At 59.7% G+C, this 56,755-nt stretch carries 50 protein-coding genes and 2 pseudogenes; 34 read left to right on the top strand and 18 right to left on the bottom strand.

From position 1 onward, the window contains the following. The 4 genes from AS026_RS06790 to AS026_RS06775 form a co-directional block, all read right to left on the bottom strand. On the bottom strand, positions 1-878 hold an 878-nt coding region (locus AS026_RS06790), incomplete at its 3' end, for an electron transfer flavoprotein subunit alpha/FixB family protein (protein WP_062369096.1). Positions 879-903: 25 nt separating this feature from the next. After that, a complete protein-coding gene (locus AS026_RS06785) occupies positions 904-1,665 on the bottom strand; it encodes an electron transfer flavoprotein subunit beta/FixA family protein (RefSeq protein WP_062369095.1) in 762 nt (253 codons plus the stop codon). Beyond that, complete coding sequence (locus tag AS026_RS06780; RefSeq protein WP_062369094.1) at positions 1,662-2,297, bottom strand: dimethylsulfonioproprionate lyase family protein; 636 nt, start codon at positions 2,295-2,297, stop codon at positions 1,662-1,664. Before AS026_RS06780 ends, AS026_RS06785 begins: the two co-directional genes overlap by 4 nt. Positions 2,298-2,335: 38 nt before the next feature. Further along, a complete protein-coding gene (locus AS026_RS06775) occupies positions 2,336-4,372 on the bottom strand; it encodes an NADH:flavin oxidoreductase (RefSeq protein ID WP_062369093.1) in 2,037 nt (678 codons plus the stop codon). Positions 4,373-4,516: 144 nt separating this feature from the next. Here AS026_RS06775 and AS026_RS06770 point away from each other — a divergent pair, with 144 nt between their 5' ends. The 9 genes from AS026_RS06770 to AS026_RS06730 all read left to right on the top strand — a co-directional run bounded on the left by AS026_RS06770 (position 4,517) and on the right by AS026_RS06730 (position 14,332). Beyond that, positions 4,517-5,152 (top strand): TetR/AcrR family transcriptional regulator, encoded by a 636-nt coding sequence (locus AS026_RS06770; RefSeq protein ID WP_062369092.1) that lies wholly within the window; start codon positions 4,517-4,519, stop codon positions 5,150-5,152. 1 nt (position 5,153) lies between these two features. Next, positions 5,154-5,948 carry a pyrroline-5-carboxylate reductase family protein gene (locus AS026_RS06765; RefSeq protein ID WP_062369091.1) on the top strand — a complete coding sequence of 265 codons (795 nt, stop codon included), beginning with the start codon at positions 5,154-5,156 and terminating at the stop codon, positions 5,946-5,948. Between the two features lie 65 nt (positions 5,949-6,013). Next, positions 6,014-7,015 (top strand): ABC transporter substrate-binding protein, encoded by a 1,002-nt coding sequence (locus tag AS026_RS06760; protein ID WP_062369090.1) that lies wholly within the window; start codon positions 6,014-6,016, stop codon positions 7,013-7,015. A 100-nt stretch (positions 7,016-7,115) separates the two neighbouring features. Further along, positions 7,116-8,003, top strand: coding sequence for an ABC transporter permease (locus AS026_RS06755; RefSeq protein ID WP_018856124.1), 888 nt, complete (start codon positions 7,116-7,118; stop codon positions 8,001-8,003). After that, the gene (locus AS026_RS06750) at positions 7,996-9,072 is read left to right on the top strand and encodes a quaternary amine ABC transporter ATP-binding protein (RefSeq protein ID WP_062369089.1); all 1,077 of its coding nucleotides are present in this window, start codon (positions 7,996-7,998) and stop codon (positions 9,070-9,072) included. The genes AS026_RS06755 and AS026_RS06750 overlap by 8 nt, the downstream gene beginning before the upstream one ends. Before the next feature lie 250 nt (positions 9,073-9,322). Beyond that, a complete protein-coding gene (locus AS026_RS06745) occupies positions 9,323-11,308 on the top strand; it encodes an oxidoreductase (RefSeq protein WP_062369088.1) in 1,986 nt (661 codons plus the stop codon). 1 nt (position 11,309) lies between these two features. Continuing rightward, positions 11,310-12,359, top strand: a complete 1,050-nt coding sequence (locus AS026_RS06740) for an Ldh family oxidoreductase (RefSeq protein ID WP_062369087.1) — start codon at positions 11,310-11,312, stop codon at positions 12,357-12,359. Between the two features lie 571 nt (positions 12,360-12,930). Further along, complete coding sequence (locus AS026_RS06735) at positions 12,931-13,617, top strand: GntR family transcriptional regulator (RefSeq protein ID WP_082728461.1); 687 nt, start codon at positions 12,931-12,933, stop codon at positions 13,615-13,617. A 40-nt stretch (positions 13,618-13,657) separates the two neighbouring features. Then, a complete protein-coding gene (locus AS026_RS06730; RefSeq protein ID WP_062369085.1) occupies positions 13,658-14,332 on the top strand; it encodes a GntR family transcriptional regulator in 675 nt (224 codons plus the stop codon). Positions 14,333-14,343: 11 nt separating this feature from the next. Here AS026_RS06730 and AS026_RS06725 read toward each other — a convergent pair whose 3' ends face one another. Next, positions 14,344-16,233 carry a bifunctional sugar phosphate isomerase/epimerase/4-hydroxyphenylpyruvate dioxygenase family protein gene (locus tag AS026_RS06725; protein WP_062369084.1) on the bottom strand — a complete coding sequence of 630 codons (1,890 nt, stop codon included), beginning with the start codon at positions 16,231-16,233 and terminating at the stop codon, positions 14,344-14,346. 247 nt (positions 16,234-16,480) lie between these two features. Here AS026_RS06725 and AS026_RS06720 point away from each other — a divergent pair, with 247 nt between their 5' ends. The 7 genes from AS026_RS06720 (at position 16,481) to AS026_RS06690 (ending at position 21,906) form a co-directional block, all read left to right on the top strand. Continuing rightward, positions 16,481-17,311 carry a transporter substrate-binding domain-containing protein gene (locus AS026_RS06720; RefSeq protein ID WP_062369083.1) on the top strand — a complete coding sequence of 277 codons (831 nt, stop codon included), beginning with the start codon at positions 16,481-16,483 and terminating at the stop codon, positions 17,309-17,311. Positions 17,312-17,413: 102 nt separating this feature from the next. Next, a complete protein-coding gene (gene aroQ / locus AS026_RS06715) occupies positions 17,414-17,857 on the top strand; it encodes a type II 3-dehydroquinate dehydratase (RefSeq protein ID WP_062369115.1) in 444 nt (147 codons plus the stop codon). 9 nt (positions 17,858-17,866) lie between these two features. Then, the gene (locus AS026_RS06710) at positions 17,867-18,535 is read left to right on the top strand and encodes an amino acid ABC transporter permease (protein ID WP_062369082.1); all 669 of its coding nucleotides are present in this window, start codon (positions 17,867-17,869) and stop codon (positions 18,533-18,535) included. Positions 18,536-18,544: 9 nt separating this feature from the next. After that, on the top strand, positions 18,545-19,186 hold the full coding sequence (locus tag AS026_RS06705; protein ID WP_062369081.1) for an amino acid ABC transporter permease: 642 nt from the start codon (positions 18,545-18,547) through the stop codon (positions 19,184-19,186). Positions 19,187-19,218: 32 nt separating this feature from the next. Next, entirely contained in the window at positions 19,219-19,983 is a 765-nt protein-coding gene (locus tag AS026_RS06700) for an amino acid ABC transporter ATP-binding protein (RefSeq protein WP_062369114.1), read from the top strand. A 19-nt stretch (positions 19,984-20,002) separates the two neighbouring features. Beyond that, entirely contained in the window at positions 20,003-21,079 is a 1,077-nt protein-coding gene (locus AS026_RS06695) for a Gfo/Idh/MocA family protein (protein WP_062369080.1), read from the top strand. Further along, entirely contained in the window at positions 21,076-21,906 is an 831-nt protein-coding gene (locus AS026_RS06690) for a shikimate dehydrogenase family protein (protein ID WP_062369079.1), read from the top strand. The genes AS026_RS06695 and AS026_RS06690 overlap by 4 nt, the downstream gene beginning before the upstream one ends. Before the next feature lie 87 nt (positions 21,907-21,993). Here the strand turns inward: AS026_RS06690 and AS026_RS06685 are convergent, their stop codons facing one another. From AS026_RS06685 to AS026_RS06660, 6 genes are all read right to left on the bottom strand, one after another. Then, the gene (locus tag AS026_RS06685) at positions 21,994-22,638 is read right to left on the bottom strand and encodes a hypothetical protein (RefSeq protein WP_062369078.1); all 645 of its coding nucleotides are present in this window, start codon (positions 22,636-22,638) and stop codon (positions 21,994-21,996) included. Then, on the bottom strand, positions 22,638-24,788 hold the full coding sequence (locus tag AS026_RS06680) for a xanthine dehydrogenase family protein molybdopterin-binding subunit (RefSeq protein ID WP_062369077.1): 2,151 nt from the start codon (positions 24,786-24,788) through the stop codon (positions 22,638-22,640). The genes AS026_RS06685 and AS026_RS06680 overlap by 1 nt, the downstream gene beginning before the upstream one ends. A gap of 4 nt (positions 24,789-24,792) precedes the next feature. Continuing rightward, entirely contained in the window at positions 24,793-25,248 is a 456-nt protein-coding gene (locus tag AS026_RS06675) for a (2Fe-2S)-binding protein (protein WP_062369076.1), read from the bottom strand. Positions 25,249-25,450: 202 nt separating this feature from the next. After that, positions 25,451-25,774 carry a DUF6665 family protein gene (locus AS026_RS06670; protein ID WP_062369113.1) on the bottom strand — a complete coding sequence of 108 codons (324 nt, stop codon included), beginning with the start codon at positions 25,772-25,774 and terminating at the stop codon, positions 25,451-25,453. Positions 25,775-25,858: 84 nt separating this feature from the next. Beyond that, positions 25,859-26,167 (bottom strand): MliC family protein, encoded by a 309-nt coding sequence (locus tag AS026_RS06665; RefSeq protein WP_062369075.1) that lies wholly within the window; start codon positions 26,165-26,167, stop codon positions 25,859-25,861. A gap of 139 nt (positions 26,168-26,306) precedes the next feature. After that, on the bottom strand, positions 26,307-26,570 hold the full coding sequence (locus tag AS026_RS06660) for a dienelactone hydrolase family protein (protein WP_062369074.1): 264 nt from the start codon (positions 26,568-26,570) through the stop codon (positions 26,307-26,309). A 201-nt stretch (positions 26,571-26,771) separates the two neighbouring features. On the opposite strand from AS026_RS06660, the gene AS026_RS06655 reads away from it, so the two are divergent. After that, complete coding sequence (locus AS026_RS06655; RefSeq protein ID WP_062369073.1) at positions 26,772-27,368, top strand: ankyrin repeat domain-containing protein; 597 nt, start codon at positions 26,772-26,774, stop codon at positions 27,366-27,368. Next, positions 27,361-27,878, top strand: a pseudogene (locus tag AS026_RS44425) (YHS domain-containing (seleno)protein). Before AS026_RS06655 ends, AS026_RS44425 begins: the two are co-directional and overlap by 8 nt. Positions 27,879-27,891: 13 nt before the next feature. Here the strand turns inward: AS026_RS44425 and AS026_RS06645 are convergent. Continuing rightward, positions 27,892-30,063, bottom strand: coding sequence for an adenylate/guanylate cyclase domain-containing protein (locus AS026_RS06645; protein ID WP_062369072.1), 2,172 nt, complete (start codon positions 30,061-30,063; stop codon positions 27,892-27,894). Between the two features lie 328 nt (positions 30,064-30,391). On the opposite strand from AS026_RS06645, the gene AS026_RS06635 reads away from it, so the two are divergent. The 7 genes from AS026_RS06635 to fhuB all read left to right on the top strand — a co-directional run bounded on the left by AS026_RS06635 (position 30,392) and on the right by fhuB (position 39,699). Beyond that, positions 30,392-30,634 carry a DUF3302 domain-containing protein gene (locus tag AS026_RS06635; protein WP_062369070.1) on the top strand — a complete coding sequence of 81 codons (243 nt, stop codon included), beginning with the start codon at positions 30,392-30,394 and terminating at the stop codon, positions 30,632-30,634. Then, the gene (locus tag AS026_RS06630; protein ID WP_062369069.1) at positions 30,631-31,572 is read left to right on the top strand and encodes an HlyD family secretion protein; all 942 of its coding nucleotides are present in this window, start codon (positions 30,631-30,633) and stop codon (positions 31,570-31,572) included. The genes AS026_RS06635 and AS026_RS06630 overlap by 4 nt, the downstream gene beginning before the upstream one ends. Before the next feature lie 157 nt (positions 31,573-31,729). Then, complete coding sequence (locus AS026_RS06625) at positions 31,730-33,448, top strand: ABC transporter ATP-binding protein (RefSeq protein ID WP_062369068.1); 1,719 nt, start codon at positions 31,730-31,732, stop codon at positions 33,446-33,448. Positions 33,449-33,526: 78 nt separating this feature from the next. Beyond that, positions 33,527-34,411, top strand: a complete 885-nt coding sequence (locus AS026_RS06620; RefSeq protein WP_062369067.1) for an AraC family transcriptional regulator — start codon at positions 33,527-33,529, stop codon at positions 34,409-34,411. Positions 34,412-34,629: 218 nt separating this feature from the next. Continuing rightward, on the top strand, positions 34,630-36,759 hold the full coding sequence (locus AS026_RS06615) for a TonB-dependent siderophore receptor (protein ID WP_245307373.1): 2,130 nt from the start codon (positions 34,630-34,632) through the stop codon (positions 36,757-36,759). 62 nt (positions 36,760-36,821) lie between these two features. Continuing rightward, the gene (locus AS026_RS06610) at positions 36,822-37,709 is read left to right on the top strand and encodes an ABC transporter substrate-binding protein (protein WP_062369066.1); all 888 of its coding nucleotides are present in this window, start codon (positions 36,822-36,824) and stop codon (positions 37,707-37,709) included. A 7-nt stretch (positions 37,710-37,716) separates the two neighbouring features. Beyond that, a complete protein-coding gene (gene fhuB, locus AS026_RS06605; RefSeq protein ID WP_062369111.1) occupies positions 37,717-39,699 on the top strand; it encodes a Fe(3+)-hydroxamate ABC transporter permease FhuB in 1,983 nt (660 codons plus the stop codon). Between the two features lie 134 nt (positions 39,700-39,833). Here fhuB and AS026_RS06600 read toward each other — a convergent pair whose 3' ends face one another. The 3 genes from AS026_RS06600 to AS026_RS06590 form a co-directional block, all read right to left on the bottom strand. After that, entirely contained in the window at positions 39,834-40,118 is a 285-nt protein-coding gene (locus AS026_RS06600; RefSeq protein ID WP_062369065.1) for a DUF1236 domain-containing protein, read from the bottom strand. Between the two features lie 76 nt (positions 40,119-40,194). Beyond that, positions 40,195-41,502: a hemolysin family protein gene (locus tag AS026_RS06595; protein ID WP_062369064.1), complete on the bottom strand. Its 1,308-nt coding sequence runs from the start codon at positions 41,500-41,502 to the stop codon at positions 40,195-40,197. Between the two features lie 300 nt (positions 41,503-41,802). Further along, positions 41,803-42,393: a DedA family protein gene (locus AS026_RS06590; protein WP_062369063.1), complete on the bottom strand. Its 591-nt coding sequence runs from the start codon at positions 42,391-42,393 to the stop codon at positions 41,803-41,805. A gap of 213 nt (positions 42,394-42,606) precedes the next feature. Between AS026_RS06590 and AS026_RS06585 the strand changes: the two are divergent. The 6 genes and pseudogenes from AS026_RS06585 (at position 42,607) to AS026_RS06560 (ending at position 50,369) form a co-directional block, all read left to right on the top strand. Then, positions 42,607-45,678: pseudogene (locus AS026_RS06585) on the top strand (AAA family ATPase). Further along, positions 45,665-46,876 (top strand): YcaO-like family protein, encoded by a 1,212-nt coding sequence (locus AS026_RS06580; protein WP_062369062.1) that lies wholly within the window; start codon positions 45,665-45,667, stop codon positions 46,874-46,876. The pseudogene AS026_RS06585 and the gene AS026_RS06580 overlap by 14 nt, the downstream one beginning before the upstream one ends. Before the next feature lie 9 nt (positions 46,877-46,885). Then, the gene (locus AS026_RS06575; RefSeq protein WP_062369061.1) at positions 46,886-47,641 is read left to right on the top strand and encodes a TfuA-like protein; all 756 of its coding nucleotides are present in this window, start codon (positions 46,886-46,888) and stop codon (positions 47,639-47,641) included. A 42-nt stretch (positions 47,642-47,683) separates the two neighbouring features. After that, positions 47,684-48,862, top strand: a complete 1,179-nt coding sequence (locus AS026_RS06570) for a gluzincin family metallopeptidase (RefSeq protein ID WP_062369060.1) — start codon at positions 47,684-47,686, stop codon at positions 48,860-48,862. A 22-nt stretch (positions 48,863-48,884) separates the two neighbouring features. Further along, positions 48,885-49,463: a hypothetical protein gene (locus AS026_RS06565; protein ID WP_062369059.1), complete on the top strand. Its 579-nt coding sequence runs from the start codon at positions 48,885-48,887 to the stop codon at positions 49,461-49,463. A 120-nt stretch (positions 49,464-49,583) separates the two neighbouring features. Continuing rightward, entirely contained in the window at positions 49,584-50,369 is a 786-nt protein-coding gene (locus AS026_RS06560; protein WP_205634451.1) for a pyrroline-5-carboxylate reductase, read from the top strand. 10 nt (positions 50,370-50,379) lie between these two features. On the opposite strand, the gene AS026_RS06555 is transcribed toward AS026_RS06560, so the two are convergent. After that, positions 50,380-50,928 carry a cupin domain-containing protein gene (locus AS026_RS06555; protein WP_062369057.1) on the bottom strand — a complete coding sequence of 183 codons (549 nt, stop codon included), beginning with the start codon at positions 50,926-50,928 and terminating at the stop codon, positions 50,380-50,382. A 142-nt stretch (positions 50,929-51,070) separates the two neighbouring features. Between AS026_RS06555 and aptA the strand changes: the two genes are divergently transcribed. From aptA to AS026_RS06540, 3 genes are all read left to right on the top strand, one after another. Continuing rightward, the gene (gene aptA / locus AS026_RS06550; RefSeq protein WP_062369056.1) at positions 51,071-52,405 is read left to right on the top strand and encodes an omega-aminotransferase AptA; all 1,335 of its coding nucleotides are present in this window, start codon (positions 51,071-51,073) and stop codon (positions 52,403-52,405) included. 187 nt (positions 52,406-52,592) lie between these two features. After that, positions 52,593-53,270 carry a dimethylsulfonioproprionate lyase family protein gene (locus tag AS026_RS06545; protein ID WP_062369055.1) on the top strand — a complete coding sequence of 226 codons (678 nt, stop codon included), beginning with the start codon at positions 52,593-52,595 and terminating at the stop codon, positions 53,268-53,270. A 117-nt stretch (positions 53,271-53,387) separates the two neighbouring features. Further along, on the top strand, positions 53,388-55,184 hold the full coding sequence (locus tag AS026_RS06540; RefSeq protein WP_062369054.1) for a PAS domain-containing sensor histidine kinase: 1,797 nt from the start codon (positions 53,388-53,390) through the stop codon (positions 55,182-55,184). Between the two features lie 31 nt (positions 55,185-55,215). Here the strand turns inward: AS026_RS06540 and AS026_RS06535 are convergent, their stop codons facing one another. Together AS026_RS06535 and AS026_RS06530 are read right to left on the bottom strand one after the other, a co-directional pair. After that, positions 55,216-55,938 carry a L,D-transpeptidase gene (locus AS026_RS06535; protein ID WP_245307371.1) on the bottom strand — a complete coding sequence of 241 codons (723 nt, stop codon included), beginning with the start codon at positions 55,936-55,938 and terminating at the stop codon, positions 55,216-55,218. Between the two features lie 200 nt (positions 55,939-56,138). Then, positions 56,139-56,423 (bottom strand): acylphosphatase, encoded by a 285-nt coding sequence (locus AS026_RS06530; RefSeq protein WP_062369052.1) that lies wholly within the window; start codon positions 56,421-56,423, stop codon positions 56,139-56,141. Between the last annotated feature and the right edge of the window lie 332 nt (positions 56,424-56,755).

Here is a 56,755-nt window from a genome sequence, read left to right as displayed (position 1 = left end):
ACCTGGAAGATCGGCGCCTCCTCGTCCTTGTTGATGGCGACGATGACCTTCGAATCCTTCATGCCGGCGAGGTGCTGGATGGCACCCGAGATGCCGCAGGCGATGTAGAGATCAGGAGCGACGACCTTGCCGGTCTGGCCGACCTGCCAGTCGTTCGGGGCGTAGCCGGCATCGACGGCAGCGCGCGAGGCGCCGACGGCAGCCCCGAGCTTGTCGGCGACCGGCAGGATGACTTCCTTGAACTTTTCGGCCGAGCCGAGGGCACGGCCACCGGAGATGATGATCTTCGCAGACGTCAGTTCCGGACGGTCGGAGGCCGACAGCGCGTCCTTGACGAAGCTCGACAGGCCAGGGTTGGCCGCGGCCGCAATAGCTTCGACCGGGGCAGAACCGCCTTCGGCAGCGGAGGCGAACGACGCGGTGCGCACGGTGATGACTCGTCTAGCGTCGGTCGCCTGCACCGTCTGGATGGCGTTGCCGGCATAGATCGGCCGCTTGAACGTGTCTGCGGAGACGACCTCGATGATCTCGGAGACCTGCGCGACATCGAGCAGGGCGGCGACGCGCGGCATGACGTTCTTGCCGGTCGAGGTGGCGGCGGCGATGATCGTATCATAGCTTGCGGCCAGCGAAACGATCAGGGCGGCCAGCGGCTCGGCCAGATTGTTGGCAAGGCTTGCGTCCTCGGCAACCAGCACCTTGGACACGCCCGACAGCTTGGCAGCCTGTTCGGCCGCGGCCTTGGCGCCGGCGCCGGCGACAAGCACGGTGACGTCGCTTCCCTGTTCCTTGGCGATCTGTGTCGCCGCCGTCAGCGCCTTGGCGGTCTGGTCGGAAAGGTGGTTGCCGTCGTGATCAGCCAGAAGAAGAATGGCCATGGATATATCTCCCTTTCTCGAACCTTTAAAGCACGCCGGCTTCGACTTTAAGCTTCTCGACCAGCTCGGCAACCGACTTGACCTTGACGCCCGCCTTGCGGCCGGACGGCTCCTCGGTCTTCAGCACCTTCAGACGCGGCGCGGTGGAAACGCCGAAGTCGGCCGGCGTCTTCTTGTCGAGCGGCTTCTTCTTCGCCTTCATGATGTTCGGCAGCGACGCGTAGCGCGGCTCGTTCAGGCGCAGATCTGATGTGACGACGGCCGGAAGCTTGACCTCGATCGTCTGCAGGCCGCCATCGACCTCGCGCGTCACCTGGGCCTTGCCCCCAGGGCCAGCAACTTCGATTTCGATCTTCGAGGCGAAGGTCGCCTGCGCCGCGCCGAGCAGCGCCGCCAGCATCTGGCCGGTCTGGTTGGAATCGTCATCGATCGCCTGCTTGCCCGCGATGATCAGGCCCGGCTGTTCGGCGTCGACGACGCCCTTGAGGATCTTGGCGACGGCGAGCGGTTCGACGGCGTCGTCGGTCTCCACCAGGATGGCGCGATCGGCGCCCATGGCAAGTGCGGTGCGCAGCGTCTCTTCGGCCTTGGCCGGACCGATCGACACGACGATCACCTCCTCGGCCTTGCCGGCTTCCTTCAGCCGCAGCGCTTCCTCGACCGAGATCTCGTCGAACGGGTTCATCGACATCTTCACATTCGAAAGCTCGACGCCTGTGCCATCCGGCTTCACGCGGATCTTCACGTTGTAATCAACCACCCGCTTGACGGGGACGAGAATTTTCATGGCTGCACCTGTCCGTTAGAGTTCGGGGTCGAACCAGCGCCTCGTTCGGGCAGGAGCACCCAGAACGCAAACAGCGGCTGATCCGTCGATCGCATGGCATGCCTTATCCCTGGCGGGTTGTAGAAGGATCCGCCGATACCGGGTGAGAACCAGCCAGAGTCCCCATGCCGGAACTCTCCCTCGGACATCACCAGATAGATTTCTTCGGGGGCATGGTCGTGATCGGGATATCGCACATTCGGCGCCATCAATGTGGCACCAAACCAGACGTCGTTGCGCTCCTCCAAGCCTCCCGGCCCGACGATCATCGCGTTCGCATGCCCGTCCTGAAAGTTTTCACTTGCGGTGCCGGATATGTCCTGGCGATGCCGCCAGATAAGGAGGGGTTCAACTGCCTGGAAGCGAGCGAGGAGTTGCCCAAGCACCGGCGAACCGACGTCGACTGAAATCTTCGACAAGAACTGGCACACGGGTAACCGGCGTCCCTCTCCCGACCGCTGTCCGCCTGACGTCTGAAGCACCGAAAATGCCTGACCGAGCGAACGGCGGGCTTCCGGATCCCTGGCATGTTCATCGAATGCCACATCGGCGGCGTCGATTAGAAGCTGTAGCTGTTCGGCCCGTTGTGCCACTGACAAACCTCCGTCTGCTTGGATGCGTCTTGCGTGGTCTAGAGATCCTTCGCGATGCGCAGGCCATCGTAGATGGCCGCATGGGTATTCCGCGCTGCGACCGCATCGCCGATGCGGAAGAGCTGGAACGTTCCCTCCACGTTGCGGACGACGGACTGGCGCTCGCCTGACAGGAGTTGGTCGTACGAGGTCTCGCCGAGATTGCTCGACAGAGGCTTGAGGTCGAAATAGAGGTCGTCGAGCGGGATCGTGCCATGGTTGACGACAATCTGGTCGACGACGCGCTGTTTCGATACGCCGCCGTAGTCACTTCCGACGCTGGCAACGATCTGGTTTCCGTTCCGTTCGGCGGCCTCGAGGCGGAATGTAACTGTGAATGTCACGTCCAGCTTCTGAAGAGATCGCATGTAAGGAACAAGGTTCATGGCCATGACCTCGGGCGCGAAGGAACGATCGGGCGTCATGATCTCGACCTTTGCTCCGGCCTTGGCCAGGAACTCGGCGGCCTGCAGGCCCGCGTGGTCTCCGGCATCGTCGAAGACGAGAACGTTCGAACCCGGCTTCACGTCTCCTGAGATGATATCCCAGGAGGACACGACAAGATCGTTGCCCTTGTTCAGAACCTCCGTGTGAGGAAGGCCGCCTGTCGCGATGATGACGACGTCTGGCTTCTCCGCGGTGATCGTGTCTTCTTCGGCCCATGTATTGAAATGGAAGACGACGCCGTATTTTTCGCACTGTGCCATTCGCCAGTCGATGATGCTGATCATCTCTCGGCGACGTTCGCTCTGGGCGGTCAGCCGGATCTGTCCGCCCGGATTGCTTGCCGCCTCGAAGACGATCACCTCGTGACCGCGCTCGGCGGCGACCCGGGCCGCTTCGAGGCCGGCCGGGCCAGCGCCGACCACGACAACTTTCCTGCGGACTTCGGCCTTTGGGACGACGTGGGGCATCGTCTCCTCTCGCCCGGTGGCAGCGTTGTGAATGCAAAACGCCATGCCGCCCTGATAAATGCGGTCAAGACAGTAATTGGCGCCGACGCATGGCCGAATGTCCTCTTCCCGCTTTTCAATGATCTTGCGGACGATATGAGGATCGGTCATGTGCGCACGCGTCATGCCGACCATGTCGACCTTGCCGGCCGCAATTGCGTGACGAGCCGTGGCAACGTCGGGGATCTTGGCGGCATGGAAGGTTGGGAAGTTGGTCGCGGCCCTGATTTCCCCGGCAAAGTCGAGGTGGGGCGAATTGGCCATCCCCTGGATCGGAATGACATCCGTCAGTCCCGGATCCGTGTCGATATGACCACGGATGACGTTCAAATAGTCGATGAGGCCGCTGTCGCGTAGCCTGCGAGAGATTTCAATGCCCTCTTCCTTGCCGGTGCCGCCAGGAAGACGTTCGTCAGCGGTGTAGCGGACACCAAGGATGAAGTCGTTGCCGACCCTCTCGCGCATCGCCTTGAAGACATCGAGACAGAAGCGCATGCGGTTTTCGAGCGATCCGCCGTAAGGGCCCTCGAGTTCGTTGGTCAATGGCGAAGCGAACTGGTCGATCAGATGGCCGTAGGCCTCGAGTTCAACGCCGTCCATCCCGCCGGCTTTCATGCGCTCGGCCGCGTCGGCAAAGTCCTTGATGATGCGCTCGATGTCCCAATCTTCCAGCTTCTTCGGAAATGCTCGATGTGCGGCTTCGCGGTGGTGAGACGGGGCGACGACGGGAAGCCAGTCGCCCTTATCCCAGCGCGTTCTCCTGCCGAGGTGCGTGAGCTGAATCATGATCGCAGCACCCTCTTCGTGGACGGCGTCGGTCATCTCCCTGACCCAGGGTACGATCTCGTCCTTGTACGCCAGGAGATTGTTGAAGACCGGTGGACTGTCCTTGGACACGGCTGCGGATCCCGCGGTCATTGTCATGGCGACGCCGCCTTTGGCCCGCTCGACCGTATAGGCCCGGTAGCGCTCCTTGGGCATGCCATCCTCGGGATAGGCCGGCTCATGGGATGTCACGATGATGCGGTTGCGTAGCGTCAGATGCTTGAGTTGATACGGCTGCAGCAGGGGATCGTTCGACATCTGTCATGCTCCGAATTAGGAAGTGGTCCGAACGCTAGGCGGAATGTACACATGTGTCAACGGCGAAAACACGACAGTCAAATTTGATTGACAGTCATGTACATTTTGATTGTGCGGAGCTTAACGATTTGCTAGGGATTGAACATGGACCAGAATTTGAGCGACAGTGGCTGGCGTGGATCGCAGGAGGGATGGCTCGAGGCAGCCTACGACTCCCTGCTGGAGTCCGGGATAGACTCCGTGAAGATCCTGCCCCTGGCAAAGAAGCTCAACCTGTCGCGCACCAGCTTCTATTGGTTCTTCAAGGATCGCGAAGAGCTTCTGGACGGGCTGGTCTCGCGCTGGCGGGAGAAGAATACAGGTTCGATCGTCAAGCAGTCGGAAGCCTATGCGGAGACCCTGGCGGAAGCGATGCTGAACGTCTTCGACTGCTGGCTGGACAGCCGGCTGTTCGACAGCAAGTTCGAGTTCGCCGTGCGAAGCTGGGCGCTACAGTCGGAGGAGATCCTTCAGGAGGTTCAAGAGGCCGATCGAACGCGGATGGACGCGCTTGCCAGCATGTTCAAACGCTTTGGCCATCCAGAAATCGGCGCGGATGTTCGCGCACGGACAACCTACCTCGTTCAGATCGGCTATATTTCGATGCAGTCGAACGAAAGTATCAGCGTCCGCATGAAGCGCATCCCCGAATATATCGCAATCTACACGGGTGAAACTCCGCAGCAGCGCGAGCTTGACCGCTTCTTTGCGAGACATAGCTACAAGCCAGGCCAGGGATGAGATGAGCGGAAAAGCAAGGATCGGGATCATTGGTGGCGCAGGTTGGCTTGGCGGTTCCATCGCAGAGGCGATCCTTCGCACAGGCCTCGCCGATCCTGACGATCTGACGCTCTCCTATCGCCGCTCTCGGCCAGACCGCTTCGCAGCCTCGCACTGGACAACGGACAATCAACTCCTTGCAGACCGTTCGGATGTGGTGATCTTGTCTGTGCGCCCGGAAGACTGGGGTTCGGTGCCTGTAAAGCTGGAAGGGAAGCTCCTGATCTCGGTCATGGCCGGTATCCGCGTCTCGGCGCTGATCGAAATGCATGCGACCGAAAGAGTGGTCAGAGCCCTCCCCAACGCTGCCGCCGAAGTCTCCTGTTCCTACACGCCCTGGATGGCATCGGCCGGTGTCGATACGGATGATCGCAGTCTGGTGCGAAAGATCTTTGGCGCCTGTGGTGTCGAAGACGAAGTGGGCAGCGAAACGCACATCGATTACCTGACGGGCATGTCTGGCACAGGCCCCGCCTTTCCCGCGCTCCTTGCCGCGGCAATGATGAAGCACGCGATCAGTCAAGGTTTGCCTGTGGAGATTGCCCGGCGCGCTGTCCTGACGATGCTGACGGGAACCGGACGGCTGCTGGAACGACAGCAGGACGACCCGGCCGAGATCGTCAATCGCTTTCTCGAATATCGCGGCGTGACTGCGGCGGGCATTCAAGAGATGCGCGCTTCGGGATTCGACGATGCTGTTTCCAATGGATTGGCCGCAGCCTTCAAGAAATCGGTGAGTATGGGAGACGCTTCCTAACGACCGTTGAAGCGGGTTTCGCGGCGTCCCGCTCAAGAATACATGCCGCTAAAAAGGGAACGATAATGACCAAGTTATTGGCTTCTACGTGCATGGTATTTGGGCTGCTGGGAGTGGCCTCGTACGCAAATGCAGCAGAGTGTGGCAGCGTCACAATCGCGAGCATGAACTGGCAAAGTGCCGAAGTCCTGTCGAACCTGGATAAGATCATCCTGAACGAGGGATATGGCTGCCAGGCGGAAATCACTGTGGGTGATACTGTTCCAACGATCACGTCGATGGCGGAGAAGGGCGAACCCGACATCGCTCCCGAAGCCTGGGTAGACCTTCTTCCTGAGGTCGTGAAGAAGGGCACAGATGAGGGACGTATCGTCAAGGTCGGTTCGCCGCTTCCCGATGGAGGCATCCAGGGTTGGTGGATCCCCAAATATCTGGCGGACGCCCATCCTGACGTAAAAACGATTCCTGACATGCTCAAGCACCCGGAATTGTTCCCGGACGCGGAAGACGCCTCGAAGGGAGCAATTTACAACGGACCGCAGGGCTGGGGCGGCACGGTGGTCACATCGCAGCTATTCAAGGCGTTCGAAGCTGAAAAGGCAGGCTTCAAGCTCGTGGACACTGGTTCCGGCGCGGGCCTCGATGGCTCGATCGCAAAGGCATACGAGCGCAAGCAGGGCTGGGTCGGCTATTACTGGGCCCCGACGGCTTTGCTTGGCAAGTATGAAATGGTGAAGCTCGAAGCCGGCGTCCCAGCTGACGCTGCCGAGTGGAAACGCTGCAATACTGTTGCTGACTGCGCCGACCCGAAGCCGAACGCATGGCCGGTCGATACGATTGTCACGCTCGTTGCAAAGCCCTTCTCCGAAAAGGCCGGACCTGACGTGATGGCCTACCTCGAGAAGCGCTCGTGGAGCAATGATACTGTCAACAAGCTGATGGCCTGGATGACGGACAATCAGGCGAGCGGCGAGGACGGTGCCAAGCACTTCCTGAAGGAAAACAAAGACATCTGGGCAAAGTGGGTGTCGGAAGACGCAGCGAAGAAAATCGAAGCCTCGCTTTGATTGTTGAATGGGCGGCGCGTTTTGACAACGCGCCGCCGCTTCAGAAGCCGGAAAACAACCAGAAGACTTGTCACGGCTCTTTCAGAGAAAGGGGAACCGAATGGAATGGTTTTACAAATTTCCGCACATGAATGACGACAGTCTTCGCGACCTCAAGAAGATGATTGATGACGGATTTCGAGCCTTCACGAGGGCATACGGCGATTCAATCGAGAGCTTCTTTTCTCCGTTGCAACACTTCCTGATCGCCGTCGACCGCTTCATGACCCAAACGCCGTGGCCGATCATAACGCTGATGGTCCTCGTTGTTGCGTGGCTCGGAAGCCGCAGCTTGAAGATCGTGCTGGGCTGTCTCGTGACGTTGCTGCTCATCGGCTACTTCGACATGTGGGAAGACACGATGCGGACCGTGTCGATGATCTTCGTCTGCACGGTCTTGTCCATCGCGCTCGGCTTGCCCATCGGGATCGTGATGGCGCGATCCGACCGGTTCCAGCGCGTCGTCCATCCGATCCTCGACGTGATGCAGACCATGCCGAGTTTCGTCTATCTCATCCCCGTCGTCATGCTGCTCGGGATTGGCCGTGTTCCCGGTCTCATCGCCGTCGTGATCTATGCAATTCCGCCGATGATCCGGTTGACCGACCTCGGCATTCGACTGGTCGACAAGGACGTGCTTGAGGCAGCTGACGCCTTCGGGGTTTCAAATTCCCAGAAGCTTTTCAAGGTGCAGATGCCGCTTGCCCTGCCAACCATCATGGCCGGGATCAACCAGACCATCATGATGGCGCTGGCAATGGTCGTGATAGCCTCGATGATCGGCGTCCAGGGACTTGGACAACCGGTCCTGAAGGCAATCGCCAATCAGTACTTCACGCTGGGCATTTTCAACGGCCTTGCCATTGTCGGCATTGCTATCATCTTCGATCGGGTCAGCCAGGCATATGGCAAGCGGCTCCAGAAGCATCGGGAGATCGTTCATGGGTGATCACGATTTCGGCGGCATCAAGATCCGCCATCTCTTCAAGATCTTCGGTCCGAACGCGAGATCGCACATCGAGGCAGTCCAGAACGGACTGACAAAGGCCGAGTTGAACCGGAAGCACGGTCACGTACTTGGGCTTCGCGATATCAATATCGAAATGCCGTCGGGTTCCATCCAGGTCATCATGGGCCTGTCCGGCTCGGGGAAGTCGACGCTCATTCGTCACATCAACCGACTGATCGATCCGACCGCCGGCGAGGTGCTTGTCGACGGCGTGGACGTGGTCAAGATGGATGAGACCGAGCTTCGCACATTCCGCCGGCATCAGACGGCGATGGTGTTTCAGAAGTTCGCCCTCCTGCCGCATCGCAATGTTCTCGACAACACGCTATTCGGATTGGAAGTCCAGGGTGTGGAGCGTTCGAAGGCGGTCGACGTGGCGATGCGATGGCTGGAGCGCGTCGGATTGAAGGGCTTCGAGGAGAAATACCCGAACCAGCTTTCGGGCGGCATGCAGCAGCGCGTCGGCCTTGCGCGCGCCCTTTCGAATGACGCACCCGTTCTCTTGATGGATGAGGCCTATTCTGCGCTCGATCCGCTGATCCGCACGGACATGCAAACGGTGCTGCTCGACATTCAGCGGGAGATCAAGAAGACCATCGTCTTCATCACGCATGATCTCGACGAGGCGCTGAGACTGGGAGACCAGATCGCCATCCTGCGCGATGGCGAAATCATCCAGCAAGGCAGCAGTCAGGACATCGTGTTGCGACCGGCAGACGAATACGTCGCCAACTTCGTCAAGGAGGTCAACCGCGGCCGCGTGGTTCAGGTCAGCGCCATCATGAGTCCGATGCGACCAGGAGCTGCCGTCAGCGGTGTCACCGTCGATGCTACGACGACGGTCGAGGAAGCCGTTCGCCTGCTTGCGTCGGTTCCGGATGGCGATGTGACTGTCATCGGGCAAGGATCTCGTCCCGTCGGGATGGTCACCTTCCGCCAGCTTGCGACCGCGATGGTCAATTCGGATACGGCCCAAACGCGCGAGGATGCCATTGCGCTCGCCCAGTAAGGCTCCCGCGAAGAGGTCCGGCCCTGATGTCTGCTGAATGCGTGCGCGGAATTCATCGCGAGTTCCGTGCTCACACGTCCCCAAGGGGATAATCGTTCTGCCCGTCAGGCCCCCTCAAAGCAAGTTCAGTCCAGACAAAGTCGCGTGGCGCCTCCCTCCGCCAGGTGTCAATGGATCCTGCCCAAGACCACGGCGTCGATAAGACCGTCATAGCCAGAACCCAGCAACGACCTCACATCCGGGAGCGACCATGCCCGAAAAGTTCCCCCGCCTCTTCAGTCCGCTTCAGATTCGCGGGCACACGCTTCGCAATCGCATCGTGTTTGGCGCTCACACCGCGAACATGGCAGTCGACGGGCTGCCGACGGAGCGCCATGTCGCCTACTACGCCGAGCGTGCTATCGGCGGCGCCGGGATGATTGTCGTCGAACCGATGCCGGTCCATGCTGCCGCGGTTCTGACGCAAAGGAACTTCCGTCATTGCGACGATACCGTGATTCCGCACTTTGCCAGGCTTGTCCGCGCCATCAAGGAGAATGGAGCCGTCGCGATCCAGCAACTCTACCACGTCGGGGCGCATGGCGACTCCGACAACTCCTTCCATCCCCATTGGTCGCCGTCCGGTCTGCCGAGCTACCACGACAGTGACGGCTCGCATCCGATGACGGAAGCCGAGATTTGGGAGACCATCGACGGGTTTGTTCAGGCGGCGCGCCGATGTCGCGAGGCCGGCTTCGACGGTGTCGAAGTATGGGCAGCCTATCTGGGGATGGTCGACCAATTCTGGACGCCTTGGAGCAATCGACGCGAAGACCAGTGGGGAGGCTCGCTCGAAAACCGCACGCGCATGTCTCGCGAGATTCTCTTTCGGATCAGAGAGACATGCGGACCAGATTTCATCATTGGCCTCGCAGTGAGCGACGAGCCGGATGTGAAGGCCGCGCTGCAGCGACACGAGCTTGCGGAGATCGTGAAGCTTCACGACGAGCTCGGCCTGATGGACTATGTCACATGCGGGTCTGGCGGATACCTCGACTTCTACAAGCTCATGCCGACATTCATTTATCCTGAAAAGCTCGGCGCCGATCTTGCCGCCTGCCTCAAGAAGGTCGTGAGAAATTCCGCCGTCATTGCCGAAAGCCATATCCGAACACCTGAAAATGCGGAGACAGTTCTTGGCGAAGGCGCGTGCGACCTTGTGTCGATCGTTCGTGGACAGATCGCCGACCCTCACCTGGCGCGCAAGGCCGGTGAAGGTCGCCCCGAAGACATCCGCGGCTGCATATCCTGCAACCAGATGTGCTGGGGGCGCCGTTCCCGGGACTACTGGATAAGCTGTCTGATCAATCCTTCAGCGGGACGAGAGTTCGAATGGAAAGGCGATCGTTTCACCAAGACACCCAGTCCAAAACGCGTATTTGTCATCGGTGGCGGCCCGGCGGGGCTCGAAGCGGCAAGGGTGGCGGCTGAACGCGGCCACAGGGTCGTCCTCTCGGAAGCCGGAACGCGTCTCGGTGGCAATTTTCTGCTCGCCGGCCTGCAGCCGAGACGTGCCCAGATCCTTGATCTGCTTGCCTGGTATGAACGCCAACTGGAAAAGCTCGGCGTTGACGTCAGACTGAATAGCTATGTGGAAGCAGATGACATCGACCCGTCGCAGGTGGACGTCGTGATCGTCGCGACCGGCTCCTATTCTCCGGAGACCGGGTTCCAGAAGGCCTTGCCGACGATTGCGGCGATGCCCGGGCTAGACAAGGGCGGCGTGTTCACCGTCGAGGCAGTCATGGCAAGGCAGGCAAGGCCAGGCAAGCACGTCCTTCTCCTGGACGAGGGCGGCGGCTGGCGCGGTTGCGGGACGGCCTGGAAGCTGGCGGAGGACGGCCATCAGGTCACGATCGTCACACCCGACCCGTTCGTCGGAAAGGAGCTTCAAAGAACGGCTGCCGATGTTCCGATGCGGCAGGCTTTGAAAAAGCTTGGCGTGCAGTGGATCACGGAGGTCAGCATCGCTGAATGGCACGGAAACGGTGCAACGGTTCTGGATCACAACACTGGTGATCGCAATTTTGTAGAGGCGGACAGCCTGGTCACCGCAACGACAAATCATCCGATGGACTGGCTGATGCCAGGCCTGCTCGAACTGGGTGTTCCCGCGCGACAGATCGGCGATTGCGCCGCGCCGCGGCAAGCTCCTTACGCCTTCTACGAAGGCAGAAAAGCGGGACTGGAGATCTGACATGTCCGAGGAGATCTTGCTCAAAAGGAAGGACGCCGAGGAACTTGCAATGAAGGCATGCCTGGCCTCGGGCGCGGCTCGCGCGAGCGCACGCTCCCTCGTGGACGCCACGCTTTCGGCGGCAAGCCACGGTCCCCCTACCCTCGGGTTCCCGCACTTCGTGGATTATCTCGATGGATTTCGCGAGGGACGAATAAATCGCGAGCCCAAGCCGCGACTGGACCGCGCCTTCCCAGCATTTCTCGTTTCCGATGCAGATCGCGGCATCGCCCAGCTAGGCTTCGATCTCGCTTTTAAAGATCTGCTCGACGCGGTTCGCAGCCTTGGAGTTGCTGTCTTCACGCAAACCAACAGCTACACCACCGGCGAACTCGGATACTACGTCCGCAGACTCTGCAATGAGGGTGTGATTGGACTGGCGGCAACCAACGCAAATGCCATGATGGTGGCGCAAGCCGGCGGACCTGTCGTCTACAGCACAAATCCGATGGCATTCGGATTTCCGCTCGGCGAGCACACGCCGCCCGTGATCATCGATCAGGCGTCGAGCGCCACCGCCTTCGTCAACGTCGTCAGAGCGGCCGAGGAGAAAGAGCCAATCCCGAAGGGCTGGGCAGTCGACTCAGGCGGCAACGCGACTGAGGATGCGGAAGAGGCGCTGAAGGGAGCTCTGTTGCCCTTCGGCGGCCGCAAAGGAGCCAATGTAGCGCTGCTGGTGGAGATGCTGTCTGCTGGCCTCTCCGGTGGCCCCTGGTCTCTGGACACACCGGATTTCAGGTCGGGGACCACGTCGCCCGCGGTGGGGCTCAGCGTGATTGCAATCATGCCCGGTCCGAGAGCCGACGGACGGATCGAGCGGGCACTTCGCCAAGTCGAACGCCTGCAAGAAAAAAGCGTATTCGTGCCGGGCGTTACGGGAGTTAATTCTACTCACACATCAGGAGAATTCTCCATCCCCCGAAGCGTATATGAAAAGATCGCCACCATCGCCAAGACAGCTTTAGACGGGGAGCCCTCCAACCGCAAACATTGCGACGGCTATCCAAAATAGCAGGCACACTTCTGTCGCAACCAAGAAGCCCATTGCACGATCGCTCATCATCCCCTCCTCGACCGCGCTGCGTTGAAGCGCTCACTCGGCTAAGATATGCCTTTGTCGCCAGGCGATATCGCTCTTACGCAGCAACTCGATAGACCGCTTTCGAAGAGTGGAAATGTTGATGTCTACGCACTTACTCCCAACCACCCTTCGAACTCCTCGCACACTTCCAGGGGGCCCGACCTTTTCGGCACGGTTGAATGCCCCTGCTGTATGCCGAGCTTCGATCGATCTCACTCCCTCAACCGAAGCCTGCTAGAAAGCTAGAATGCGGCATGGCGGCGCACCACCAACCAGCGCGCGAATCTCGACATTGCCACACCATTTTCGTTAAGGCGTTGCTAAATTACAGCAAGATGCCATTGCCGTTCCGGCAATGTAGAATGCTTCTTCCTTCGAGCCATGTATTGACCAGCTGCGTGCCGGCCAACTGATTGCGCATTTCCGACGCCAGACGATCGGCATTGTCTTCGACCTAGTCATGCGGATATATATGACGAAAGGAAAAATATCGGAGATAGGCGTGCGGAGAGAGGCTGCGGACGAAACTGTCGCTGAAAGCAGCTACAGGCAGATACGGGCGGACATAATCTTCGGCCGCCTTGCGCCGGGCCTGAAGCTCAAGCTTGAGAATTTGAAGAGTGCCTACGAGACGAGCGTCAGCACTCTGCGGGAAATTCTCAACCGCCTGACGTCCGAGGGGCTCGTCGTGGCTGAAGGACAGCGGGGTTTTGAGGTTGCCCGCGTGTCGGTTGCTGACCTGAAAGAGGTCGCCGCTCTCCGTTTGCTTCTCGAAGAGCATGCGCTTGAGCAGTCGTTCGAACAGGGCGATGTAGAGTGGGAAGCGAGGCTGGTATCTGCCCACTACAAGCTGGCACGCATGGAAGAGGTCATGGCTTCGGGCGATTCCAGCAGGGCGGAAGACTGGAAGCGCTATGACTGGGAGTTTCACCAAGCGCTGATTTCCGCCTGTGGATCACGCCTTCTCATGGAGACCCATTCGGCCGTCTTCGACAAGTACCTGCGTTATCAGATGGTTGCGCTGTCTTACCGTGGACGTGTTGCCGAGCAGGAACATAGGCAGCTCCTGGAGGCCGCCCTGCAACGCGACAGCAAGACGGCAAAGAAAATCCTGCAGCGTCACATACAAGGCGGCGTCGAGCATGCGCTCGAAAAGGGATCGCTATCGGCCCTTCCGTCACAAACGTGATAGATGCCGACCCTGGCGCTTGATCAAAGCAGAGGATCTCATGCTCAAAATTGCTGCTGAAACCGCCGAGACCGTCAGCGACATCGTCTTTCGACAGATCCGTCAGGATATCATTTCGGGGACCTTGGCGCCTGGTGCAAAGATCAAGCTTGAGCAGGCCAAGGAGCGGTATTCCATCAGTGTCTCTTCACTGCGCGAGATATTGAGCCGCCTGACCACGGAGAACCTGGTGTTGGCCGAGGGCCAGCGCGGGTTCGAAGTCAGTCCCGCGACCCGCAAGGAACTCGAGGAGCTTGCCGATCTTCGCACCGTGCTGGAGACGCATGCGATCGGATTGTCCTTTTCGGCAGGAAATCTTGAGTGGGAGGGACGCATCGTAGCCGCCCACCATAAGCTGGCGGCTGCCGAAAAGAAGCTGCTTGCGGGCGATGCCTCGCGTACCATCGACTGGGTTCGCTATGACTGGGAGTTTCATCAGGCGATCGTATCGGCCTGCAATTCGGCCACGCTCATGGCGGCGCTATCTTCGGTGTTCGACAGGTTTCTGCGCTATCATATGCTTGCCCAGAGCTTTCGCGGTCGGGCGGTTGTCGAAGACCACAAGCTCCTCTTCGAACTCGCCTTGAAGCGTGACGTCGAAGGCGCCCGTTCTGTCATCCGCCGACATATAGAGAGTGGCGTGGCACACGTTCTGGGGAGCGGGCGCATTCCGTAACGAGGCGCCGCTCAGACGGCGTCCTTCGGAATGCCCTCGGGCCGCATCTGCTTCTTGAGTGCTGCGATGCGGAAAATGGCATTCGGTGCCCCATAGCCCCGATAGCCGCGTCGTTCGACGATTTCGAAGAAGAAGCCCTCACCATAGGTGCCGCTGTAGAGCTGAAAATAGTCTCCGTGCTCGTCACGGTCATAGAGGATGTTTTCTGCTTTCAGGCGCTCGGTCAGGTCGGGCTCAAGTCCGAAGCGGGCTTCAATATCATCATAATAGTTGGGCGAGATATGGAGTGGCTTGAAGCCCTGGCTACGGAGTGATCTGGCGGTGACGAAAATGTCATCGGTGGAAAACGCCAGATGCTGAATGCCCGAACCGAATTTCTCGGCGATGAAGTGCCCCGCCAGCGTACGGCGGTTTTCGGTACCATTCATGGTAATCCGCAGCGTTCCGGGCTCATTCTCGACGACCTGGCTACGCACGATGCCGCTCGGGTCGATGATATCGACCATCGGTGTTTTTCTGGTTTCGAAGATCGATGTGTAGAAGAGCAGCCAGGTCAGCATTTCGTCATAGGCAACCGTCTGGGCGACATGGTCGAACTGCAGCAGCCCGGCGCCAACGATGCCGGTTTCATCCGAAACCGCCTCGAAGTCGATCTCCGGGAACCGGCCGAGCGGGCTCGTGTCGTCGATGAGGTAGATCAGGCCGCCGCCGACACCCCGGACAGTGGGAAATTCGAGCTCCCCATCGACAACGGGCTGTCGGAATGGTTCTGCGTCCAGGGCAAGGGCACGCTGATAGGCCTTTGCGGCATCCTCGACATTGAGTGCGATCGCATAAGCAAATGTGCCGTGGACCGCATAGGCTGCGCTGGCAAAGCCAAGCGGATCTGTGTTGACCAGAATGCGAATGCTGCCCTGTTCGAACAGCGTGACCTTCTTGGACCGATGGATTGCCGTCTTGCGGAAACCAAGGGCCCGCAAGAGGGAGACCAGTTCGACGGACTCGTCCATGTCCGTGGCGAATTCGACGAAGCCGACGCCCTTGACCACTGCCCGCTCCGGCATGGCGGCGCCGATCGGCGTATGGACATTGCGACGAACCTGATCTGCCAGATAGATCAGGGAACGATGGCCATCGGCAGCGATTGCCCGCGTCGAGCCGCCGCGGAATTGATCGTTGAAGATCTCGAGCGAGAAATAGCCGTCATACCCGGTCGAGGCGACCGCCTCGGTGAACGCTGTCACCGGCAGATCGCCCTCGCCTGGCATGTTGCGAAAATGGCGGCTCCAATAGAGCAGATCCATGTCGATCAGCGGCGCATCGGCGAGCTGCACGATGAAGATCTTCTCCTTTGGAATGGAGCGGATCGAGTTGATGTCGATCTTGCGCGAGAGCGAATGGAAGCTGTCGAGGATCAGCCCCACATTCGGATGATCGGCGCGTCGCACGATTTCCCAGGCATCACGGTGGTCATTGACATAGCGCCCCCAGGCAAGCGCTTCATAGCCCACCTTTAGGCCGCGCCTGGCCGCGCGTTCACCCAGTTCGTGAAAGTCGGCGGCCGCGCGATCAATGCCGCCAAGGGCCGCCTGCGAGACATTCGAGCAGACAAGAACCATGTCGGTTCCGAGCTCCTGCATGACGTCGAACTTACGCTCCGCCCGATCGAAGGTGCGGCTTCGAAGTGGATCGGGCATGCCTTCGAAATCGCGAAAGGGCTGGAAGAGCGTAATCTTGAGGCCCAGATCCCCCGCCATCCTGCCGACATCGGCGGGGCTTCCATCAAAGGCAAGGAAGTCGTTCTCGAAAATTTCCACGCCGTCGAACCCTGCTCGTGCAATGGCCTCAAGCTTGTCGGGCAGTTCACCGCTGAGCGTCACCGTCGCAATCGAGGTCTTCATAACCCAATACCTTTCCGTTGGCGCCACGAGAGCACTGCGAGCAGCCGATTGCGCCTCACGCTCCGCCCTTATCATGGCATTATGTCAAATGTCGTGAGCATTTCAAATCAATTGGTCAAATCAAAAGTCTCATATGATTTTCAAAAACTCGGTTGATTTGCGCACGATCCTCTGGCAAAAAGCTGAACATGCAGTCGGGAGAGGAAGACTGTTGGGTCCAAGCGACCGTTCAAAGGAGGAGGAATCAATGTTCAAGTCGATGCTGACGCGCCGAAACGCGATGCTGGGTGTCGCTGCTGTCGTGGCTGCGATCGGGCTCGCCAACCCCGCTGCCGCAGTCACCCCCGAAGAAATCAAGGCCAAAGGAAAGCTCGTCGTTGGCATCCAGGGCGACAACCCGCCATGGGGCTTCGTGACATCAGGCGGCAAGCAGGACGGCCTCGATGCCGATATTGCAACGCTTTACGCAAAGGAACTCGGCGTCTCTGTCGAGTTCGTGCCGTTGGAAGTCAACAACCGCATTCCCGCCCTGACAACTGGTCGTGTCGATGTTCTCTTCGCGACGATGGCCATGCTGCCGGAGCGTGCCAAAGCCGTTCAGTTCAGCAAGCCCTACGTTGCCAACGCCATCGTGCTGATTGCGCCGAAGTCCATGTCGGTCAAGACGAATGATGACATGGCCAATCTTTCGATTGGCGTTGCCAAGGGTGCGGCTCAAGATACCCAGGTCACCAAGAATGCACCCCAGAGCGCCACGATCCGCCGCTTCGACGGTGATGCGCCCAGCGTCCAGGCGCTTGTGTCCGGCCAGGTTCAGGCGCTTGGCGGCAACATCTTCTACATGGACCGTGTCGAAAAGGCTCGTCCAGGCGAGTTCGAAAACAAGCTTGAGTTCCAGAAGCTCTACAATGGCGCTTGCACGCGGCTTGGCGAGAAGGAAATCAACGCTTCGATCAATGCCTTCATCGACAAGATCAAGGCCAATGGCGAGCTCAAGAAGATCTACGACAAGTGGATGAAGGTGCCGGTTCCGGAATTCCCCGCGAGCCTCGAAGGCATTCCGTTCACCGCAAACTGAGCCCCAAGCGCTGAAGGAAAAGCAAACTGGCGGGCGTTTCGATGCCCGCCGACGGTGTCGCGACGCCGAAAGCACGGCTTTGCGCGTTTCGAGGAGCGCATCATGAACAAGACGATTTTTGTGCTCAACGGGCCAAACCTGAACCTGCTCGGACAGCGCGAGCCCACCATCTACGGCACGACAACGCTTGCGGACATCAAGGAAAAATGCCTCGCCAAGGCGAACGACCTCGGATTCGACGTCGACTTTCGCCAGACAAATTACGAGGGCGAACTGGTGGAGAGCGTGCATCAGGCCCGCAACGGGGCCTGCGGCATCATCATCAACCCGGCAGGCTACACGTTCACGTCGATCGCGCTGCTCGACGCGCTGAAGACGTTCGATCACCCGAAGATCGAGCTCCACATTTCAAACGTGCATGCGCGCGAGAGCATCTACCATAATTCCCTTATCTCTCGCGTCGCGACGGCAATCATGATCGGCTTGGGAGCGGCTGGTTATGAATTGGCGATCCAGGCCATGGCTGGCATGGTCGGACGCGATTGAGGAGACGCGATGAACTACACGCTGGATTTCACGCCTGTCATTGACGGCCTGCCAAGCCTGCTGCTTGGCTGTCTCGGCACGTTGCTGCTTGCCATCTGCGGCATGCTGCTGGCAATCGTGATCGGCATAGGCGGCGTGGCCTTGCGGGATTCTCGCCACAAACCGCTGCGCTGGCTGGTGATCAGCTTTGTCGAGCTCATCCGCAACACGCCGTTCCTGGTTCAGATTTTTTTCCTGTATTTCGCCCTGCCGCTTGCAGGCATCAGGCTGGATCCGACGCCAACGGCGATCATTGCTCTTGGGATCAACGGCGGCGCCTACGCCATCGAGATTATCCGCGGCGGCGTCCAGTCTATCTCCAAGGGCCAGATGGAAGCCGGGCTCGCTCTTGGCCTGCACAAGGCGCAGGTTTTCCGGCTGATCATCCTCAAGCCGGCGCTCAGGGCGATCTATCCTTCGCTGACGAGCCAGTTCGTACTGCTGACGCTGTCGACCAGCATTGCCTCGGCGATCTCGGCCTATGAGCTCACCTCGGTTTCGCAGCGCATCGAGTCCGAAAGCTTCCGCAGCTTCGAGGTCTATTTCACGGTGACGGTTTTCTACCTCGTCATTTCCTGGCTGATGATGCGCCTCTTTGCGTTCTTTTCGGCACGTTACTTCACCTATCCGGTCAAGTAGGAGCAATCGATGGGCAGCGAAGAATTCGTCTTCCTTCTGATCGGTCTGAAATGGACCGTCGTCTTGTCCGCGGTTGGCTTTGTCTGTGGATGCATTGCCGGGCTTGGTGTGGCGCTCGCCCGCACTTCGGAAATTCCGCTGCTGGAACGAGTGACGGCCGGCTACATCGCGGTCTTCCAAGGCACTCCTCTCCTGATGCAGCTGTTCGTGGTTTATTACGGTCTTGCCCTCATCGGCTTCAAGCTCGATGCCTGGGTGGCAGTTGCCATCGGTCTGACCCTGCATGCCAGCGCCTATCTGGGCGAAATCTGGCGCGGCTCGATCGAAGCGGTTCCGCGCGGCCAGAGCGAGGCCGCAAGAGCGCTCAGCCTCAAATATGTCTCGCGCATGAGGGACGTGATCCTGCCACAGGCACTGCGCATCTCGCTGCCGGCAACGATCGGTTTCCTGGTGCAGTTGATCAAGGGAACCTCGCTCGCCTCCATCGTCGGCTTCACGGAGCTTACCCGCGCCGGCAACATCATTTCCAACCAGATCTTCGAGCCGCTGACGGTCTTCGGGATCGTAGGCGCACTGTATTTCCTGATGTGCTGCCCGCTGACGATCTTCGGTGCCCGTCTTGAACGGAAGTTCGCCGCGGCATCGCGGTGATCTCCGGCGCCGACCACGAAAGAGACGGAACCATGAACAGTCCTTCGCCCGCATCGACCGCCGAGACCATGATCACCATGAGCCACGTGGAGAAATGGTATGGCGCCTTTCAGGCCCTGCACGACATCAACCTGTCCGTTCGCAAGGGCGAGAGAATCGTGCTCTGCGGCCCCTCCGGCAGTGGAAAATCGACGCTCATCCGCTGCGTCAACCATCTGGAGACCTATCAGAAGGGCGAGATCCGCGTCGGCGGCATCCTGCTCGGAAACCAGGCAAAGGCGATCGATGCGATCCGCCGCGAAGTCGGCATGGTCTTCCAGCAGTTCAATCTCTTTCCGCATCTCACCGTGCTGCAAAACTGCATGCTGGCACCGATGCGGGCGCTTGGCATCGGAAAGGCGGAGGCAGAGGACCGCGCACGCTCTCTGCTTGCCCGCGTCAAAATCCTCGAACAGGCCAGCAAATATCCTGTGCAGCTTTCCGGTGGCCAACAGCAGCGTGTCGCGATTGCACGGGCGCTCTGCATGCGGCCGAAGATCATGCTCTTCGATGAGCCAACCTCGGCACTCGATCCGGAGATGGTCAAGGAAGTCCTCGACACCATGATCAGCCTTGCTGACGAAGGCATGACGATGGTCTGCGTGACGCATGAAATGGGCTTCGCCCGGCAAGTTGCAAACCGCGTCATCTTCATGGCGAGCGGCGCAATCGTCGAGGAAGCGCCACCCGGGGAATTCTTCACCAACCCCCGACATGAGCGCACACGCAAATTCCTCGGTGAAATCCTGCGCAACTAGGATCTATGAGGGAATTTTCATGTCAGCACGATCGCAGACGCCTCCCCTGAAGATCGCGGTGATGGGCGCCGGTCTTATCGGAAGGCGCCATATCGAAGGCATTCTGGCCGAGCCGCGCACGACACTATCGGCCGTGATCGATCCCTCCGATGCCGGGCGCGACTTTGCGACAAGCAAGGGTGCTGCATGGTTTTCAACGTTTGCCGAAGCCATCGCACGCGTCCGACCGGACGGCGTCATCGTTGCCACCCCGAACCAGCTTCATGTCACCAACGCCCTTAATGTGATCGCCGCAGGAATTCCGGTCCTTGTCGAAAAGCCGATTGCTGACAGGGCGCAAGCAGCGGTGGCTCTTGTCGATGCCGGTTCAAAGGCAGGTGTCCCTATCCTCGTTGGTCATCATCGCCGCCACAACCCCATGATACGACAAGCAAAGCAAATCCTGGACAGTGGTCGGCTCGGCAAGATCCTGACCGTTCAGGGAACATTCTGGGTTGCCAAGCCAGACGGTTACTTCGATGTCTCCTGGCGCCGGGCGGAAGGTGCAGGACCGGCCTTCATCAACCTGATCCATGACGTTGATCTCTTCCGTTATTTCTTCGGAGAGGTGGAGGCTGTCCATGCGATGGAAACGAATTCGGTCCGCATGCACTCCGTCGAGGATAGCATTGCTATCCTGCTTCGTTTCGCGAGCGGTGTCCTTGGAACGTTAAATGCATCCGACGCCGTCCCGTCTCCCTGGAGCTTTGAGATGACGACGGCAGAAAACCCCGCCTTTCCGCAGCAGGATCAATCTTGCTACCAGATCGGTGGGACCGGCGGATCGCTCGCCATTCCCCAGCTTGCGGTTTGGACCAATGCGTCGAAACCGGATTGGCTGGAGCCGCTTGTCCAAGAGCGCGTACCATTTGAACCAGCCGACCCGCTGGCGATACAGCTTCGTCACTTCTGCGACGTCATTCGCCGCGAGGCCGAACCGCTTGTCAGCGGAGCGGAAGGTCTCGCCACCTTGCGCGTCATCGAGGCGATCAAGGCGTCCGCGCGCTCGGGCGAAACGATCCGGCTTGGTGAACGCAGCGTGAGGCCCCTGATATGATCACCGGAACCACAAAGCTTATCGCGCACCTCGGCTATCCGACAGAATCCTTCAAGGCGCCCCTCATCTACAATCCCTATTTCGAAAAGAGCGGCATCGACGCTGTCGTCGTACCAATGGGCTGCAAGCCGGAAGACTATCCTTCGTTTCTCAAGCTTATCTTCAGACTCTCGAACATCCATGGTGCCCTCATCACCATGCCGCACAAGATTACGACGATCGGATTGCTCGATGGGGTCTCGACCAATGCCAAGGTTGCCGGCTCCTGCAATGCCGTCCGACTCCAGCCGGATGGCAAGCTAATCGGCGATATGTTCGATGGTGAAGGCTTTGTCCGCGGCTTGTTGCGCAAGGGACAACGGGTGGCGGGAGCCCAGGTGCTGATCGTGGGTGCTGGCGGCGTCGGCTCCGCGATCGCTGCCTCGTTGGCAGGAGCCGGCGCGCGACGGATTGCGCTTTGCGATGACAACCCGGCTACGTCAGCGGGACTCGGCAAGCGGCTGAAGACACACTATCCAATGACCGAGGTGAGCATGGGTTCAGCCGATCCAGCCGGTTTCGACATCGTCGTCAACGCGACCCCCCTCGGGATGCGCAAGGACGATCCCCTGCCGCTTGACGTATCGCGCCTTTCACCCACCACTTTCGTCGGCGAAGTCGTCATGAAGGAGGAAATCACGCCGTTTCTCGCGGCAGCCCGCGAACGGGGGTGCGCCTTTCAGGTCGGGACGGACATGCTGTTCGAGCAAATACCGGCCTATCTGGAGTTCTTTGGATTTCCCACGACAAGCGCAGAATACCTGCGGTCGATCGCACAGCTTCCGTAGGGACGCTGTCGCGGGAACCAGTAACAGGTGCAAACCGCTGCAACTGGAGAGCAGAAACGGGCCCTATTGCCGAAGAGCGGCAAGAGATCAATCGGGACATTCGGCACCTGTGTTCGTCCACGCGGCGATCAGGGCCGCAAGTGCCTCCTGTGAGCCGGGAGGTGTGCTACGTCCCGCGCCCGGATGCCATGCCCACCCTACCAGATGGTCTTCACCCATGTGGCGAACGAGATCGGCATGAGACCGATTGCCGTTCCGGCTCGTGTCTTTCACCTGCCTGCATATTTCACCCACCGTCAGCCCTTGCCATGCCATACTGGCCGGTGCCAGCGACCAGTGTGCGTTACCCGGAATGGATTTCAGGCGGCTGCCAACGATCGGACGGTTCTCGGCACCGTGGCACGTGCTGCAGGCAAGCCCCGCCGGGCCCAACGGACTTTGGCTGGCGTTCATCAATGGCACATGCGGGTGTTTGTCTTCACCTTGCGTCGGGCTACGCGTCGCCGGGTGGCAGTTAATGCAGCGCGGATGCGTCAGGACCCGGCTCGCCTCTTTAAAGATGGCCTTCGAGCGCGCGCTGGTGTCCGCGATGGCATCAAAGTCGGAGACGGCCTTGAGGGCTCCGCCGTCCGATGTTTCGGCGTAGCCGTTCAGGGGACCGACAAGGGCAGCGATAGCTGCCGTGCCGAGAATGGCGGCTAACGGCACAGCGACGATCCGCTTCTTCACCATCACACCCTCCGCAACTCGTTCTGGTCGATTGGCAGCGACCGCAACCGCTTGCCGGTTGCCATGAAGATCGCATTGAAAAGCGATGGAGCGACACCGGGTGTGCCGACCTCCCCTATGCCACCTGGAGCCTCGGAACTCGGCACGATGTGGACCTCGATCTTCGGCGTCTCGTATATTCTGAGAACCGGAGAGTCATCGAAGTTGCTTTCCACGACAGCACCATTGCGGACCGTGATGCGACCGTAGAGGGCTGCACTCAGCCCGTAGATGATGCCGCTCTGTATCTGGGCTTCCACCGTGTCAGGATTGATCACCTGGCCGCAATCGACGGCACAAACGATACGGTCGGTCTTGAGCGTGCCGTCCTCTCCGACGCTTACCTCCGAGATCGTGGCAGCAAAGCTACCAAAATCCTCCGAAATGGCGATACCTCTTCCCTTTCCCTGCGGAAGGGTGGTTGACCAACCGGCCTTCTCTGCCGCGAGATTGAGCGCTGCGAGGAGACGCGGCTTATGCTGAAGCAGCCGCCTGCGGTATTCGAGCGGATCAATGTTCGCGGCGTGGGCCAACTCGTCAATCCCGCCTTCAATGACGGGGATGTTGCGTGTTGCGCCGACGCCGCGCCAGTTGCCCGTCAGCATTCCATCAGGCGCCTCGTGTCGGGCGAATTCCGTATATTTGTTAGGGATTGCATAGGGCGACTCCGCGCCGCCCATGCTATCGAGGTCAATACCGTCGCGGGTGAAGGCCGGCAGCCAGCGCGCCATGACGGACGGTCCAATCACCCGGTGCCGCCAGGAAACGGGCATGCCGTCGGCACCGAGTGTTGCCGTGACCTTGCTGTAGTTGAGATAGCGGTAACAGTCGTGGCGGATATCTTCCTCGCGGCTCCAGGTGACCTTGACCGGGCCCCGCACCTGCTTGGCGATCTTCGCCGCCAGAATGACGCCGTCGACATCAAGCCGGCGCCCGAAGCCGCCGCCCAGCAGATGATTGTGTACGATGACTTTGTCCAAGGGCAGCCCCGTCACATCGGCGACGGCCTGCCGCGCACGCCCTAGGACCTGGGTTCCGACCCACACGTCGCAACCGTCGCTTCGGACGTGGAGCGTGCAGTTCATTGGCTCCATCGCCGAATGTGTGAGGATCGGCAGGCGGTAGATGAACTCAACGGGAGGTCCGTGCTCGGCCTCCGCCTTGGCGACGTCGCCTTCATTTATGTGTGGCAGAGCATTGCCGCTGACGGCATCCTCCATGCGCTTCTCGAGATCGGCAAGCGAGAGATCCCCGCTGACGCCTGGATCCCATTCAAGGGAAAGTGCTGCCAGCCCCTTGCGTGCGGCACCCGTGTTGTCGGCCACGACCGCGACCGCATCCTCAATGCGCACGACCTGCTTGACGCCCTTTACCGCCATGGCCGGTCCGTCGTCGACCGAACGCAGCTTGCCGCCAAAATGGGGACAGATGGTGATTGCGGCGTAGGACACGCCTTCCGGACGGGCATCGATACCGAACTTCGCGGTACCGTTGACCTTCTGCGGACTGTCCAGACGTTTGATAGACTGGCCGATCAGCTTGAAGCTCGACGCAGGCTTCAACGGCATTTCCTGCGGAACAGGCTGCAACGCAGCAGACTGAATCAGGGTGCCATAGGTACTCCGGCGGTCACTCGCCGTATGGACGACGTGTCCCGCCTCGGCTTTGCAGCTATCCGGTTCCACGCCCCAACCACGGGCAGCAGCATTCACCAGCATGATGCGTGCAGCGGCACCCGCCTTGCGCATCTGGTCGTAAACGGCGCGAATGGCAAGGGAACCGCCAGTGATCTGATCGCCCAGCAAGGGGTTCGAATACCGCGCGGGATCGGCAGGCGCATGCTCGAGAACCACCTGATCGAGAGGGACCTCCAGCTCTTCGGCCAACAGCATCGCAACCGAAGTGTAGATCCCTTGTCCCATCTCCACGGAGGGCATGACCAGGACAATCTTGCCTTCGGCAGGGATCCGAATGAAGGCGTTGGGCTCAAACGTCTCTGCTGCGTATGAGGGCGAAGGCCGCAGTCCAATGACGAGGCCCGCTCCCGTTAGCGATGCGCCGATCAGAAAGTGCCGGCGTGAGACGGAAAGGTTGATTTTGTCGTGAAGAGACATCGCATCACCCCGCCGCAGCCAGCTTGATCGCGGCTCGAATGCGCGGATACGTGCCACATCGACAGATATTTCCGGCCATGACCGCATCGATATCATCGTCTGTCGGCGACGGATTTGCCGCCAGCAGCGCTGTCGCGGACATGATCTGTCCAGACTGACAATAACCGCATTGAACGACATCGATGTCGAGCCAGGCTTTCTGGATCCGTGCGCCTTCGGCAGTCTCGCCAATCGCCTCGATGGTGGTGATCGACTTGGACACCGCATCTGTAACCGGCATCACGCACGACCTGACTGGCATGCCATCGACATGCACCGTGCAAGCACCGCACATGGCAATGCCACAGCCGAATTTCGTTCCGGTGAGACCTATGCTGTCGCGAAGGACCCATAGAAGCGGGATATCGCCATCCACATCGACGGCGTATTTCTTACCATTCACCTCGAGATCGTAAGACATACAACTACCGGCTGAAAGCCGTCCCCCAACGCACATGCAGCTCAGGCAAGCTAGCAGCAAAGCGGGGAAATCCGCCAGTTACATTCTTGTGAATGTTAGGATACGGCGCAACGACAAGGAGCATCATCGGCAGCCCCGGCCATTGCAGAGCTCGCGAGGACGCAACGCCAGGTTTCGCGATGAGGGTTCGACAACATGCTTGTCATTTGTGGGCTGCGCCAAGCCTTGCAAGAACCTCGCCGGGTATCTGGTAAAGCCTTATGACATCCCTATCATTGTGGAAGCCGCACATCTCGCGCTGGATGAACAAGGCCCAGACGGCGTCGGAAGCGTCATCGAGGAGGGTTTGCCTGTCGGTGCCGCAATTGGTCTCCGGCGACCAGGAGGCAAGCCTGGCCAACGCGGCCTCCGTCTTGCGGCCCTGGCGGCCCAATGCGTCCGCCCGCGCGGAAGCGAGTTCGTATTCCAAGGGGCTCAACCCGGTGCTCGACTGTCCTGAGATTGATCGTGGCGGCCTGAGACTCACGATTGCCTCCTTTTCCCGGATATTCAGTTCACCCAGCACCGTGCGATGCGCTGCGGCGACCTTCCCCGACGCCTAGCAACAGGCTCAGTCGGTGTGACATGTTTCTCGCTTCCCTTCGCGCGTCAATGTGGCTTCCTTGCCCTTGATCCAGAATTCCATATCGCTATTGGCGTAACGGCCGCCATCGGCCGAAACGACCTGCGGCAGTATGATCAAGCGTCGTGCGCCCGCAAAGACAAGGATGACACTTCCAGGCGAAACGGTGGGCGAGGAAAACGTTGCGCTGAGACGCGTACCGGTCGAGCACTCGTAGTGCGCTTCGATCGGGCCTGGACTGGCCGCGAAAGCCGGAAGCGCAACAAGCGCAAACATCACGGTCGTCCTCGCGGGCATCACGCCTCCTTGGCCGGGCGGACACATTTCATCTAGTCGAGCCAATCTAACGCGGCGACGCTCGTGAAGGAAGAGCTGCGTCCCTAGCTGCGGGCGCGCCAGAAATAGCGCCGGGCCCACATTTCGGGACAAGTTGTTCTCATAGAAATGTCGGACCGGACAGCGCCGCGGCACGCCTGGTGACTTCCTCGAAGTGCGGCGTCAGACCCAGCTTGTCATGAACCACCACTACACCAGGGTGAGGCGCGGTGTCGTCGGGGCGGGCAAGATAACAATCAAGTTGGCCCCAATCCGTATCAAGAGCCGGTCTTTCGGTGTGCAGTCGCCGGACGTCGCTTTGGATTTGGGCCGCTCTCGCAAACCCCTCGGCATCAAGGGAGGGCAGCGTTGCCATGGCTGCCATGCCGGCCACCTATCTCGCCGTCTCTGAAACGTCCGGCGCTTCATGTGCGTCCATCTCCGCCCACGATATACCAGCGCAAACTTCCAAACGCGGTAACCACAGCGTGCGGCTTGCGATCGCTCGAAATCGACCACGACGAGCGTCCGCCTATCCTATGAGTGGGCGCTGTGGTATTGTTTCGCGAAACTCCGAGGTGAAGCCATGCGCCGGTTGCTTGCATCGGTAGCGTTGTTTTTCGCAGCGACAGTAACGGCCGCGACCGATCCCTTGTTCGACGCCGTCTCGGAAGGAAACGCCATGGCCGTCGAGCGGTCACTGGCCGCAGGGGCTAATGTCGACAGCCGAACGAGAGACCAGGCAACACCCCTTATCAACGCGGCGCTCGGCGACCAGCTCGCTATCGTGGGCTTGCTGATCGGCAAGCACGCCGACGTCATGGCTCGGAACGCTGGCGGTTTCACCGCTCTTCATGCTGCTGCCTACTCGGGAAGCGTACCGATCAGCAAGCTGCTCCTCGACCACGGAGCGGTTCTCGACGATGCGTCTAACAAAGCGGGGGTTACTCCGCTGATGATTGCTGGCGAACAGAACCACGTCGCCCTTGCCGAGTTCCTGTTGGCCAAGGGGGCCGATGCAGCCCACGCCGAGTCCCACGGTTACACGCCAATCGCCAGGGCCATTTGGAAGGGCAACTTCGACATCGTCAGGCTCTACAAGCGGCATGGCGTGGAGTGTCCTCCGCTCAGCGTTCTTCGGGAAGAAAAATTTTATGAGAAATGCATGGAAATCCATGATTGAAGAGGAGGCGAAGATGCACTCTGGAAGCGGAAAACAATGCCTTCGTTTTTTAGCAGCCGTCGGCCTCGCCGCATGGGCTGTTGGAGGATCTCCGGCGATGGCGGACGACTCGGTGAACACGGGCTACTTCGGCGGCGTTGCCATCATGGGTTACGACACGGTCGCCTACTTCACCGAAGGCAAAGCGACAAAAGGCTCGGATAAATTCACCTACGACTGGCTGGGCACCCGTGGCATTTCGCCAATTCAAAGCACCGCGAGATGTTCATGAGCGAGCCGCTTAAATACGCACCTCAGTACGGCGGCTACTGCACGGGCGAGGTTAGCGACGGCTCCGTCACAGTCAACGTCGACCCTGAGGCCTTTAAGATCGTCGACGGCAAGCTTTACCTGATGTATGACAAGACGGACGCGGAGGGCTTTGCCGCCAATCCGGCGGAAATCGTTGCAAAGGCAGATGCCGCATGGCCGAAGGTCGCCGCCGATCTCGAGCGGGATCAGTATCACTGATACCGAGCGACAGCTAATCAGCGGCCGAAAAGTAAAAGACCTTGGACGAGTTCACGTAGGCGTAGCTCGTTCCGTCGGCGGGATTGGCGTGTCTATAGACCGGACCGCAGTCGGGCTGGCCGAAGGCGTTTTCGCTTTGCTCGCAAAGGAAGTCGCCTTTGACGGAAACCGTCTCGGTCATCATCTGGGTTGGCGAGCGGAATGCGGCCTTGCCGTCCATCTGGACCTGCATGATCGCAGGGCCTTTAGACGGTTCGGTCTTACCGCGAAGGACCTTGCCCAGGACGGTAGAAGCGATTTCTCCACCCATCAGCCGCGATTGCTCGTCTCCATGGAAGCCGAACGGCCACTCAGGCAGGCCGGCATCGCGCAGCGCGTCCAGGGTAAACGCAAGATCCTCACTCCTCAAATTGGCATTTGCGAGCCGCCATCCGGCCAGGCACTCGCGGCCGCCCCGTAGCCGTGATAGTTCCTTAACAGTCGCACGGGCGTCCTCGATGCGGCCGGCGCGGACATATGCCATGACGAGGGGAGTGATGAAGTCACCGTTGTTCTCGGAGCTATCACGGGCGCGTTGGAAGCTGTCGGTCGCCTTCTCGTAGTCATGCTGGAGAAAATACACCATTCCGGATGTGTATCTGTCGATGGCGGAGGGATTCGGATCGTACCTTAGAGCTGTCTCGACAGCAGCGGCGGCGTCGGCGTGCTTGCCCCAGACCAATTGAACATATGCGACCGCCATATGGGCCTCGGAATTTGCCGGTCCAAGGGCGACGGCCTTCTGCGCCGAGGCGATCGCCTGCTCGTATCGTCGGTCCACAGCCTGCATTATGGCAAGGACCGCGTAAGGCGACGGAAGCTCGGGATCGAGCGCAAGAGCGCGGCTCGCCTTGTCGTAGGCCCTTTTGCGCGCCAGCGCGCTCTGAAGCACGTCGTCGTATGTCATGCGCCAAACGAAGGCGCTTGCGTGCGCATCGGCCGCGAACGCTTCCGCGAAGCTGCCGTCCAATTTTTCCGCCTTGTCAAAAAGCGCCAGGGCCTCGAGCATCCGAGAACGGCGTCCGGTACGGGCCGCCTGCTCGGCACGCAGATAGTAGTCATAGGCTTCGAGATTTGCGGTCGGAGGACGGGAGATGCGTTCGCTCTCGCTGCGGGTGAGCTTCAATCCGAGGGCATCGGCGATCTGCCGTCCCATCTCGTCCTGCACCTGAAACACGTCGGCCGCGCCACCGTCAAACCGATGCGCCCACAGATGGTTTCCGCTGGCGGTATCGATCAGTTGCGCGTTGACGCGGATCAGGTCGCCGCTCCGCTGCACGCTGCCCTCGACGACGAAGCGGACGCCAAGGTCATGCCGTATCTGCTTCAGGTCGTGGGACTTGCCTTTGTAGGGAAACACGGAATTCTGGGAGATGACGTCAAGGTTCGAAAGCGTTGCGAGATCGGTAATCAGATCGTCCGTGATGCCATCGGCGAAGTAGTCCTGAGTCTGGTCGTCGCTCAAATTGGCAAAGGGCAGCACTGCCAGAGATGGCCGTTGTGCTGAGGCGGTCCATTGCCAGACGAAAGCCGCAGCGACAGCGATGAATAGCGTTGCGAGCGCTGCGAGTGCTGACAACATCACGACCCGCGTCGGCCGAGGGGCGAGGATGACCGTGCCGGTCTTGGCCGGGTCAAGCAGAACCCGATAGACGCGAACCGGGTCTGCTATGTTTCTCAACCGCTGCTCGCCTAGAGCCGCGAAGCCGACATCGACCTTATGCGCTACGTGGTCGAACGCAGTGCCTGATATGAGAATGCCGCCAGGTTCCGCATTTCCCTGTAGACGGGCGGCTATGTTGACGCCGTCGCCATAGATGTCGTCACCTTCTACGATGATGTCGCCAAGATTGACACCGATGCGAAACCGAATGCGTTTGTCCTCCGGAACGCCGCGGTCGCGATCGGACATTTCGCGCTGGATAGTGGCCGCGCATTGGACTGCATCCACGACGCTGGTGAATTCGACGAGTGCCCCATCGCCCATGAGCTTGATGATACGTCCATGGTGTTTCTCGATCGTGGAATCGATCAGCTCCCGGCGGCAGGCCTTCAGCCGTTCCAACGTGCCGGACTCGTCCAACCCCATGAGACGGCTATAGCCGACCACGTCAGCGGAAAGTATCGCGGTGAGACGCCTCTCCATCCTCTGCCCGCCTTTTGATACGGGGAGCGAGGGGATATTACCACGACGAGGGCGAACAGGCACCGCAACGTCCGTCGTTTGCTCTAGCGTCGGCTGGCGAGCATCTTGGTTTGGCCGCCGTCGACGACGTCGAGGCTACGGAGAGCCGCTCCGAAATCCGAGGCCGTGTTCGGCTTTTCAGACGCACGAGGACTCTAGCCAATGCGCTTGTCCAGGCGCCCATCTCAATAGTCAGGCGAGCAGCGTTTACGAGAGCGTTTACCGTTGTGTACTTCCGTCACGGCTTGAACGAGATCAGGCTTCCCCAGGATCAAGAAGAGATGACATCATGATCATAGATATCTTCGCCTGGATCGTGCTCGTCGTGCTGACGGCCAGTACTGCTTTCGTTATCGTCTTTATGGCGATGCTTCCCGGCATCATCGCCAAGCGCCGGAACCATCCCTGGAAGGATGCGGTCACCGTCGGCGGCTGGGTTACGCTCTTTCTCGGCTTCGTGCTTTGGCCCCTCGTCCTGATCTGGGCCTATGTTGACGTTCCGCATGCCTCGAAGCCGGAGGCACTGCGATGATCGTCGTACTTCTCAACGTCTATCTTGCTATTCTCTTTTGCCTGGTGAAATTCCGGATTGTACCGTTCAATCTGTTCTGGAAAGTCTCGCCGGTCCTGGTCCTTCTGCTGCTCCTCATGGGCCTGTTCGTCCCAATGGGCTGGGGCGCGCCGCAGGGCAAGGTGCTGGTGGTACGCAATTCGGTCGCAATCGTCCCCGATGTCGCCGGGGAAGTCACGGAAGTGCCGGTAGTAGCCAATACCCCACTCAAGGCCGGCGACATTCTCTTCAAGATCGACCCATTGCCCTATCAAGCGAAGCTCGACGCCTTTCAGGCGCAGCTGGACCTCAACAAGCAACGACTGGCAGAGACGACACGGCTGCAGACAAGCGGTGCCGGTCGAACCTACGACGTCGAGCAGCGCCAGGCCGAGGTCGAACAGCTGACGGCCCAGATAGCGGGCGCTCAATGGGATCTTGACAAGACGGTGGTGCGTGCGCCGGCTGACGGCTACGTCACCAATCTTGCGCTTAGCAAGGGAGCGCGTGTAACCAGCCTGCCGTTGTCTCCAGTCATGGCGTTCATTGACACCTCGGACACGATCATCGGCGTTGAGATTCCGCAGATCAACGCGCGCTATATCGAGCCTGGCCAGATTGTGGAGGCAACTTTCAAGTTCGCGCCAGGTAAGGTCTATACCGGCAAGGTCGAAAGCGTGATCCAGGCCGTCGCCAGCGGCCAGGCCCGCACGTCAGGCACGGCAATCGCACCCACAGCCATCCAGAGCCTGCCGTTTGTCGTTCGCATTCGTCTCGATGATCCGGCTTTTGCTGCCGCCCTGCCTGCCGGCAGCACCGGTGACGCCGCAATCTTTACCGATCACGTCAAGGCAGCGCATGTGATCCGCCGCGTCTTGCTTCGCCAGGTTGCGATCACCAACTACATCAATCCTCTCTAGCCCGGCCTCTTGTGGGCTCGAGCCGCTTCGTATTGCTTTTGGTCGCGCAACGCTCTATCAGCCGGGCGGCTCCACAATATGGAGAAATCCAGTCATGTTTTCACGATGCGGGCTCTTGGCCGGCCAGTCCAATCCCCGTTCGTTTGCGAGTATTTGAATGCTGCGTCGCTTCTTCTCCTATTACCGGCCCTATCGAGGCCTTTTCATTCTCGATTTCTCCTGTTCCATTGTTTCGGGGCTGCTCGAACTCGGCTTTCCCATGGCCGTGAAGTTGTTCGTCGACCGGCTTTTGCTCAGCCAGGAATGGCTGCTGATCCTGCTGGCGTCTGCGGCCCTTCTTGCGATCTATGTGATCAACACCGGTCTGATGGCGGTCGTCACCTATTGGGGCCATATGCTCGGTATCAATATCGAAACCGACATGCGTCGTGCGGCGTTCAATCATATACAGAAGTTGTCGTTCAGCTATTTCGACAACCAGAAGACCGGGCACATCGTCGGGCGGCTGACGAAGGATCTTGAAGAGATTGGCGAAGTCGCCCATCACGGGCCTGAGGATCTGTTCATCGCACTGATGACCTTTGCCGGCGCCTTGCTGCTGATGTTCTCGGTCAACTGGCAACTGGCGCTGATAACGGCTGTCGTCGTGCCGCTGACGGCCTGGGTGACGAGCCACTTCGGCAGCCGCATGACCCAAAATTTCCGGCGCCTCTTTGAGCGGGTTGGCGACTTCAACACGCGCATCGAGGAAAATGTCGGCGGTATCCGCGTGGTGCAGGCCTTCGCCAACGAGAACCACGAGCGCACACTTTTCGAAAAAGACAATCAGAGCTACCGGCGCGTCAAGCTCGACGCCTACAAGCTCATGGCAGCGAGCAGTTCGCTGAGCTACATGAGCATGCGGCTGACGCAGATGGTGGTGATGATCGCCGGAGCCTATTTCGTGCTTTCCGGTACCCTGACGGCCGGCGGCTTCATCGGCTTCCTGCTTCTGGTTGGCGTCTTTTTCCGTCCTGTCGAAAAGATCAACTCGGTCATTGAAACCTATCCAAAGGGAATCGCCGGTTTTCGCCGGTTCACCGAGCTTATCGATACCGAGCCGGATATCGCCGATGCGCCGGACGCCATTACGGTTGATCACCTCAAGGGCGCCATCGCCTATGAGGATGTCTCTTTTGGATACAATCCGGAAGCGCCCGTGTTCGAGCATGTCGATCTGTCGATCCATGCCGGAGAAACGATTGCCTTCGTCGGCCCTTCGGGGGCCGGAAAGACGACTATCTGTTCGCTGTTGCCACGTTTCTACGAGGTCGGCGGTGGCCGCATCACGATTGACGGCGTCGACATCAGGGACATGACAAAGGTGTCGCTGCGCCAACAGATCGGCATCGTACAGCAGGACGTTTTCCTCTTCGGCGGCACGATTCGCGAGAACATCGCCTACGGCCGTCTGGGCGCCAGCGAAAGGGACATCCTCGAAGCCGCCAGGCGGGCGAGGCTCGAAGAAATGCTTGCGGGCCTTCCCGCCGGTCTCGATACGGTCATCGGCGAGCGCGGCGTCAAGCTTTCAGGCGGCCAGAAGCAGCGCGTCGCGATTGCCCGCATGTTCCTGAAGAACCCTCCGATCCTGATCCTCGACGAAGCGACGTCTGCTCTCGATACGGAGACGGAACGAGCAATACAGCGATCGCTGAGCGAATTGTCTGAGGGACGCACGACGCTGGTCATCGCTCATCGGCTTGCCACCATCCAGGGTGCGGATCGCATTGTCGTCGTCGACGCCAACGGAATTGTTGAGCAAGGCACCCATCAGGACCTCATCGCCAAACGCGGCGCATACAACCGTCTCCATGACGCGCAGATGAGGGGCCACTGAAAAACAGAAACGTGGCGATTGATGCGATGCAATAAACTTGATAATCACACACATGTTTTACGCCGACAGGACATCGCCATGACATTTCAGCCGCGCATGCAGAACGCGATCGAGGGTTTCTCGGTCGTTGGCGGGCTCAGGCGTCGCAACTGGAACGGCATTACCGCCGATCTCTGGGATGTCGAGTGCAGCGCTTACGCAGGTGGTCACTACGTGGCGCGCGATCCGCGCCTCTTCATCCTTCTCGACCATCTCGGACGCGGCCGCCCCTCCGTCAAGCTTTCCTCGACCGCCGCCGGCGCTCCCCAGGACCGACGGGCGAGCCCGATTTCCTATATCCCGGCGGAGATGGAGCTCTGGGTAGACATCAGGGACGTGCAATCGATGCGCCATCTCGATATCCATTTCGATGCCGACGTCCTCGGCCAGCGGCTGATGGAGGATATCGATCCGCAAAAGCTGAAAGATCCGCAGTTGCTCTTCTTCGACCAGCGGATCATGGCCCTCGCAGAGCTCATCGCTTCGGAGATAGCAAGCGCAGCTCCACTCCACGATCTCTATGGCGACGGCCTGGCGCTTTCATTGCTGATCGACGTCCTGAAGATGGCAAAGACACCGCCGCGCAAACGCGGTGCCCTGGCTTCGTGGCAATTGCGGCGCGCCACCGAGTTCATCGAGGACAACTGCGCCCGCAACATACGTCTTTACGAGCTGGCGGAACTGACGGGGCTATCACAGTCGCATTTCAGCCATTCGTTCAAGGCCTCTACGGGCACGAGCCCGCATGATTGGCAAATGAATGCCAGGCTTGAGCGAGCCAAGCAGCTGCTCCGCAATGAGGCACAGGCGTTGACAGCCATCGCGGTAGAGACCGGCTTTTCCGATCAGGCGCATTTCACCCGTGTCTTTCGCAAACATGTCGGCACGACACCGGCCCGCTGGCAAAGATCGCAGTGCAAGTGATGCATTTTTGCAAGGATCTGCCCACGAATTTTGGAAACGCCCAAAATCATTCAATCGCCACCGATCGCGCCAAGCCTGGCCATTAAATTTGAGTTAATCGCTCATCTTATTAAGCCGGCGCCTAACGGCCGCCGACGAATAGCATGAGTGGGGTCTTTGGAATGCATGAAGTAAGAGGTTTGCAGCGCATGCGAAGCGCTCTGGGCACGAGCGTAGCGATGATTGGTCTTTGCGCCGCCGGGGCTGCGCAGGCAGAGAGCGCCGATACAGCGCTTGCGCCGATCGTCGTTCAGGGCCAGAGCGTCGGCAACGGCGCTATCGGGCCGGTAAAGGGCTACGTCGCCAGGGAAACGACGACGGGATCCAAGACCGACACGCCGCTCAACGAAGTCCCGCAGGCTGTGTCCGTCATCGGAAGGCAGGAAATGGACGACCGCGGCGTCGTCAACAAGGTCGACGAGGCGTTGCGCTATACGCCCGGTGTCACGGCTGCTCCTTTCGGTGTCGATGCCGACACCGACTGGATTTACATTCGCGGTTTCGACGCGACGCAGACTGGCGTCTATCTCGACGGACTGCAGCTCTTTACCTATGGCTTCGGTGGCTTCCAGATCGATCCCTTCATGCTGGAGCGGGTTGAGGTGCTGAAGGGTCCGGCATCGGTGCTCTATGGCGGAGGCAACGCTGGCGGCATCGTGAATTATATCCGCAAACGCCCCACGGACGAGCCCTTCTACTACACCGACGTCGGCATCAACACCGACGGAAATGCCTTCACCGGCTTCGATATATCGGACAAGCTTGGCCAAAGTGACACGGTAACCTATCGCCTCACCGGCAAGATCGCGGGTGGCGACAACTATTCGGACTTCTCCCACGACCTGCGCGGATTCATCATGCCGCAGGTGACCGTTTCGCCCGACGATGGCACGACGCTCACGGCCTGGGCCTATGCGGGAGCGCTTAATCAGGTTCACGTCGGCAACGGATTTTTCCCCTATGTCGGGACCGTGGTCGATGCTCCATTTGGCAAGATCGATCGCGCCTTCTTCCCTGGTGAACCGGACATCGATACCGGCAGATATGACCAGCAGATGGGGGGCTACGAGTTTGAACACGAGTTCGACAGCGGCATCAAGTTCTCATCGAATGCCCGCTATGGCCACCTCCAGAAATACGAGGTGGGTCCCTACGCCTATGGCTATGTCAATACAACGGACCCTCTCGATCCGGGCTATTTCCAGCTCAATCGTCTCGGCTTCGAAGGGCATTCCGAGGTCGACACGTTCGCAATCGACAACCATCTGGAAGGCGACTTTCAGACTGGCGCCCTCGATCACGAGGTCATGGTCGGCCTCGACTACAAGTACTATCAGCTCGACAACGTGCAGGCATCCACACTCGCCACGTCCATTGACCCGGTCAACCCAGTCTATGGTGCCCCCCAGCCGATCAACAGGATTTACAGCAACCAGCTGATCACCCAGCAACAGCTCGGCATCTACGCCCAGGACCAGATCCGCTTCGACGATGGCTGGCTCATTACGCTCAACGGGCGCTACGATTTCGTCAATACCGACACCGACAACCGCCCGACGGCCTACAGTTCGACCTATAGCAGCTATAGCTACGACAACTCGGCGGCCAGCGGTCGCATCGGCATCGCCTACGAATTCGACAATGGTCTCACGCCTTACGCCAGCGTCGGCACCTTCTTCAATCCAACGGTCGCTCCGAGCGCCACCCCGAACAATGAACCGGAAGAAGGCGAGCAGTACGAAATTGGCCTGAAGTACGACCCGACCTTTATCGACGGCACATTCACGGCCTCGCTCTTCCAGTTGAACCGTCGCAACGTCGTCGTGACTGACCCGGCGACTTTCCTTGCCAATCAGATCGGCGAAGTCGAATCCCGCGGTATCGAGCTGGAGGCCAAGATCAACCTCAACGACAATTGGAAGCTTCTCGGCTCGTTCTCCTACACCGATCTCGAAGTGAAGGAGGACATTGTCGCAGCCTATGTTGGCAAGAAGCCCTATCTTGTACCCGATACGACCGCCGCACTGTGGGTCGACTATACGGTAACGCAGGGCGCATTGGAGGGTGTCAGCGTCGGAGGCGGCGTGCGTTACCAGGGCGAAAGCTGGGCAGATCGGCTGAACACGTTGAAGGTTCCTGATGCAACCGTGTTTGACGCGGCGATCCGCTACAAGAAGGAAGGCTGGGAAGGCTCCGTCAACGTCACCAACCTTTTCGACAAGGAATATGTGAAGGGCTGCGGCGGCGAATTCACCTGCGGCTACGGCGACGCGCGCACCGTATGGTTCAAGTTGAGCAAGACCTGGTAACCGGTTGTTTTGATGATCGCTTTCAGGGAGGCCCGGCTTGGGCCTCCCTTTACTGACTGGAGATGAAATTGAGCGCAGCACGGCTCACACGCAGGACCTTTCTGGCCGGAGCAGTCACACTTGTCGGAGGCGTAGCGCAAGGTCAGCCGTTCCAGCCGAGGGTTGCCACGCTCGACTGGGCGCTCCTGGAAACGCTGCTCGCGATCGGTGCCAATGTGGTCGCGGCAACGGAACTGCGCCAGTTCCGACAGGTCGCCGTAACGCCTGAAGTGCCTGATACAGTCGCCGATCTCGGCCTTCGCGGGACGCCGAACCTGGAGGTCCTGCGCTTCGCGCGTCCCGACGTGATCTTCAATTCCAACTTCTACGCCTGGGCCGATGCGCTGATGAGCCGTATCGCCACGGTCGAAAGCCACGCGATTTACATGCCGGGAAAGAGCCCGTACAGGCTGGCCGAACAGGCAACGCTCGCGATCGGAGAGCGTCTGGCACTTCCGGCGGCCGGAAAGCTGGTGGAAGGTCTCGCGGCAAAACTCGATCGCTACAAGTCTCAATTCGCGGCCAACGGCGATGGACGTTCCGTCCTGCCGATCAATCTCGGCGATGCCCGCCACTACCGGGTGTTCGGTTCCGACAGCATGTTCGGCGAGGTCTTGCAGCGCGTCGGCATTGCCAATGCCTGGGCCGGTGCCACCAGCTACTCCGCTACGGCACCTGTCGGCATCGAGACCCTGGCATCCATGCCGGACGCATGGATCATCCTCATTCCGCCGCATCCGCAAGACGCGTTCGAAGCCCTCACCGGAAGTGCATTCTGGAAGGCTCTTCCGGCCGTGCGGGAGAACCGCGTCCTGACCCTCGGTTCGGTCAACCCCTATGGCGCGCTTCCAGCCGCAAGTCGCTTCGCTGACTTTCTCGCCGAAGGATTTTCCCGTGTCCGAACCGGCTAGCCTTTCCATGCCGCATTTGTATTCACGCAAAGCGATCATCCCGGCCTTAGCGCTTGCCTTTGCATGCGTTGCAGCTTTTGCCCTGCTTTTGATCTTGCGCCCTCAGGTGCCTGGCGATCCCGAGCAAGCCAAGACGCTTGATGCCATCCTTTTCTGGAGCAGCCTCATGCCGCGGGCTGCGATCGCGCTGGTTTCGGGCGCAGCACTCGGTCTTGCAGGCGCACTTCTGCAGCGTATTCTGCGCAACCCGATAGCCGACGCCTCGACGCTCGGTATCGCTTCTGGCGCACAACTGGCTCTGACGCTTGGTTTGAGCTTCTCGCCCATCCTGGCCGGTGTCTCGCGCGAACTTGTCGCCTTCGCCGGTGGCCTTTGCGCCGTTGGCCTTGTGCTCGCCTTGAGCTGGCGCCGCGGTCTCGATCCGGTCACCGTTGCAATCTGCGGCATGATCGTCAGCATGGTTGCAGCCTCGCTCAGCGTCACGCTGATACTGGCGCGGGGCGAATATGCCATGTCGATCCATATCTGGGGCGCCGGTGCCCTCAACCAGCAGGATTGGACCGGCGTGGCTTCGCTTGCACCCCAGCTCGCTGCCGGCATGCTCGCCGCTCTGCTTCTCTTCAGGCCGCTCAATGTGCTTGCCCTGGACGATGAGAGCGCCAAGGGTCTCGGCGTTTCGCTCAACGCCGTAAGGTTCGCGGTCCTGATGATTGCCGTATGGCTTTCGGCCTCCGTTACGGCCACAGTCGGCATCATCGGTTTCCTCGGGCTTGCCGCACCCGCGGTTGCGCGGCTCTGCGGCGCTCGCACCACGCGTCAGGTGATGACGACGGCGCCCCTTGCCGGTGCTGCTGTGCTATTTCTGACTGATTGTCTGACGCAGCTGCTTGGTCCCGGCTTTTCCGACCTTGCGCCGACAGGAGCTGCTACCGCCCTCATCGGTGGCCCTCTGCTGTTGTTTTTGCTGCCGCGCGTGCACGGGCGGGCGGTTCCCACGTCAACGTCGAACGGGACCGCACGACGTCTGTCGCGACGGGCATTGGCGCTTCTGCTCCTCGGCGTCGCCTTTCTGGTTGTCTTCCTGGCTGTTCTTGTCGTTGGACCGACCGATGGCGGCTGGCAAATTGCCGTCGGCTCGCTGCTCTCAGATCTTTTGCCGTTCAGGCTGCCGCGGATTGTCGTGGCCGCCGGAACAGGCGCAATGCTCGGCGCGGCCGGCTTCGTCATGCAGCGCGTGACCGGCAATCCGCTCGCAAGCCCCGAAGTGCTCGGTGTCTCTTCCGGTGCCGGGGCTGGACTGACGGTGACACTGTTCGTATTCGCCTTCCCTTCTCCGGCAATCATGATCGCAGGCATGTCGCTTGGCGCACTCGTCTCGTTCCTGGCCATGATCGCTGTTGCGCGACGCGCTGGCCTATCAGCGGACGTACTCCTGCTTTCAGGCGTCGCCATCAGCGCTTTTTGCCTTGCAATCATCAGCGTGGTGCTTTCGCAAGGCGACATGCGAAGCTACATTCTTCTGACCTGGATTTCGGGCTCGACCAACCGCGCCGGCACGTTCGAAGCCTGGACCGCGATCATCTCACTGGCTGTTCTGACAGCACCGCTCTTCCTGATGACACGCTGGTTTGCCATCCTGCCGCTTGGCGCGGGGCTGGCGCGCGGTGTCGGACTTCGTGTCACGTCGACACGGCTTCTGCTCGCGGCACTTGCCGCTGCGATGACGGCGATCTCTTCCTTCCTCATTGGACCGCTGAGCCTGACCGGCCTGATCGCACCCCACTTGTCGCGGCTGATCGGCTTTCACCGGAGCCGCGACCATCTGCTCGCGGCCATGCTGATCGGCGCCGGTCTACTCGTACTGGCCGACTGGTTATCCCGCGTTATCATATACCCCTACCAGGTGCCCGTCGGCCTGTTCGCCGCGCTGATCGGAGGGCCATATCTTCTTTGGCTTCTCGGTCGAAAGGCACCGCTCGCCTCACTCTAAGTCGCTGCGGCGCTGCAACTCTGCCAAGAAAATCACTTGCACACGGCAACATCGACCAAGGCTACATTGCGTAACGGCAGGCTCGATGCATCCGCGCGCAAGTGTGGTGTTAGCCGTCGCCGCCAACCGATTGATTACCTGATGACTTCGATCACGCGATGGGTATGCGGATCAACGATCACACGTCGCTTGTTGACCACGGTGTAACCGTATGCATCGTTGCTGGGGATGGTGTGGATTTCTACCGAAGACGGCAATTCCGTCCCGACGACGATGTCGCCATCATAAACGACCGACGGAACCTCTTGTTCGGTTATGTAGGTCCGCACCTCGCCAGGCACGGTCACGACCGTGGTCTGAGCCGAAGCGGGACCGGCCAACAAAAGTCCTGTGATTGCCGCTGTCATGAGAGCTTTCATATCTACCTCCATGTGTGGAAAGGGGAACTCCCCTTTCACGTGAAGGTTCCCTCACGAAGAGCAGAGCCGATCGGCATTACTGAAGCGTTCGGCTTGCCTCGCCAGGGGGCACTTCGGCGGTCAGGAGAAGCTTGTCGATCCTGCGCCCGTCAAGATCGACGACCTCGAATCGCCAGCCGTTCATGACAAAGCTTTCGCCCACATCCGGCAGGTGCTTCATCTCCTCCAGCACGAGTCCGGCAACCGTCTGATATTCCCGGTCGTCCTCGACCCGGAAGCCCATGAAGTCCGCAAACTCGTCGATCGGCGTCCAGCCGGATACGAGATAGCTGCCGTCGTGGCGGCGAACGATGGCCTTCTCTCCGAAAGCGTCCTCCTGAACCGCGCCCAAGATTGCTTCCAGAATGTCGCCAGAGGTAATCACGCCTTCGAAGTGGCCATATTCGTCATAGACCAGCACCATGTGGCAGGGTGAGCGACGAATGGCTTGAATGACATCAAGCGAGCCTGACAAGTCCGACACAATCGGCACTTCCTTGGTGAGCGCGGCGATGTCGGCATGGCCGGACGAAGCCAGTGCGTCGTAGAAGTCCTTGGTCAAGAGCACCCCGATGATCTCATCGGAGCTGTTTCTGCGCACCGGCAATCGCGCCTGAACGCTCCGGCGGAGCTGATCCCGGATCTCATCGAAGCCATCCTCGACGTCGATCACCTCTACATCCCGGCGCGGGGTCATCAAGGCTCTGGCACTTCGGTCCGCCAGCCTCATGACGCCGGAAATCATCGCCGACTCTTCCGTCTCGATCACGCCGGCGCTCTGCGCTTCCGCCAGCACCGTCTTGATTTCCTCGTCGGTGACCATATCGGCCGACTTGCCCGATTGACCAAGAACACGAAGGATAATGCGGCCGGAGGCGTCAAGGAACCAGACCAGTGGGGCGGCCAGGCGAGACAGGAACATCATCGCCGGGGCGACCTTGCTAGCCACAGTCTCGGGTGCGCGAAGCGCGATCTGCTTCGGCACCAACTCACCGACGATCAGTGACAGGTATGTGATGGCGACGACGACCGAGCCGACCCCGAGCGCATCTGCCGCTGCCGGTGAAAGGCCGTGCGTGCCGAGCCAGCCGGCCAGTCTCGCACCAAGTGTCGCACCCGAGAACGCACCGGACAGAACGCCGACGAGGGTTATGCCAATCTGCACGGTCGACAAAAACCGCCCTGGCTCCTCGGCAAGTCGGATAGCAATGGCGGCCCCCCGGCTTCCCTGGTCGGCCAGCACTTTGAGGCGTGCGGGCCGCGAGGATACGACCGCGAGCTCCGACATGGCAAGGACGCCATTCAAGATGGTGAGAATGGCAACGATTGAAATCTCGAGAAGCAAAAAAGGAACCCTGTTATTTTCGAAACTACGCGAAACATAGGCATTCTCCCACAGAACACCAGCTGTAAGCCACTCGCGAATGAGGGTTTCTTGGCTTCTTACCGGATCGCTGGATTGCAGAAGCCGGGGCCGCCGCGTCCAATGGTGCCGAAAAGATCATTCGTTCTGCAAAAACTGCTGGGAACCCCAAGCCAGACTTAGCTTGCATCTCCGCCGGCGATGTGAGGCATCGCCAACGGATATCGGCGCCGAGGCAAGGTCCACGCGGGTCGACGAAGCCGAGCCTTTCGGCTGAGACCGTCACCCGCGTCTCCAAGCTCCCGAGCGCGCGGAGCGTCGCGCCATTGCACGCCTGGCGGCATAAGCACTGACGGCGACGAGGAACCCAATCAAAGCCAGCGCGATTAACAAGTGCAAATGAAGTTCCAGGCGTCCGATCAATACCTCAACGGCGTGTCCGGCCAGAAATCCGATCGCCGTTATCGCAACGCCCCAAACCAGTGCGGCGATCGCATTGAGGATAATGAACTTCCGTGTCGAGACGTTCGAGACGCCGATTGCAACGGGGCTGATCGTTCGCATGCCGTAGATGAAACGAAAGGCGAGGATAAAGCCCGTCGGATGCGCTTCGAGGAGCTGCTTCACTCTCGCGATCGGTTCCGATCCCAGCAGCTTTTGAACATGCGACCACTTGGTGGCGTAGCGACCTGACAAGAAGAAAAACTGGTCTGCAGCAAAGGATCCGAGACAGGCGGCCAGAGCGACCTGCCAGTAGGCAATAAGGTGCCGATGCGCGAGGACACCACCGAGAAACGCTGCCGTTTCCCCTTCAACACCGGCGCCGATAAAAACGGCCAAGACGCCGTACTCGCCAATCAGCCTCTCCAGCAATGCCTAGCCTCCGGCCGCAGAACAACCCGCAATCTGCCCTGAATTGCGTCTTGCAGCAACGTCGGCAGGCGTATGCGACGTCCAGAGCGCCAAGCGCCATCTCGCCACGTCTTGAGAATGTCATTGCAGCACAACGACACACTCACGCAACGCGCCAAGAATGTGTTAGCCTCATGAGAAGGCGGCTTTGGCCCAGCGGCTGGGGGAAGCGCGATGCAGGACAAAGATCCGAATGGCGCCAGAAAACCACCGGCCAGGAGCGTCCGGGGGAAGCCCCAGGCCGTATCCAGCGCGATCGAGCGCCGGATCGTTACTGCGCTTTGCTATGATCTGGTCGATTCAACTGAACTTTTCCACCGTATGGATCTCGAAGATTATCGCGAGTTGTTGTCCGCGTTTCAGGCAGCCGCCAACAAGTCGATCGTCGCGCATTCGGGTGTGCTTCGGGTGGAGGCTGGTGATGGTGGTCTCGCCTTGTTTCCGATTGATATCGGAGCGCGGGATGCCGCTTCCCTTGCTATTCGGGCTGGCTTGCAAATCACCGAGACCTGCAGGCGCGTTGGGGAGGCGGCCGGTCGTTCGGATCTGCAAGTTCGCGTCGGCATTGCCACCTCCGTTGCTCTCGTTCAGGAGCCTCAGAAGCAAAGCTGGACCCATGAGCCTGTTGTTGGCGTAGCACTTGCGCTCGCCACCCGTCTTGAGACCGTCGCTGCTCCAAACACCGTCTTCGTGTCTGACGAAACCTGCAGGCTAGCGGGTCGCTCGCACGCGTTCTCCTTCGAGGGCATCTGGAATCTCAAGGGGTTCGAAGCACCGGAACGAGCATGGCGCGCACTCGGTCACAAGAATGAAGTGGACAGGTTCTATGCCTTCGGGAGACTCGGCAGTCCTTTCGTGGGCCGCACCGATGAGCTGAGCACACTTTCGAAAGCATGGAAAAGCGTCGTTGCCGGGAGCGGGCAGACGGTCATTATCGAGGGGGACGCCGGCATCGGAAAATCCCGCCTTCTGCATGAGTTCCGCAGACTGACCCGCGCAGAGCGATCGAAATCCTTCTTCTTCCAATGCGTGCCCGGGGGCTTTCATTCGACGCTGCATCCTTTGGTCAACAGCCTTACCGGCATGCCCGAGACAGGTGGACAGTCGAAATTGACGGCCTCCGCAGTCGCCAGCCGGTTTCGGCGCAACGGCATAAGGGACAACGACATCGTCGAGCTCTTCTCCCACCTGCTCGGAGCCGAGGGGCGCAGCCAAAACCTCGCCGGCAGCAATCCCAAACTGATCCGGGAAAGAGCGCGACAAGCAATCTCGCGAGCGATGCGAGCGCTCTGTGAAAACGGGCCCGTTCTCTTTGTCGTCGAGGATGTTCATTGGATAGATCCGACTTCTCGAGATTTTCTGATTGAGACGGCCCGCAGCATCCTGGGACTGCCGATCCTGTTGATCGCGACCGCGCGTCCAGAGGCGACGATGGAATGGCCAGAGGACACCCGCCCAACTCGATTACCTCTAAAACCTCTCAATGCAGACCAGACGAGGCTTGCAATCGAGCGCAACTGGCCGCAGCACAGAGTGGCTGACTTCTCGGAGCTGGTTGAGATGACCGAGCGGATTTCGGGCGGCGTGCCGCTCTTCATCGAGCAGATATGCCAATGGGTGTCCGAGACCACGATTACGGGCGTCACGATGCCGCAAGCCGGATCGTCGACACATATCTCGACATTTGAAGAGATCCTCGAAGCGCGGCTCGGCAATCTCGGTCCGATCAGGGATGTGGCGCGCGCCGGAGCCGTTGCCGGCTCCCGCTTTACCTTGCCTCTTCTTCAGAGACTGCTTCCAGACTATGGCAAGAAGGCGCTGGCAAGCGCGGCAGATACGCTGTGCAACACCGGCTTCGTAACGCATGTGCGAGCCGGCGGGACCGTTACCTATGGTTTTCGCCATTCTCTGATCCAGGAGACGGTATACAAACTGCTGCTGCGGCGACAAAGCCGGGCACTTCATCGGCGCCTCTTCGACACACTGACCGAAGATCCCACGATTGCACCATGGATCGATGTTGGTGCCCGTGCCGAGCATGCCGAGCGTGCTGGTCTCAGGGAGACGGCCGTGGAACTGTTCATAGCGGCCGGTCAGGAGGCCGCGCGTCGTTCGGCCCTGGTTGAAGCTCGCCATCATCTCGAGCATGCCCTTTCAATCTGCGACGACCTGGATACGACCGAGCGGGTTGATCGACTTCGGCTGACGACCGTCATGGCATTGGGACCAGTGCTTACCGGTGCGATCGGCCTGAATTCGCCACCGGCGCGAAGGCTTTACGAAGACGGGGTGGAAATCGCCAATCGCCAGCCGCTGGAAGAGAAGTCGCGGTGGTTTCCTATCTACTGGGGATGGTGGCTGACGGGTTCCGATTTTTTGACGATGCACGAACGCGCCATGGAGGTTCAGATCATGCTGGCCGGCGTCCAGGACCCGGAGGTGCGCCTGCAGATGAACCATTGAATCTGGGCAATCGACTTCAACCTCGGACGTCACAGGGAAACGCAGAATGCTGTATGCGACGGCTTGGCTCTTTACGACACACAAAGGGCGACCGAAGCGCGAACGATCTACGGCGGTCACGATGCCTGTGCCTGTGGACTCGGCCAACTGGCACACTCGCTGTGGCTGACCGGCCAAACGCATGAATCAGACCGCGTACTTAGGCAGATGATCCAGTTCGTGAACGGCATTTCCCACCTGCCTAGCAAGGCACACTCTCTCGACGTAGAAGCTGTAGCGGCATTCTATCGCAATGATTACAACCGCTTGACAGCCGTTTCGGAAGAAATGTCTGAATTTGCCCAACAACACGAAATGCAGTCTTTGGCCGGACTTTCACTCCTATTCGGCGGATGGGCCGAGGCCCATCTTGGAAACGTCGCAAGCGGCTATGAGAGGTTTTGCAAGGGATTTGATCTTTTGGGAGAGCTCGGCACGGTCGTCGACCTGCCGATCTATCTTTCGATGCAGGCCGCCATGCTCGGTCTTGACGGCAAGGTCGATCGCGCCATCGAGGTTGCCAGCCAAGCGATACTCGAGGCAAGGGAAACCGGTCACGCCTATTGGCTTGCGGAATTGTACCGCGTTCGGGCCATGCTGCGCGCCCGCTCCGGCGCAATGCGCAACCTCGTCATGGAAGATTTGCATGTTGCTGCAGAGACCGCCCGAACGCAGGGGGCAGCCGCACTCCAGCGGAGAATAGAGCAGTCGCTCGAGGAGCTTGGCCTTGTTGTCGACCGGTGAACCCGACTGCGCTGTTGAGGGGGGTGACCTCTTCGACGAGTTTGCGGCAGAGGTCACCGCCAACAGGGGGGCATCGCTGGGCAGGGCTGACGTCGATCCGCCAGATGAGTACCTGCGAAGGCTCCTGCCAATCTGCCGGCATGCAGGAGTAACGCGCGTCGCAGACCTCACCGGCCTTGACCGGTTGGGGCTTCCCACGGTCCAGGCAATCCGTCCAGCTGCCCTTTCCGAGGTGACCTCGCTTGGCCGCGGTCGATCCATAGCTCATGCCGCCATCGGCGCGATCATGGAGACACTTGAGCGCCACTACGCCGAGTTGGTTCCCGCCACCAGCGCCGTCCTTGGAAGCGCCGATGAGTTAGCCATCCTGGAGGGCCTCTTCGATAGTCAGCTTGACGACCACGCAACATCGGCCTGGCGGTCGACACCAACCCTCTGGATCATGGGCCATGACCTCCGCCTCCGAAACACCCAAATGGTTCCTCTTGAACTTGTGCACACACGCTATACGGATCCGCCCCCGGATTTCGACGGGCTCTTCCTGCGCACCACCACCGGGCTTGCCTGCCATTCGACCTGGCATCAAGCGACCGCACATGCGCTCTTCGAGTGTATCGAACGCGACGCAATTGCCAGGGCGTTCGACACGCACGGCTTCTTCGACAGATACCGGCTTTCTCCCGAAAGCCTCGGTCCCGCCGTTGATCACCTGACCGCTCTTCTTGCACAACACAATATATCGGCCGGGTTCTGGCATGCTCCCTCCCCGACTGGCGTTGCCGTCGTCTGGTGTCAGACGATCGAACTCGGTGGCGATCATCCCGTGCTCGCATTGCCGACGGAAGGCTATTCGGCGGGGCAAGACCTCGCAGAAGCGGCAGAAAATGCCATGCGGGAGGCGCTGGCGGCCCGCGCCGGAGCTATCTCAGGCGCTCGCGACGATCAGACGACGCGACACTATCACAAGCGCGTCGACCGCATTGTTGCAAAGGCCCGGCAGCTCATCCTCAACCCGGGTTCTTTCACGCAAATCGTTGAAGCCCCTCCTGTTTCCAGCCTCCAGGATCTGCTCGACCGTATCGCGGACACCGAGCTTGGTCCCGTTCTTGCGGTTCCCCTGGGTTCGCATCCCGACGGGCCTGTTCGTTGCGTCAGAATGCTGATGCCCCGAGCCCGCCCGTTCAGCGTCGTGCGTTAGGAGGTCAAAATGAGTGCGGCAGATCAAGCGGGGCCGATACTGGTCTTTCTGGGGCCGACACTGCGACTGCCTGAGGCTCAGGCGGCACTTGACGCCGTTTACCTGCAGCCGGTGGCTCAGGGCGACATTTTGCTTGCCGCCCACGCATTTCGTCCAAGAGCGATGGTCATCATCGATGGACAGTTCGAAGACCGCCCATCAGTCCGACACAAGGAAATTTTGTGGGCACTTGCGCAGGGGATCGTCGTGATCGGAGCCGCAAGCATGGGAGCGCTTCGGGCTGCGGAGTTGGGTCCATACGGCATGATCGGCGTCGGACTGATCTTCCGGTGGTACAGGCGCTGGGTGCTGACCCCGGACGATGCCGTCGCCGTTCAGTCGGGGCCGGCCGAGTTGGGGTTCCCGCCGGTGACGGACGCATTGATCGATCTGCAAAGAACGTTCTCCCATCTGATGCGGCTCGGCCATATAAGCGCCGCTCAACGCGATAGCCTTACCGCAACTGCCCGGCGAATGAATTTTCGCGATCGATCCATTGACAGGATACTTCGCTCTGAGGGATGGGGGCGAGAAGAAATCGGCCGCCTGCGTCAGCAATTTGTCCGACAGAAGGGTCTTGACGCACTATTGGCTCTGAAAATCGCGCCCCGGTTGTCGTCAGAATCTATCGTCCATCACCCAACTGAAGCCTGGGTTGCAACGAATACTTTCATTCGTGATCTGCAAGCAACCAATATTGACATAGACTTAATTAATTATTACTAATTAAACGTAAAGTTGTTTCGACCTTTTAAGGGCGAGGCCAGCATGGATTTTCAGCCGAATGTTTCGCTGGTCTCTAACGAGGCCGGCACAGGAACGCGATTCTGGATTTTTCCGCAGCCTCCCTTCATCCCGGGCTACGAGCAGCCAGATCGCGTCTGGCTGTCTATCCTACCTGACCAGATTTCCCCGGGCCCGAGCGACGCCCGCATGTATGTGGCTGATCCGCTTTACAGCAAGGAGCCCTACGGGTTTTCGCGCCTGCCACCGTTTATCGGCGTCACGCGCCCGCCCGTGCATGCCGGGCCTGACGGTCATTTCGACAATCTCGATCCACTATCGCGGCCCTATCTCGGCGTGCATGCCTATGCCTGCATTCACCGTGTGCTCGAGATCTGGCAGAGTTACCTCGGCCATCCGGTTCATTGGTTTTTCGATGCCACGCTCCCCAGACTGGAGATCATCCCTTTGGTCGACTGGGACAACGCCCAGGCAGGCTACGGCTTTCTGGAACTCGGACGCTCTGATGCCGGTGGTACACCAAGACCTTACGCGCTGAATTTCGATGCGATCGCCCATGAAGTCGGCCACCTGATCATCTTTTCGGAAATAGGCATTCCGGTCGGAGCCTCCCGCGAGAGCGATTTCTTTCCCTTCTCGGAAGGCTTTTCCGACTGTGTATCGCTGATTACTTTTCTCTCCTTCGATTCCGCTATCGACCGTCTTTTGCGAAGGACAAAGGGCAATTTGCTGCTCTACAACGAGCTCAATCGCTTCGCCGAAACCAGCCCGGAAACCCAGATCCGCCTCGCGACCAATTTCAGGCGAATGTCGGAAGTCACACGCGACCCGCATGATCGGGCGCTACCTTTCGTCGGCGCCATGTTCGACACCATCGTTGAGCTTTATCATCGCAATCTGGTGGCCAATGGTTCTGCCGAGCCGCGCCTTCTTCGCGACGATTTGCGAAATCTGGCCCTCGACGAGTTTGATCGCTTCCGCGAGCTGACGGCGCAGTCTTTTCGGACAAGACCCCTGTACTTCCAGCTGGCCTTGGAGAAGGCTCGCGACGACGTCGGACGTGCGCTCGGCGCTTCACTAAAGACACTTGACGCTCGGACTTTGACATTCAACCAAGCCGCAAGGTCGATCGTTGACGCCGCCGATGGTGCCGTTGCGGAAGCTCTCAGAGCAAATTTTGCATGGCGTGAAATCATCTATTGAAGCAACCCGAAAGGAGAGGGCAATGAGCGACTGCTGCAGAAATCCAGACGTCGGAAAGTCTGGCCCGTACGACCCGAGTGAGGTGCGACTATACGGACGTCCTGCAACCGACTGCACCAAGGTTGACGTCCCTGAGGATCCTTCCCCTGACGAGGGGACGGACTGCACCGACAAGAGCAAAAGCGCGCCGAGCGTGAACATTTCGCTGCAGTATTGCCACAAGACAATGTGCCTGCCGATAGCAATAGGGCTGCCATGGCGCGGCTATGGAGACGGCTGCCAAGGCTATCTCAAGAGCATCGGCGTTATCTACGGCTACGCCTACGAAGGGCATTGCTACAAAATGCCGAAACCGGTGATCATGCTGCTGCCGGAGATGCCAAAGCCGATCGCATGGGACGATTGCGGCTGTGACTGCGGCTACTCGCCGGCGCTTGGCTACCATGTCTGGCAATTGGACAAAAGACAAAGTGCCGTCACACTCGATGTCAGGACGGACGATCTCCAGGCGCTCGTACTCGATGAAAACATGCCCGGAAGCAGATCGCCCCAGGCCTACTCGCACTCCATGTCCTTGGCACCCATGCGTGCGCGAGAGTAGTCATTTCGGTTTGCGGGTCGATTTGCCAAATGGCCTGTCTGCCTTGCCACCTCGCCCGCGGAACGCTATTTCGCGGTGCGGGCGATGTCCGGCTTGACCACGCAGCATGGGGAGAGTGGCGTGCAGACAGAAAAAATCGGCTTTATCGGAACCGGAGCCATCAGCGACGCCATGGTCCGGGGGCTGTTGACGAAGCCCGCCGCCGTCGCGCATGTGACGATTTCGCCTCGCAACGCCGAGATCGCCCAGAAATTGGCTGCGGACTTTGCGGAAGTCTCGATTGCCGCCGACAATCAGGCCGTCATCGACGCGAGCGACCTGGTTGTCCTGGCGGTACGCCCGCAAATTGCGAAGGAGGTTCTCGGCGGACTGACGTTCCGAAAGGATCAATCCGTTCTCAGCGTCATTGCAGCAACCGATCGCCAGGCACTTCTTGAATGGATCGGGGCGGATGTTCACCTCGTCCAGGCCATTCCCTTGCCTTTCGTGGCCGACCGCGAAGGGGTGACGGCCGTTTTTCCGCCAGATCCTCATGTTGCGTCGCTCTTTTCCGTTCTTGGTACGGCGGTCGAATGCGAGACGAAGGAGGAATACGACCTCTTGGCGGCGGCCAGCGCTCTGATGTCGACCGTCATGGGAATCATGGATATCTCGGCCACGTGGCTGGAACAGCGTGGCCTCGCCAAAGGCAAGGGACGCGCCTATATAGCGCCGCTGTTTGCCAGTCTCACGCAGACTGCGCTGCGCTCGGAAACCGTTCCACTCGAAGAACTCAGCAGCGAGTTTGCGACGAAGGGCGGCCTCAACGAACAGGTGCTGTCCGACTTCCAGAAAAACGGCGGGCGCGATGCCCTGATCTCGGCGCTTGACCGCGTCCTGGCGAGGATAAAGGGCGCCAAAGCCTGAAGGATCTAAATTAGAATGTCGGGGGTGTGCAGGCGCTGATGACCTCGCATGCAATCGGCCCGACGCATCGGAACCGGTGCGGTCGCCGGCTCTCGAAATAATAGGCATCGCCCGGCCCAAGGATCCGACGCTCGTCGTCAACAGTCACTTCGAGCCGCCCGGAAAGAACGATACCGCCCTCTTCCCCCTCGTGGACGAGGGAAACCTTGCCGGTGTCGGAGCCCGGCTGGTAGCACTCCTTCAGGATCTGCAGGCTGCGCCCGAACAGGCTTTCCCCAACCTGACGATAGGAGATCGGCCCCTTGCCGATCTCGACGAGTTCCTCTGCTGCGTAGAATGCCTTTCGCGGCCGCTCCGGTTCGAAGGCAAAAAACTCCGCCAGACCAATGGGGATGCCGTCAAGAATACGCTTCAATGCCCCGACGGAGGGGTTGGAGGAGTTCGACTCGATCAACGAGATCGTTGAATTCGTGACACCGGCGCGCTTTGCCAGTTCGCGTTGAGAGAGATTGTGCATCATCCTCAGATGACGAAGGCGGTTGCCGATATCGACGGACATGGGGCGCGTTTCACCTGTTGCGAATATCGAACATATTCAACGCATAGCCATAGATTTCAAGCGTTTACATGAGCAAAGAAAAGGACTTGTCCGTCGGCGCAAATCACCCAACATGTCGCCACGCACAATGGAGACTATAGCGGTGGACCAGATCAGCATTTCCAACCGGCCTTCCCTCGATAATTTCTGGATGCCGTTTACGGCAAACCGCCAATTCAAGACCGCACCCCGGCTGCTCGCCTCAGCCGAAGGCATGTATTACCGAGATATTGACGGCAACAAGGTGCTGGACGGCACGGCTGGCCTCTGGTGCGTCAATGCCGGCCACGGTCGCCGGCGCATCGCGGATGCCGTTGCTCGCCAGCTGCAGACGATGGACTTTGCACCGACCTTTCAGATGGGCCATCCCGTCGCTTTCGACTTTGCCGAAAGGCTCGCAAGGATCGCGCCGGGCGGCCCGGGCGCAAAACTCGATCGCGTGTTCTTCACCGGCTCCGGCTCGGAATCGGTCGATACGGCGTTGAAGATTGCGATCGCCTACCAGCGCGCCATCGGCCAGGGCACCCGCACCCGCATCATCGGTCGCGAGAAGGGATATCACGGCGTCGGCTTCGGCGGCATCTCGGTCGGCGGTCTCGTCAACAACCGACGCGTCTTCCCGCAGATACCGGCCGACCATATGCGCCATACCCTCGACATCGAGCGAAATGGTTTCTCCAAGGGGCTCCCGCAGCATGGGGTCGAGCTGGCCGACGATCTGGAGCGGCTGGTTGCGCTGCATGGCGCAGAAACGATCGCCGCCGTCATCGTCGAGCCGATGTCTGGCTCCGCCGGCGTCATCCTGCCGCCGAAGGGATATCTGGAGCGTCTGCGCGCTATTGCCGACAAGCATGGCATCCTCCTGATCTTCGACGAGGTCATCACCGGCTTTGGCCGGCTTGGGACGCCATTTGCGACCGACTATTTCGGTGTTGTTCCCGATCTTGTCACGACAGCCAAGGGTCTGACGAACGGCGCCATTCCGATGGGAGCGGTCTTTGCGCGCCGTAAGGTGTACGACGCCTTGATGGCGGGACCCGAGAGCCAGATCGAACTCTTCCACGGCTATACCTATTCCGGTCACCCGGTTGCCAGTGCTGCCGGCATTGCCACATTGGAGATCTACGAGGAGGAAGGACTGCTGACCCGAGCCGCCTCCTTGACCGACACCTGGCAGGAGGCTCTTCACTCCTTGAAGGGACTGAGGCATGTCGTCGACATCCGCAACCTCGGGCTCGTCGGCGCAATCGAACTTGCATCCCGCGACGGCGCGCCTGGTGCGCGCGCCTATGACGTCTTCGTCGACTGCTTCCAGAAGGGGCTGTTGATCCGTGTCACGGGCGATACGATCGCGCTTTCCCCGCCGCTGATCATTGAGAGCGGCGAAATCGGAAATATCGTCTCGATTCTGGGAGATGCCCTGAAACGAGCAGAATAGGACCGGCTCGGCGCGTTTCTGTTTGGCGGTCAACCGCCGAGCAGAAACGCAAGGCGTTGGGGTGAGGATTCCTGCCAAGCGCATGCGGCCGCGGTCAACATGTTCCGAAATGGTGCTTCGAACAGTTTGCTTTTTGATCCGGCCGGGATAAGGATCGCCTCATGTGATCAAGGAGCGTTCCATACCGATGTCGAAACCCCGGTTGAGAAGGGAAGCAGATCTCCTTCTGCATCGTGGGACCAGGGCTGCCAGTGGCGACTATCCAGTGAGCCGCGCGCGCAGGCCTGTCGCCGTGCAACGCCTGATCGGCGCGTTGGGAAACATCATGCTGTCCGACGCTGCTCCATTCATGGAGAAGTTTGTCGCGGGGAAAGTATTCCACCTGCTCCAGGAACCGGGCGCCATCGCAAACAAGCCGGCCACCTCTCTGCCGCTGGCTCCGCAATTGCAATTTGCGCTGCGCAATTTGGCTTTGACGGGTGAACCTTTCGCAGAGGTCGCTGCGGCCATCAACGACGTCGCCAAGAGCCTCGAATGGGTTGCGAGCAAAACCGGCCCGTTTGCCAGCATCAACATAGAACATACGCATGCGCATGCGGTCGTGGCCGGCATATCCGGCGTGGAAGAGCGCAGCGACGTGGCTCTCGGCCTCACCATCATGGCGCCTTACAGCCGTTTCCCTGACCACATACAGTATCGCTCCCGGGTCTTTCTGGCGCTGTCCGACTGCGAGTTCTCCTGCGATGACAAGGGCTGGCAGCGCGGTTCGATCGGTTCGATTTTTTTCAACGAAGCGGGGCACAATGTCGCGATGCGATGCACCGCACGTCCGCTCCTGGCCGCCTGGTGCCACGTCGAACGATAACTGACTGCTCTCTTGCATTGCCTCTTGACGTCTGCGCGCCAAACCTTTGAATTACAAGGGCACTCTAGAGAGGACACACCCCTGCGCAGCAGCGACACATATTCCGGATCAGGCGAGATGGCCGGTCGCATTTACGACCGCGACTGGGAAGCAAGCGGCATCGGTCCCTTTTCCTCGTGGCCGGACGGATTGAAATCGGCCGTCGACATCATGCTGCCCGCCAAGGCGCAGATCGTCATATTCTGGGGCCGGGATTTCATCGCTCTCTATAATGACGCCTATGCGCCTACAATCGGGAGCAAGCATCCTCAGGCCCTCGGCCGCCCCGCCCGCGAGCATTGGAGCGAATTGTGGAGCGATCTGGAACCGCTCCTGCTACGTGTTCTTGATCACGGCGAGACAGTGGTTGCCAAGGACCGTCCATTCTATATCGAGCGACACGGCTATCCCGAGACTGTACATTTCGACATCTCTTATTCGCCGATCAGGGACGAAGCGGGAAAGGTCGGCGGCGTCTTCTGCATCGTCAGCGAGACCACTCAACGCGTCAGGTTCGAGACCGCGTTGCGGGAAAGCGAGGAGCGGTTTCGTGCCATATTCTCACAAACGGCCGCAGGCATAGGCCAGTCTGATCTCGCGGGCCGTCTGCTCTTGGTCAACAGCCGTTTCTGCGACATCGTCGGATACACGGAAGCCGAGCTTCTGAAGATGCGCGTGCAGGACATCACCTTTCCCAAGGATCTGGACAACTATGTCCAATCGTTCAGGAGGATGGTGGAAACCGGCGAAAGCTTCGACATCGAGAAACGCTACGTTCGCAAGGATGGCAGCCTCGTATGGGTAGCGAGTTCCGTCTCGCCTCTTCGCGACAAGAACGGAGAGATACGGCAAACCGCAGCGGTTGTCGTCGATATCACCGAACGCAAGCGGGCCCAGGAGGTGGAACGTCGCCTTGCCGCGATCATTGCTTCGTCCGACGACGCCATTCTCGGCACCGACCTGAACATGAGGATCACGAGCTGGAATATCGGAGCAGAAAAGCTCTACGGCTATTCGGCTGAGGAAGCGATCGGCCGCTCGGTCATCATTCTGGTTCCCGATGACAGGATTGAAGAGGAGCCCGCGATCATCAGGCAGGTCAGCACCGGCCGGAAGGTCGAGCCCTATGAGACCAAGCGCCGACGCAAGGATGGCGGGCTTGTCGACGTCCTGCTCAGCGTTTCACCAATTTTCGACGCTTATGGCAGGATTGTCGGAGCGTCAAAAATAGCGCACGACATCAGTGCCCGAAAGGAGGCCGAGCGGCTCCAGACAGTTCTCGTGGGCGAACTGAACCATCGTGTGAAGAACGTGCTCGCGACCGTGATGGCGATTGCGCGACAGACGCTCGGACGCGAGGAGGCGAACCGTGCGGGCGTGGACGCTTTCGAGGCCAGACTGGCGTCGATGTCCAAGGCACATGATCTCCTGACACACGGCAACTGGGAGCAGGCCGAACTGGAAGCGGTCGTCAAACAGTCTCTCTCTCACTATCAGCGTGACAGGTTTTCAATCTCGGGCCCGAGCATCCATCTCGCGCCGCGGGCCGTTGTGTCAATTTCGCTGGCTCTGCATGAATTGGCGACGAATGCAGCCAAGTACGGTGCCTTGTCTGTACCGGCAGGCCACATTTCGATTGAATGGTCGCTTGGCGGGGATAACCGGCTGAGGTTGCGCTGGCGGGAAATGGGCGGGCCGGCCGTTACTCCCCCTTCGCGCAAAGGCTTCGGCTCGCGCCTGATCGAAACCCTGCTGGCTGCGGAGTTGAAGGGGCGAGTAACGATCACCTACGACCCAGAAGGCTTGATCTGTGAAGTCGACGCCGCTCTCGGCGCCGGGTGGGATCATGATCGTTTGACCGAACCGGCGCCGTGATGGCGAATACACCGCCTGCGTCAAGCGGTAGTCACTTCACCACCAGCGGTGCCTTGCCCTTCACGCGTTCGTAAAGGTCGATGACGTCCTGATTGAACATCCGCACGCAGCCAGACGAGGCGTTCTTGCCGATCGTTTGCCATTCCGGAGAGCCGTGGATGCGATAGAGCGTGTCCTGGCCATCCTGAAAGATGTACAGCGCGCGTGCCCCGAGGGGATTATTCACGCCGGGCTGCATGCCTTGCCTCCACTGTTCGAGTTTCGGATTGCGACTGATCATCGACGGTGTCGGCGTCCATGTCGGATACTTTCGCTTCCACTGAATGATTGCGCGCCCCTTCCATGCCCGGCCCTGGGCACCAAGGCTCACGCCGTAGCGAATGGCTCGTCCATCCTTCTGCACCAGGTAGAGAAACCTTTTCTCGGTCTCGACCACGATGGTGCCCGGCGGCTCGTCCGTCGCATAGTCGACTTCCTGGCGCAAATAGTCGGGATGGACCGCTGTGTAATTTATCGGCGGCCAGCGAAACTCTCCCTCGTCGACTTCGGCATAAGCGAGAGAGTAGTCCGGCTTCTCGGAAGCCCGCTCCACCGGCTGGATCTCAGGCTGCGGCTCTGGTTCGGGCGCAATCGTCTCAATGGAGGGAGCCGGGGCGGTTGCGACAATTCGTTCCGAGGGGAGTTGCGTACAAGCAGCAAGAAGTGAGGCACCGGCCGCTGCCAGCAGCGGTCGGATCAAGGATGTGGCAGGCAATTTCAAAAATTCCGATTCATGGTCTCGTCAGGCGAGACATGTCTACTCGCTCTCACCATGGCTGAAATGTGTTTTCGGTCGTCAGAAACGCAGGGCGAGGTCACATTTAGGCGAGACTGTTGAAAGAGGACAACAACGGCTGCTGCGCATAAGTGCGTTCTAGGTTCAACAGGACATTGCTTGTTTTCGAAGTCCGCCCACTACACCGTAATTTGAAATCCGGAGGGGACGCTCTCAGGGGGTACCGGTTCGGCCTCGACAGCTTGCACCGACGCGCCGGGGGGGCCTTTCCAAAATTCCTTCAGCATCGCCGAGACAGCTGTCTCCGGCCCCGCGATGAGCGCCGTCACGGATCCATCGGTCTCGTTGCGGACCCAGCCCTCAAGGCCGAACTCCTCAGCCCGGAACCGTGTCCAAACGCGAAAACTGACGCCCTGAACCAGACCGGATATCCGCACCCGAACGGCTTTGGAATTCTCGCCCATGCTTGCCTCCGTTGGTCCGCGCCTTGTAAGCAATCTGGCGCACAAGGAGAGAATTCAAGCACTGCCGGCGCCGCCGCATGCGGCGGCTGTTAAGCATCATTTGCTATTGCGCGATTTTCAACGCCATCACTGCTTGTTCCGCTGGACTGAATCGAATGACGCGCTACATTGGTAAGTGCTTCAACTTGAAGGGATCTCGATCATGCGCAGGCTTATCGCAGTGACTTCAGTGCTCCTCCTCAGTTTCGCCGGTTCAGCCTTTGCGCAAGCAAATATGGGGATGGACAGCAGCGGCCGCCTCGATGGGTCGCCGCCGCTTGGAACCTCGCCTG

This window comes from Rhizobium altiplani (genome assembly GCF_001542405.1).
In the GTDB taxonomy this organism is placed as follows: domain Bacteria; phylum Pseudomonadota; class Alphaproteobacteria; order Rhizobiales; family Rhizobiaceae; genus Rhizobium; species Rhizobium altiplani.
This window is presented reverse-complemented; position numbering and strand designations above follow the sequence as displayed.

Excerpts from the sequence above, each read along its gene's own strand:
- AS026_RS06755 (WP_018856124.1), top strand. The coding sequence starts at position 7,116 with ATGGAATGGTTTTACAAATTTCCGCACATGAATGACGACAGTCTTCGC.
- AS026_RS06610 (WP_062369066.1), top strand. The coding sequence starts at position 36,822 with ATGAAATTGAGCGCAGCACGGCTCACACGCAGGACCTTTCTGGCCGGA.
- AS026_RS06760 (WP_062369090.1), top strand. The coding sequence starts at position 6,014 with ATGACCAAGTTATTGGCTTCTACGTGCATGGTATTTGGGCTGCTGGGA.
- AS026_RS06730 (WP_062369085.1), top strand. The coding sequence starts at position 13,658 with ATGCTCAAAATTGCTGCTGAAACCGCCGAGACCGTCAGCGACATCGTC.
- AS026_RS06530 (WP_062369052.1), bottom strand. The coding sequence starts at position 56,423 with ATGGGCGAGAATTCCAAAGCCGTTCGGGTGCGGATATCCGGTCTGGTT.
- AS026_RS06695 (WP_062369080.1), top strand. The coding sequence starts at position 20,003 with ATGTCAGCACGATCGCAGACGCCTCCCCTGAAGATCGCGGTGATGGGC.
- AS026_RS06765 (WP_062369091.1), top strand. The coding sequence starts at position 5,154 with ATGAGCGGAAAAGCAAGGATCGGGATCATTGGTGGCGCAGGTTGGCTT.
- AS026_RS06575 (WP_062369061.1), top strand. The coding sequence starts at position 46,886 with ATGAGTGCGGCAGATCAAGCGGGGCCGATACTGGTCTTTCTGGGGCCG.
- AS026_RS06725 (WP_062369084.1), bottom strand. The coding sequence starts at position 16,233 with ATGAAGACCTCGATTGCGACGGTGACGCTCAGCGGTGAACTGCCCGAC.
- AS026_RS06570 (WP_062369060.1), top strand. The coding sequence starts at position 47,684 with ATGGATTTTCAGCCGAATGTTTCGCTGGTCTCTAACGAGGCCGGCACA.
- AS026_RS06620 (WP_062369067.1), top strand. The coding sequence starts at position 33,527 with ATGACATTTCAGCCGCGCATGCAGAACGCGATCGAGGGTTTCTCGGTC.
- AS026_RS06705 (WP_062369081.1), top strand. The coding sequence starts at position 18,545 with ATGGGCAGCGAAGAATTCGTCTTCCTTCTGATCGGTCTGAAATGGACC.
- AS026_RS06700 (WP_062369114.1), top strand. The coding sequence starts at position 19,219 with ATGAACAGTCCTTCGCCCGCATCGACCGCCGAGACCATGATCACCATG.
- AS026_RS06775 (WP_062369093.1), bottom strand. The coding sequence starts at position 4,372 with ATGTCGAACGATCCCCTGCTGCAGCCGTATCAACTCAAGCATCTGACG.
- AS026_RS06555 (WP_062369057.1), bottom strand. The coding sequence starts at position 50,928 with ATGTCCGTCGATATCGGCAACCGCCTTCGTCATCTGAGGATGATGCAC.
- AS026_RS06625 (WP_062369068.1), top strand. The coding sequence starts at position 31,730 with ATGCTGCGTCGCTTCTTCTCCTATTACCGGCCCTATCGAGGCCTTTTC.
- AS026_RS06690 (WP_062369079.1), top strand. The coding sequence starts at position 21,076 with ATGATCACCGGAACCACAAAGCTTATCGCGCACCTCGGCTATCCGACA.
- AS026_RS06565 (WP_062369059.1), top strand. The coding sequence starts at position 48,885 with ATGAGCGACTGCTGCAGAAATCCAGACGTCGGAAAGTCTGGCCCGTAC.
- AS026_RS06660 (WP_062369074.1), bottom strand. The coding sequence starts at position 26,570 with ATGGCAGCCATGGCAACGCTGCCCTCCCTTGATGCCGAGGGGTTTGCG.
- AS026_RS06600 (WP_062369065.1), bottom strand. The coding sequence starts at position 40,118 with ATGAAAGCTCTCATGACAGCGGCAATCACAGGACTTTTGTTGGCCGGT.
- AS026_RS06680 (WP_062369077.1), bottom strand. The coding sequence starts at position 24,788 with ATGTCTCTTCACGACAAAATCAACCTTTCCGTCTCACGCCGGCACTTT.
- AS026_RS06675 (WP_062369076.1), bottom strand. The coding sequence starts at position 25,248 with ATGTCTTACGATCTCGAGGTGAATGGTAAGAAATACGCCGTCGATGTG.
- AS026_RS06750 (WP_062369089.1), top strand. The coding sequence starts at position 7,996 with ATGGGTGATCACGATTTCGGCGGCATCAAGATCCGCCATCTCTTCAAG.
- AS026_RS06710 (WP_062369082.1), top strand. The coding sequence starts at position 17,867 with ATGAACTACACGCTGGATTTCACGCCTGTCATTGACGGCCTGCCAAGC.
- AS026_RS06655 (WP_062369073.1), top strand. The coding sequence starts at position 26,772 with ATGCGCCGGTTGCTTGCATCGGTAGCGTTGTTTTTCGCAGCGACAGTA.
- AS026_RS06665 (WP_062369075.1), bottom strand. The coding sequence starts at position 26,167 with ATGCCCGCGAGGACGACCGTGATGTTTGCGCTTGTTGCGCTTCCGGCT.
- AS026_RS06685 (WP_062369078.1), bottom strand. The coding sequence starts at position 22,638 with ATGGTGAAGAAGCGGATCGTCGCTGTGCCGTTAGCCGCCATTCTCGGC.
- aroQ (WP_062369115.1), top strand. The coding sequence starts at position 17,414 with ATGAACAAGACGATTTTTGTGCTCAACGGGCCAAACCTGAACCTGCTC.
- AS026_RS06745 (WP_062369088.1), top strand. The coding sequence starts at position 9,323 with ATGCCCGAAAAGTTCCCCCGCCTCTTCAGTCCGCTTCAGATTCGCGGG.
- AS026_RS06785 (WP_062369095.1), bottom strand. The coding sequence starts at position 1,665 with ATGAAAATTCTCGTCCCCGTCAAGCGGGTGGTTGATTACAACGTGAAG.
- AS026_RS06770 (WP_062369092.1), top strand. The coding sequence starts at position 4,517 with ATGGACCAGAATTTGAGCGACAGTGGCTGGCGTGGATCGCAGGAGGGA.
- AS026_RS06630 (WP_062369069.1), top strand. The coding sequence starts at position 30,631 with ATGATCGTCGTACTTCTCAACGTCTATCTTGCTATTCTCTTTTGCCTG.
- AS026_RS06635 (WP_062369070.1), top strand. The coding sequence starts at position 30,392 with ATGATCATAGATATCTTCGCCTGGATCGTGCTCGTCGTGCTGACGGCC.
- AS026_RS06720 (WP_062369083.1), top strand. The coding sequence starts at position 16,481 with ATGTTCAAGTCGATGCTGACGCGCCGAAACGCGATGCTGGGTGTCGCT.
- AS026_RS06540 (WP_062369054.1), top strand. The coding sequence starts at position 53,388 with ATGGCCGGTCGCATTTACGACCGCGACTGGGAAGCAAGCGGCATCGGT.
- fhuB (WP_062369111.1), top strand. The coding sequence starts at position 37,717 with ATGCCGCATTTGTATTCACGCAAAGCGATCATCCCGGCCTTAGCGCTT.
- AS026_RS06740 (WP_062369087.1), top strand. The coding sequence starts at position 11,310 with ATGTCCGAGGAGATCTTGCTCAAAAGGAAGGACGCCGAGGAACTTGCA.
- AS026_RS06545 (WP_062369055.1), top strand. The coding sequence starts at position 52,593 with ATGTCGAAACCCCGGTTGAGAAGGGAAGCAGATCTCCTTCTGCATCGT.
- AS026_RS06645 (WP_062369072.1), bottom strand. The coding sequence starts at position 30,063 with ATGGAGAGGCGTCTCACCGCGATACTTTCCGCTGACGTGGTCGGCTAT.
- AS026_RS06615 (WP_245307373.1), top strand. The coding sequence starts at position 34,630 with ATGATTGGTCTTTGCGCCGCCGGGGCTGCGCAGGCAGAGAGCGCCGAT.